Below are 55927 nucleotides of genomic sequence, written 5' to 3' on the forward strand. Positions count from 1 at the left end.
TCGAGAAACGCCCGCTCGGCGGCACCGAATCCAGCGTGATCCAGTGCGCGCGCGAACTCGCCAAGCGCGGGCATCAGGTTACGGTGTATTCGAACTGCGACGCGCCGGTGATGGATCGCGGCGTGATGTGGCGGCCGCTCGACGGCGAGCGGCCCGACACCTGCGACCTCTATATCGCCTGCCATCAACCGGAATTGCTGGGCTTCGTGCGCAAGCCGCGCCGCAACGCGATCTGGGTGCTGTGGCCGGTGAACCAGCTCAAGCACTACAAGAAGTTCTGGCGGCTGTGGCTGCATCGCCCGGTGCCGGTGCTGATGAGTCTGTTTCAGGCGAAGAAATATTCGCCGGTGCTGCCGCAGCATGAGCCGCAGTTCGTGCTGCCGCACGGCTTGCCCGATGATATTCGCGGCCGGAGCCCGCTCACCGAAGCGCCGCCGCCGCGCGCGATCTTCGCTTCGCACCCCACACGCAATCTGCACCGTGTCGTCGAGATCTGGGCGAAACACGTGCTGCCGCGCGTGCCCAATGCCGTGCTCGATGTCTATGGCATCAACGCGCTCAAGGAAGGCGATGATGCGTGGGCGGCGTGGGAAGGCCGCTTTCTGCCATCGGGAATGTCCCCGCAGGTCAAAGCCTCGGTGCGGGTGCATCCGCCACAGAGCCGCGAGACGCTGATCGCCGCGATGCGCAGCGCGCGGGTGATGCTCTATCCCGGCCACAAGACGGAAGCGTTTTGCCTCGCCGTCGCCGAAGCGCAGGCACTCGGCCTGCCCGCCATCGTCTCCAACATCACCGTGATGCCCGAACGCGTGATCGACGGGCTGACGGGCTTCGTTCACGACGACGATGCCAAATTCGGCGCGGACGCCGTGCGGCTTCTGACCGACGACGCGCTCTGGCGCAGCCAGCACGAGGCGGCGTTGCGTTATCAGCAAGGCATCACCTGGTCGGAACACGCCGGGCGGCTGGAGAGTTTCCTTCTGTCGGACCTCGAGCCGATCTATCGCTCGGTGCTGGCGCTGCCGCCAACCTCAAACGTCACGCAGTAAACCCTCGACGGCGGTCACCACCGCATCGACAGGGATCGCCTCCATCGTCTCGCCGCCATGATCCTGCGCACGGATCACGACACCGCGCGCGGTCAATGGTGCCCAGCGCGCAGGGTTGGTCGGCCCGAACAGGCTGACGAGCGGCGCACCAATCGCGCCGAACAGATGGCCCATGCCACTGTCATTGGCCACGGCAACCTTCAGGCGTTCGCCCAGCGCGATGGCATATTCCAGCGAGGCCGCATCGGCATCATCTGCGTCGGCTTGCGGAAACAAAGCCGAGGGGATCGATGCGCGTAATTCATTCGCGATGGCCCGCTCCTGCGGACCGGTGAAAACCACCGGCGTCAGGCCTTGCGCCGCAAGACGCTTCGCCAGCGCCACATAGTTCGGCAACGGCCAGTTCTTGCGCGCCTCGCGGCTGCCGATGGCAATGCCGACATATTTCGGGCCATCCGGCAGCGTCTGCGCGGCACGCGCACGAATACGGTCACTCAATTGAAAGCGGCCCTGCCATTCGGGCGCGCGCTGCAACGCCGCTTCCGCCATCGACAGCGCCCGCGCGGCAATGCCTTCCGGGCGCGACCAACGGCCCGGCGGACGTTTGTCGGACAGCGCATAACCCGGCAGACAGCAATAGAAGCCACGATGTTTCAGGATCGTGCGCGCGAGAGCCACCGTCACCAGCCGCGTGCGCATGTCGAACACGAGATCGAACGGCGGAAATGTGCGCAATTGCCGGATCACGGTGCCCATCGGCGTCGTGATGTTCGCATTTTCAACCACATGGGCGATCAGATCGCCGACGAACGGCCTCATCTCCCGCGCCATCGAGGTGGTGTGGGTCGCAATCCACCAGATCGGCCGGTCGGGATAGGCGCGTGCAATCGCGCGCAGAAAAGGCAGTTTGAGAAGCGTATCGCCCAGTCCCTCGCGATCGACCAGAACGGCGATCGGGCGAACATCATCGGCGCGTGACACCGTCGAACTCATGCAAGAACCCGCAGGTTGATCCTACCGGGCCATGCCTTAGCGGAAGGCTATGTCGAAGGCAAAGGGAGCCGATCCATCTCCTGCCCTGAGAACGTTCGCACCCGCATTCTTTACGTGTTGTCCCCGTCTGCGCGGGGACGACGACAGGAATCGCTGTTTGCTTTCGCCAAGGAAAAACGAAACACCCGCAAAAAGCGGGTGCTCAGCCAATTCATCGAAGAATGCTCACGCCTCGTTGCCGCCTTCCTGGCGGCTTGCCTCGAACAGGAACCAGGTCCGGCGCTCGGCTTCGTCAATGAAGGTCTCGAGGATGCTCGTGGTCGCCACGTCGCCACCCTTATCGGCGACCTCGTGTGCCTTGCGCATCTCGGCCGCCAGGTGCTTGTTGTCGCGCATCAGCTCGCGCAACATCTCGCGCGGCGGCACATAGTCCTCATCGTTGTCCTCGATGGTCTGCAGCTTGGCGATCTGCCCGATCGAGCGTAGCGTGTTGCCGCCGAGCTTGCGGATACGCTCGGCCAACTGATCGGTGGTCGCGAAAATCTGATCGGAATGCTCGTCCAGCATCAGATGATAATCGCGGAAATGCCGCCCGCTCATGTGCCAGTGGAAATTCTTGGTCTTCAGATAGAGCGCGAAGACGTCGGCCAGCAGCGCATTCACCGCTGCCGCAATCTTGTCGACTGCTGCCTGTTGCAGATCGGTTGGCGTATCCAGTTCAGATGCCACGGAGTTCTTGGTTTTGCTCACGACGGACCTTCCTGCTAGTAGGGGTGAGTTTATGCTGCCGGGGAAATCCGGCCCGACGATTATCAACTCACGACATAGGCGCCTGTTCCGGCGCCGGAACCGCTGTCCGAAACCATTACCGGAAGTTCATGGCCTGGATCGATTTCTATGATTCCGCACCTTCGATTTATGTGAGCGATGCCCACCGGCAGGCTCATTTCGCTCTCATCGCCAATGACATCGCGGGTTACATCTCCTCGCCCGAGGCAACGGTGCTGGATTATTCCTGTGGCGAGGCGCTATCGGCTGCGCGCGTCGCAGCGAAGTGCAAACGCCTGATCCTCGCCGAACCCGCGCCGAGCGTGCGCGGGCGTCTCGCGGAGCGGTTTGCCACCGTCCCCAATATCGAGGCGCTGTCGCTAGACGATCTGGCTGCGCTGCCGGACACATCGCTCGATCTCGTCGTGATGATTTCGGTCGCGCAATACATGACGCCGGACGAACTCGACGCCGCCTTCGCGCAGATCCATCGTCTCCTGAAGCCGGAGGGACGCTTCGTGCTCGGCGACATCCTCGATCCCGACGTCGGTGCCGTCACCGATGCCGTCGCGCTTTTGCGGTTCGCCGCGAAAAACGGATTCCTGATCGACGCCGTCACCGGCATTACCCGCATGGCGCTATCCGATTACCGCTCGCTCCGAAGCAAGCTCGGCCTGCGTTGCTATCGCACCGAGGAGATGCTTCACAAACTCGGGGACTCAGGCTTCATCGCGGCGCTGGCGGCGCAGAATGTCGGCACCAATCCCGCCCGCAAGACCTTCATCGCAAAGCGCAAATAGCACCAATCGGTCGTTTCACGACCTAAATCTCTTCCCCGCTGTTAACCCTATCTTCCATCTCGCTGTGACGGGTCATTCTGTCGCGGCTAGAGTGTTTTTGGCCCGGTGGCGGAAACGTCTTACGCGGGAGCTGTGCAAAGCTTTTTATCCTGGTTCAAATCCAGGCCGGGCCTCCAATTTTTCTCATTCAATATCGACACCATTTCAGCTTCGGCTTGAACGGCTCCAGAACCGCCCGCCGGCAAGCCTTTTCTGCTATTGTCCTGTCATGGTGACAAACGCGAAAGAATTTATCGACTTTTGGGTCGCTAACAGCGTCCACGCGAAATTAGAGCTTGGCGAGATCGGCAGCTCCCAAAGCGCAGATGAATTGGCGCGCCGACTTCTGGAAGCCGCCAATCAGCTCGGTCTGTCGTCCGATGACATCGTTCAGGAGATCGGCGACCCCGCTGAATACATCAAGGCTAAACTCCGCGAGTTCAATGTCGCCGAGTCAGATCGTCGGGACCCGCATTCGTAGCCAATGGATGATGCTGTCGACGAAGGGCTGGATGCCTCCGACATCGAACACATAGGCCAGACTTAGAGCAGCAAAGAAAACGATGGCGCCCGTACAGACGCCCATTAAAAAGCCTCTCGCGAACCGCGAGTTATTATTGATCGCGTGCGTGTAGACCTGCATTTCTGTTTTTGATCTGAGGGACATTCCCTGAATCCTTGCTGTATGAAGTCAATTGGCCGGTTGCTCTCACAATTCTCCGTACGGCAATCACGCGGACACGGCTTCCTGCGCTACGGCAAAGAAAAACCTCCAGTCATGAGACCGGAGGTTCACCTTCATCATCGCAAATGAAGCTTAACGCTGATCCGGCTTCTGTTGCCCGCCGCCCTGCTGGCCGCCCTGACCGGGCTGCTGTTGCTGCTGGCCCGGCTTGTGATCGCCGCCGCCCTGCTGCTGCCCTGGCTTGTTACCCTGCTGGCTCTGCTGCCTCTGATCGTTGTTCTGATTTTGGTCTGACATGTTTCAATTCCCTCTGTTACGCAGAAGGCCAATGGATCAAATCCGCTCACGTTCCTAAGCATCGAGAGGAATTGGCTCTAAAAGATAATTTAATAACGGCCTTGATTTTCAGCCCTGAGCGCAGGCGAAAACATCAGGCACACGATACATCGTCGGTCTCCGAAGTTGCTGTCGAAAGCTGTTCTTCGGTCACGATGCGCTCACTGCCATCAAGGCAATTCCTGATGCGGTAACGAAATCTGCCATCCATCTCGATCGGCAAATGCGATACGACCATATAGGTAGGCCGTTGTCCTTTGCTGCCACGGCTTGGTCCTTGCGGGGAATGACGGACTTTGCCGCTTATGGGAAATTGATGAGTCAAATACCCTCTCTAAGTCACCTGCATGAAAGCCCCGCCATTTCCGGCAGGACTCTTTGGATCAACCCAATACATCCCTGGAATTGATCGGTTCAGTCATTCACATTCCGCGCTTATGCGCGCCAGATGTCAGCAATCGTCGACCATTTGGCGTTGCAGTTCATGCAATGCCATTTGTTGATGACGGCCTTCGCAGAGTAAGTCGAATTATAGGGCGCCACGAGAACCTGACCGCAAGCGCAGGTATCAGTGCTCTCAGGCCGCGATCTCCTCATTGGCGCAGGAGATGCATCGCGCGCAGATCGTGCCCATTTACGGGCAAATCGTCTTTCAAAGTGAAGCGGGTAAATAACGGCGCTCATGGCTGTTTCCCTCTTCGAGGCGGGAGCACAGCAGCGTCTCTCCGTCATCGGCACCTGATTTTGCCGACTGATCAAGATGATGTGGGGATAACCGATCAGGATTACAAGACGAGGGCCATCCTCGCTTGGCCCTGACGGCATCCATCCTGCCCGGCAGCCTGTCCCATGGCTCAACGCCGCGGTGTCAAAAAGCAGGCGAAAGCAGCCCGAAATGCCCCAAATTGCCGGTTGATGGGGGTGTTTAAACCCTTCCACCACACGGGATTCTGGTCTAAAGACACCTCGCGCGCGAAAATCGCGCTCTTGGCTCAAGGGACGCGCGGCTGCGCGCCCTTTTTTTGTGCCGAAATTCCGGCTGGCCTTCCTGCCTGCGAGACTTAATGCCCAAACGTACAGATATCTCGACGATCCTCATCATCGGCGCTGGCCCCATCGTGATCGGCCAGGCCTGCGAATTCGACTACTCCGGCACCCAGGCCGTGAAGGCGCTGAAGGAAGAGGGGTACCGGGTGGTCCTGGTCAACTCCAATCCGGCCACCATCATGACCGACCCGGATCTGGCCGACGCGACCTACATCGAGCCGATCACCCCGGAAATCGTCGCCAAGATCATCGAGAAGGAACGCCACGTCATCCCCGGCGGCTTCGCGCTGCTGCCGACCATGGGCGGCCAGACCGCGCTGAACTGCGCGCTGTCGCTCCGCAAGCAGGGCACGCTGGATAAATTCGATGTCGAGATGATCGGCGCCACCGCCGACGCCATCGACAAGGCCGAGGACCGTGGCCGCTTCCGCGAGGCGATGGACAAGATCGGCCTCGAATCCCCGCGCTCGATCCAGACCAAGACCCTGCCCGACGCGCTGCGCGCGCTGGAGGAAATCGGCCTGCCCGCGATCATCCGCCCCTCCTTCACCATGGGCGGCACCGGCGGCGGCATCGCCTACACCAAGGCCGAATTCATCGAGATCGTCGAGCGCGGCATCGACGCCTCGCCCACCAACGAAGTGCTGATCGAAGAGTCGGTGCTCGGCTGGAAAGAATTCGAGATGGAGGTTGTCCGCGACAAGAAGGACAACTGCATCATCGTCTGCTCGATCGAGAACCTCGATCCGATGGGCGTGCACACCGGCGACTCGATCACCGTGGCACCGGCACTGACGCTGACCGACAAGGAATACCAGATCATGCGCGACGCCTCGCTGGCGGTGCTGCGCGAGATCGGCGTCGAGACCGGTGGCTCCAACGTGCAGTTCGGCGTCAACCCGGCGGACGGCCGCATGGTTGTCATCGAGATGAACCCGCGCGTGTCGCGCTCCTCTGCATTGGCGTCGAAAGCCACCGGCTTCCCGATCGCCAAGGTCGCGGCGAAACTCGCGGTCGGCTACACGCTCGATGAAATCGCCAACGACATCACCGGCGGCGCAACGCCCGCGTCGTTCGAGCCGACCATCGATTACGTCATCACCAAAATTCCGCGCTTCGCGTTCGAGAAATTCCCCGGCGCATCCTCCACGCTGACCACCTCGATGAAGTCGGTCGGCGAAGTGATGGCCATCGGCCGCACCTTCCAGGAGTCCCTGCAGAAGGCGCTGCGCGGGCTTGAGACCGGATTGACCGGCCTCGACGAGATCGAAATCGATGGCCTCGGCCAAGGCGATGACAAGAACGCGATCCGCGCCGCCCTTGGCACGCCGACGCCAAACCGCATTTTGCAGGTGGCGCAGGCGATGCGGCTGGGCTGGTCGGACGAGGAGATTTTCAACTCCTGCAAGATCGACCCGTGGTTCCTCGCGCAGATGCGCGGCATTATCGAGACCGAGCAGAAGGTGCGCGAGCACGGCCTGCCGGACAACGCGTTCGCGATGCGCTCGCTCAAGAGCATGGGCTTCTCCGACGCCCGCCTCGCGGTACTCGCCAACACCACCGACGCCGAGGTAAAGGCCGCACGGCGCGCGCTCGGCGTGCGCCCTGCGTTCAAGCGCATCGACACCTGCGCGGCCGAGTTTGCCTCGCCCACCGCCTACATGTATTCGACCTATGAGGCCCCGTTCGCGGGCAAGGTCGCAGACGAGAGCGACCCATCCGACAAAAACAAGGTCGTCATCCTCGGCGGCGGCCCGAACCGCATCGGCCAGGGCATCGAATTCGACTATTGCTGCTGTCACGCCTGCTTCGCGCTGCATGACGCGGGCTACGAGACCATCATGGTCAACTGCAACCCGGAGACGGTCTCGACCGACTACGACACCGCCGACCGGCTCTATTTCGAGCCGCTCACCGCCGAAGACGTGCTCGAGATCATCGACACCGAGCGCTCCAACGGCAAGCTGCACGGCGTCATCGTGCAGTTCGGCGGCCAGACTCCGCTCAAGCTCGCACGCGCGCTCGAAGATGCCGACGTGCCGATCCTCGGCACCTCGCCGGATGCGATCGACCTCGCCGAAGACCGCGACCGCTTCAAGCGCGTGCTCGACAAACTGCATCTCAAGCAGCCGAAGAACGGCATCGCCTATTCGGTCGAGCAGGCCCGGCTTGTGGCGGCAGAACTCGGTTTGCCACTGGTGGTCCGTCCCTCTTACGTCCTCGGCGGCCGCGCGATGCAGATCATCCGCGAGGACAACCAGCTCGGCGACTATCTGCTCGGCACGCTGCCGGAGCTGGTGCCCGCCGACGTCAAGGCGCGTTACCCGAACGACAAGACCGGCCAGATCAACACCGTCCTCGGCAAGAACCCGCTGCTGTTCGACCGTTATCTGTCGGATGCCACCGAAGTGGACGTCGATTGTCTGTGCGACGGCAAGGACACCTTCGTCGTCGGCATTATGGAGCACATCGAGGAAGCCGGCATTCACTCGGGCGACTCGGCCTGCTCGCTGCCGCCGCACTCGCTCGATGCCGCGACTATCGCCGAGCTCGAACGCCAGACGCGCGAATTGGCGCTCGGCCTCGACGTGGTCGGCCTGATGAACGTGCAGTACGCGATCAAGGACGGCGAGATCTACGTGCTGGAGGTCAATCCGCGCGCCTCGCGCACGGTGCCGTTCGTCGCCAAGGTCGTGGGCCTGCCGGTCGCCAAGATCGCCGCGCGCATCATGGCGGGCGAAAAGCTGGCCTCCTTCAAGCTGAAGCCGAAGAAGCTCGGCCATGTCGGCGTCAAGGAATCGGTCTTCCCGTTCGCGCGCTTCCCCGGTGTCGACACCGTGCTCGGCCCGGAGATGAAATCGACCGGCGAGGTGATGGGCATCGACCGCTCGTTCCCGGTCGCGTTCGCCAAGAGCCAGCTCGGCGGCGGCACCCGCGTGCCGCGCACCGGCACGGTGTTCATCTCGGTGCGCGAAAGCGACAAGGAGCGCATCCTGGAGCCCGCCCGCATCCTGACCAAGCTCGGCTTCAAGGTGATCGCGACCTCCGGCACCCAGCGCTATCTCGCCGATCACGGCGTCGCCGCCGACAAGATCAACAAGGTGCTGGAAGGCCGTCCCCACATCGTGGACGCCATCACCAATGGCGAGGTCCAGCTCGTGTTCAACACCACCGAAGGCCCGCAGGCGCTGGCGGACAGCCGTTCTCTGCGTCGCGCTGCCCTCTTGCATAAAGTGCCCTACTACACCACACTTTCAGGTGCCGTGGCGGCCACGCAGGGCATCCGCGCCTACTTGGGCGGAGACCTCGAGGTTCGCACCTTGCAGGGTTATTTTTCCGATCTTTGAGGTCTGACGCCGCCTCCGGGGCGGATCGCCAGAACTGTGCGGGAACCAGCCTGTCCTGTGCATGTTCTTTTCGGTTTGGCCGCCAATGGCCTGACAGACAGTTTTTCAGGCCCGGCGTTTGGCCGGACATGAAATCGAGGAATAGACGACATGGTTGAGAAGCTTCCAATCACCGCCGCCGGACTTGTGGCTCTCGAAGACGAATTGAAGCAGCGCCAATCGGTGGAGCGCCCGCGCATCATCGAGGCGATTGCGGAAGCACGCTCGCATGGCGACCTGTCCGAGAACGCCGAATATCACGCGGCGAAGGAAGCGCAGTCGCATAACGAGGGCCGCATCGCCGAGCTCGAGGACAAGCTCGCGCGCGCCGACATCATCGACGTCTCGAAACTGTCGGGCGATACCATCAAGTTCGGCGCGACCGTCACGCTGATCGACGAGGACACCGAGAAAAAGGTCGTCTACCAGATCGTCGGCGAGACCGAGGCCGACGCCAAGAAGGGCCGCATCTCGATCACCTCGCCGCTCGCGCGCGCGCTGATCGGCAAGAAGAAGGGCACCTCCGTCGAGGTTGTCGCGCCCGGCGGCGCCAAAGCCTACGAGGTCGCGAAGGTCGACTGGAAGTAGCCTTCCGCGAGCTTCAATGGTTCTGAAAAAGGTCGGGCATCTGCCCGGCCTTTTTTTGAGGCAATTGAACGTCAGTACAAAACACGCAAGTATCTCGGCGTCGTCCCCGCGCAGGCGGGGACCCAGAGCTATCTTAAAAAGGTAGATTTCCTGCCCAAGAGGCAGCCATGTTTTGCGTCTACATCCTCGCCAGCGCCCGCAACGGAACACTGTATATTGGCGTCACCAATAACGTCACAGCACGGCTCGCGTTACATCGGTCCGGCCAAGGGTCGGAATTCGTAGATCGATATTCCGTGCACCGCCTTGTGTACATTGAAACTTATTCCAGAGCGACAGAGGCCATCCAACGAGAAAAGCAAATGAAGAAATGGAATCGTGCCTGGAAGATACGATTGATCGAACGGGACAATCCGGAATGGCGGGATTTATCTGATCAACTTGTTTGAAGAGAGCTGGGTCCCCGCCTGCGCGGGAACGACTGGGATAAAATGCGGCGTTCTCAACTGGCATTGATGGCATCAATCAAGATGCTGGCACTGGCCGTCATACTCACGGCAAGCCCCGCGCGCGCCGACGAATTACTGCCCGTGCCGCCGGACGGGCCGGCACAAACGCAATCAGCCGCGCCGACAGAAACGTCCGTTCATACCGGCCCGCCGCAATGCCTGCACTGGACCGACGGATGCATCAGTTACACGCGCAACGACATCGCGGACAAACCGGTCTGCTCCAACATCGGCCCCGCCTGCCAGCCTGCGGAGATCCGTTGCATTCAGGGCGAACCTTCGCCCGGCAAAACTGACGGCAAAACCCCGTAGGCCCGCCAATATGCCGCGGCCCTCGCATGCTTCGCACATATTTTTGTTCGGCGATGGCTTGGTTCCGAATCGCGCCATGCGATACGATGAATCATCGCCATCTTCACAAAGAGAGGACCGATGAGCATCGAACGAACCCTGGCGCCCTGGCAGCCGCAAGTTCTCAGCGTCCTACGCTTCATCGCCGGACTTGAAATCCTTCAGCACGGCACGGCGAAGATTTTGCATTTTCCGGCCGTGCCGCAATTCGCCAACGTGCAGATCGGATCGCTGATGGGCATCGGGGGCCTGATCGAACTGATCGGCGGCGCGCTGATGGTGCTCGGCCTGTTCACACGACCGACCGCGTTCATCCTCTGCGGCTTCACGGCGGTGGCCTATTTCATGGTCCACGCCTCCAAGAGCTTCTTCCCGGTCCTGAACGGCGGCGAACTCGCGGTGCTGTACTGTTTCGTGTTCCTGTACATCTTCGCCGCAGGCCCCGGGCCGTGGAGCATCGACGCCGCGCGCGGCAGATCCTGATCTGCCTTACGGCCTGACGAAGAAAATCACAGTCAAAGCCGCGCCGATGGCCACCACCACGGCGCGGACTATTTTATCCGGCAGCATTCGCGCCCAGCCGACGCCGCAATAGCCGCCCACGGAGGCGGAGATCATCGTCACGATCGCATGCGGCCAGTGTACCAGCCCGCCGAAAATCAAGAGCACCGCCGCCACCGCCTGAATCAGGAAGGCGATGGTGATGCGGATCGCATTGGCCTTGTGATAGTCGCCGCCTTCAAGAATGAGCAGCGCGGCGAGGATGACGAAGCCGATGCCTGCGCCAAAAAAACCGCCATAGATCGACACCACCACCATCAGCCCATAGGCCGCGATGCGGACGCCAGTCTCCGCGCGCACCGACCACGGCTCGACGAATTTCCGGATCGGGCCGCTGAACGCGAACAAGAGTGTCGCGAACAGCAGCAGCCACGGCACCAGCGGCTTGAAGCCCGCATTACCAAGCCAGATCAAAAGCCCCGCACCGATCGCACCGCCGATCACCCCGATCACCGCGAACGGAATGAATTCGCGCCAGTGCGATTTCACTTCGTTACGGTAGGCCGCGACGGTCGCGAGATTGGACGGCGTGATCGCGACCGCGCTGGTGGCGTTGGCTTCCAGCGCATTCAGCCCGCAGGCGATCATCGCCGCGAAGGACAGGAAGGTGCCGCCACCGGCGACGGAGTTGACGATGCCTGCGAGGAAGCCTCCTCCAGCCAGCAGCAGAAAATCTGTAACGCTCATGTGCGCGTTCAGACTTTCAATTCCAGCGGCACGGCGGGCGCGTATTTGGAATTGTGCAGCACCAGCGAGGTGCGCACGTTCTGTACATGCGGCGCGGCGGTGAGATGCGTCACGAAGTCCTGAAAGGCCGCCATGTCGGAGGCGACGCATTTCAGGATGAAATCGACCTCACCCGACAGCATCCAGCATTCGCGCACGATCGGCTGGGCATTCACGAACGCCTCGAAGGCACGCAGGTCGGCATCGGCCTGGCTCGACAGATGGACGGACGCGAACACCGTGACATCGAAGCCGAGCGCCTTGGGATCGAGCAGCCCGCGATAGCCGTGGATGTAACCTTCGTCCTCCAGCGCCCGGACACGCCGCAGGCAGGGCGGCGGCGAAATGCCGACCCGTTTGGCCAGTTCCACATTGGTGATGCGGCCGTCCTCCTGCAGCTCGTGCAGGATCTTGAGGTCGATGGCGTCGAGTTGTTTGGTCACGGGCTCCCCGGCTCCTGTTCGCGGCGCAACAATTCGAGCTTGTAGCGGGCTCTCCGCCGTTGCGCAATTTTATTGCGCGGGTCTTGAGGCCTGCTGGCTTGGGGAAAATTGCCGATGGGGGGTTGCAAATCTTGCATAGCTCGTAGGAAAGCCTACATTGTCCCAACCAGACTATGAGCGCCGCGGTGGTGGCAATTTCTCTCTGATTTTCACCGATTTGCCACCGGTTTGCCAAAGGGCGCTTCGTCCTCAAGGTCAAATCGAAGAGTTGTCCATGGCCGCTCCTATTCACGCCAAAGTCGTTATCATCGGGTCCGGCCCAGCAGGTTACACCGCAGCAATTTATGCTGCGCGTGCGATGCTTGAGCCTGTCCTGATCCAGGGCATCCAGCCGGGCGGCCAGCTCACCATCACCACCGACGTGGAAAACTATCCGGGCTTTTCCGACGTCATCCAGGGCCCCTGGCTGATGACGGAGATGGAAAAGCAGGCGACCCATGTCGGTGCGAAGATCGTCACCGACCACGTCAACAAACTCGAGCTTGGGCAGTCGCCGTTCCGCATCACCTGCGATTCCGGCGACGTCTATCTCGCGGAGGCCGTGATCCTCGCGACCGGCGCACAGGCGCGCTGGCTCAGCATTCCCTCCGAAGAAACCTTCAAGGGCTTCGGCGTTTCGGCCTGCGCCACCTGCGACGGCTTCTTCTACCGCAACAAGGAAGTCATCGTGGTCGGCGGCGGCAACACCGCGGTCGAGGAAGCGCTGTTCCTCACGAACTTCGCCTCCTCGGTGACGCTGGTCCACCGCCGCGACAGCCTGCGCGCCGAGCGCATCCTGCAGGACCGCCTGTTCAAGCATCCCAAGATCAAGGTGGTGTGGGACAGCGAGATCGCGGAAATCGCCGGCGAGCAGAACCCCTCCAAGGTCACGCATGTGCGCCTGCGCAATCTCAAGACCGGCGCGATCAGCGAGCAGGCCGCCGATGGCGTCTTCATCGCGATCGGCCACGCGCCCGCGACCGAACTGGTGCAGGGCCAGCTCAAGCTGAAACCCTCGGGCTATATCGAGATCGCCCCGCACTCCACCGCAACCTCCGTACCCGGCGTGTTCGCCGCCGGAGACGTTGCCGATGAACATTACCGGCAGGCCGTGACGGCCGCCGGCATGGGCTGCATGGCCGCGCTCGAAGCCGAGCGTTTCCTTGCCGCCCGTGCGAGCGAACGCGCCGCAGCGGAGTAATCATGGCCCGATCTCACGACGGACTGACCGATATGGACTGGGACAAGCTGAAGGTGTTCCACGCCGCAGCCGAGGCTGGCAGCTTTACCCATGCGGGCGAGCAGCTCGGGCTGTCGCAATCGGCGGTGTCGCGCCAGGTCAGCGCGCTGGAGCAGGAATTGTCGGTGTCGCTGTTTCACCGCCATGCCCGCGGCTTGATCCTCACCGAACAGGGCGACCTTTTGTTCCGCACCGCGCATGACGTCTTCATGCAGTTGCAGGCGGCACGCGCCAAGCTGACCGACAGCCGCGAGCGGCCGAGCGGGGAGCTGAAGGTGACGACCTCCCCCGGTCTCGGCATCAACTGGCTGGTGCCGCGGCTCACCGAATTCACCTCGCTCTATCCGGAAATCCGGTTGGCGCTGACTCTGACCGACGAGGAACTCGACCTCTCGATGCGCGAGGCCGACGTCGCGTTGCGCACCCGCAAGCCGACGCAACCCGATCTCATCCAGCGGAAACTTTTTTCAATCGGCTTCCACGCCTACTGCTCGCCGGACTACGCCAAGAAATTCGGCACGCCGCGCACGCTGGAGGAACTGGACAATCACCGGTTGATCGTGCTCAACGCGCAGAACCTGCCGCCACATCTGCAGAACAGAAACTGGCTGATCGAGGCCGGACGTAACGGCGCGGGGCCGCGCGAGCCGTTCTTCAAGGTCAACAACGTGCTCGGCCTGGTCCGTGCCTGCCAGCAAGGCATCGGCATCGCCGCGCTGCCGGATTACCTCATCGACGAAGCCAATCGCCTGCTGCAACTGTTCGGTGAGGACGATTCGATTCAACTCGATGCATATTTCGTCTATCCCGAAGAATTGAAGTCGGTGGCACGCGTCCAGGTGTTCCGCGATTTCATCGTCAGCAAGGCGCAGCGCTGGCCGTCATAGCCAGAGATGTATGCAAAATGTCGTAGGTAAGAATGTCGCACGCATCTTGCGCATGACTGACATTCCAAACCCGCTGTTGCGATACATCGCCGCTCGATACGATACTCTTTTCGTCCGATGCACCGGTTTGCATCCTGTCCCCTCCTCCTGCGGACCCCTGCATCGGAATCTTTCCAACTGTGAAAACGGAAGGAAGGATGATCGTATCGGCCTCTCAAGGCTGTCGACTAACAAGCCGGGCTTTTTGCCCGGCTTTTTTCGTTTCAGGCATTCCGTTCGTCCTGCCTTCACTATGGCGTGAGCTGCATCATGCGGACAGCCGCAGCCGCGCCAGCCGCAAGGCGTTACCGATCACGCTGACCGACGACAACGCCATGGCCGCAGCACCAATCGCAGGCGACAACAGCAGGCCGAAGGCCGGATACAAAATACCAGCCGCGATCGGCACGCCGGCCGCGTTGTAGAGGAAGGCGAACACCAGATTCTGGCGGATGTTGCGCATCGTCGCGACCGACAAGGCCCGCGCCTGCACGAGACCCATCAAGTCGCCGCGCAACAGCGTGATGCCTGCGCTCTCGATCGCCGCATCGGTGCCGCCGCCCATGGCGATGCCGACATCAGCGGCCGCGAGCGCGGGTGCGTCGTTGACGCCGTCGCCGACCATCGCGACACGGCGGCCCTGTTTTTGCAAACGCTGCACAGCTTCGCTTTTGTGTTCGGGCAGCACATCGGCCTCGACCTCGGTGATGCCGAGCCGTTCAGCGACCGCGCGTGCGGTGGCGATGTTGTCGCCCGTCAGCATGACGACGTGCAGCTTTGCCGCACGCAGGCGCTCAAGCGCGGACCGCGCGCTGTCCTTGATCGGATCGGCGATGGCGATGATGCCGCGCACGACGCCATCGACAGCCGCATAGATCACCGTCGCGCCCTGCCCGCGCTGCTCTTGCGCCGTGTCATCGAGCATTGAGGTATCGATCTTCAGATCCCGCATCAGCGCCGCATTGCCGAGCGCAATGGCCTTGCCCTCCACGCGCCCGCTGGCGCCCTTGCCGGACGGTGAATCGAAGTCCTCGACCTTGCTGCAGACAAGCTGGCGGCGTTTTGCCGCCGCGACGATGGCCGCCGCCAGCGGGTGCTCGCTCGCCTGTTCGACACTCGCGGCGAGACGCAGCAATTCGTTCTGGCTGAAATTCTCCGTAGTCTCGATCGCAACGACATCGGGCCTGCCTTCCGTCAGCGTGCCGGTCTTGTCGATCACGAAAGTGTCGATCTTCTCCATCCGCTCCAGCGCATCCGCATCGCGCACCAGAATGCCGGAGCGCGCGCCGCGCCCGATGCCCACCATGATCGACATCGGCGTGGCGAGGCCGAGCGCGCACGGACAGGCGATGATCAGCACCGTCACCGCTGCGAGAAGCGCGAAGGAATAGCGCGGCTCGGGGCCGAACATCGCCCACGCAGCAAAAGCAATCGCCGCCGCCGCCACCACGGCGGGCACGAACCAGCCCGCGACATAATCCGCCAATCGCTGCACCGGCGCGCGCGAACGCTGTGCCTTGGCGACCAGATCGACGATGCGCGACAGCACCGTGTCGCGACCGACTTTGTCGGCGACCATGACAAGCCCGCCACTCTGGTTCAGCGTGCCGCCGATCAGTTGCGCGCCCGCTTCCTTGGTCACCGGCATCGATTCGCCGGTGACCATCGATTCATCGACGGCAGAGCGGCCCTCTTTCACCGTGCCGTCGACCGGCACCGTCTCGCCGGGCCGCACCCGCAACAGGTCGCCGACCACGACCGCATCGAGCGCGATGTCTTCGTCAGTGCCGTTCTTGATGCGGCGCGCCGTCTTCGGGGCAAGCGACAACAGGGCGCGGATGGCGCCCGATGTTTTTTCGCGCGCGCGCAACTCCAGCACCTGCCCGAGCAGCACCAGCGTCACGATCACCATCGCGGATTCGAAATACACCGCGACCCCGCCATGCATGTCGCGGAACGCTTCGGGAAACGCCTGCGGCGCAAGCACCGCCGCGACGCTGTAAAGATACGCGATGCCGGTGCCCATCGCGATCAACGTGAACATGTTGAGATTCCACGTCGCGACCGAACGCCAGCCGCGCACGAAGAACGGCGCACCCGCCCACAGCACCACCGGAGTTGCGAGCGCGAGCGACAGCCAGTTCGACATGACCGGCGACACCAGATGCTGATCGAACAGATGCCCGCCCATTTCAATTACGAACACCGGCACGGTGAGCACCAGCGCGATCCAGAAACGGCGGCGCATGTCGATCAGTTCGGGATCGGGCTTGTCGTCGAGCGAAACGGTTTCCGGCTCCAGCGCCATGCCGCATTTCGGGCAGGAGCCGGGACCGATCTGGCGCACCTCGGGGTGCATCGGGCAGGTGTAGATCGTGCCGGGCGCGGCCTCGGGTTCAGGTTGTTTTGGCGCAAGGAATTTTTCCGGCTCTGCTGCAAAACGATCATGGCAGCGCTGGCCGCAGAACACGTACTCGGTGCCCTTGTAAGTAAAGCGTCCGCCTTTCGGGGCACGGGGGTCGACCTTCATGCCGCAGACCGGGTCGATCGCCACCGGCGCTGCGTCCGTGGCCGCCCCGTGGCAGCAGGAGCCATGTGTCTCGTGAGAATGCGCGGCAGCCACAGGCGCTTTCGTACCATGGGAGCCGCAGCAGCCTGATTCCCCGTTCGCATCGTGAGCCATGGCATCCACCTTGATCTTTATACCCCTAGGGGGTATATGGACGATATGAGAGACGAGATCAAGTCATCCTGTCGAAAACGGCTGAAACGCATCGAGGGCCAGATTCGCGGCCTCAGCGACATGATCGAGGCGGACCGCTACTGCATCGACGTCGTGACGCAGATCGCCGCCGCGCGCGCCGCCTTGCGCCGCGTCGAGGAGGAAATCCTGCGCGATCATGTGGCGCATTGCGTCGAGCATGCGATCCGCTCGGGCGACAAGGCCGATCAGCGTAAGAAAATTGCCGAACTGATGGACGTGGTGAGCCGCGCCGACCGGTAGCCGGTAGCCGATTCCCCGCTCCGGCACGCTTCGTTCGCGTTTGAACGAACCAATCAACCAATTCGTAAACTTAACGAAGGGTCGGCGGCATCGCGGTCGCCGGGTTTACAACTTCTTACAGAACGCCGGCCTAGGTTGCATGCAATCCCGTACCCCTGCTGCTGCAACCGGTTTCCATGTTCAAAATCTATAATTGTATCGCGACCGCCCACGATCTGAGGCTGGTCGTTCTCGCAGCCATTGTCTGCGGCTTGTCATCCTTCGCCGCCTTCCGCCTGCTACATCATGCGCGAACCGTGCAGGGGCAGATGCGCCACATCTGGCTCGCGGTGTCCGCCGTTGCCATCGGCTTCGGCATCTGGTCGACGCACTTCATCGCGATGCTTGCCTTCTCGCCCGGCATTCCGAGCGGTTACAACATCGCTCTCACCGCGATATCGCTGGTGGTGGCCATGCTGCTGACCGGCGGCGGCCTGGTGGTAGCGATGATCCCGGGCTGGAGCGCGGGTCCCGCCCTGGGCGGCGCCATCGTCGCGGGCGGCATCGCCGCGATGCATTACACCGGCATGGCCGCATTCGAGATCGCGGGTATCGTGGTCTGGGATTTCGGCATGGTCGCATGGTCCATCGTGCTGGGCGCAACGCTTGGCGCCATCGCGCTGCCGGTCGGCCTGCATGACCAGTCCGAGAAGTGGAAAGCCGCAGGCGCTGCGCTGCTGACGCTGGCGATCTGCAGCCATCATTTTACCGGCATGGCCGCCGTGACCATTCTTCCCGATCCGAACATCGCCGTTCCCGCCACCGCGCTGCCGCCGGCCCTGCTCGCGATCCTCGTCTGTGCGGCAAGCCTCACCATCATCCTGCTCTCGCTGACCGCAGTCGCGCTCGATGTCCGCGACAGACGCCGCGCCGAGCTTGAGACCGACCGGATGCGTGGCCTCGCCAACGCCGCCGTGGAAGGCCTCGTGGTCTGCGACGGCGACACCATCGTGACCGTCAATGAAAGTTTCGCGCAACTGGTCGGCCTGTCATCGGCCATGCCGGTCGGCAACAAGCTCGACCTCTGCCTTCCGGACGACACCGCGCGCGAGCGGCTGCTGACCTCGTCGAACCAGCCGATGGAAGTGACCCTGCGCCACCACGACGGATCGATGATTCCGGCTGAAGTCATCCTGCGGCCGATCGACTACGCGGGACGCCCTCATCATGTCGTCGCCGTGCGCGATCTGCGCGCGCGCAAGAAGAACGAGCAGCACATCCGCTATCTCGCCCATCACGATGCGCTGACCTCGCTGCCCAATCGCACCTCATTCAATGCAGCGATCGACGAAGCGCTTGCGGCCCTCCCGAAAGACAACAAACTCGCCGTGCTCTGCCTCGACCTCGACCGCTTCAAGGAGGTCAACGACCTGTTCGGCCATGCCGCAGGCGACAGGGTGCTGCAGACGGTCGCCAATCGTATCGGCGGCCTGCTCGGCAGCGGGCAGATCATGTCGCGTCTCGGCGGCGACGAATTCGCGATCCTGCTGCCGAACATCGCCCGCGCCGACGCCGCCCGCCGCTTTGCCGAAAACGTCCTCGCCGCGCTGCGCCTCAAGGGCGATACGCCGGAGACCGACGGCATCTCCAGCAGCCTCGGCATCGCGCTCTATCCGGACGACGCGAACGACCGTCAAATGCTTCTCAGCCATGCCGATACCGCGCTGTATCGCGCCAAGACCGAAGGCCGTAACACCTATCGCTTTTTCGAGGCGAAGATGGGCGCCGAGGTCCGCGAACGGCGGATGATCGAGCACGATCTGCGCCATGCGGTGGCCCGCAACGAATTGCGGCTGGTCTACCAGCCCCAGCACGACATCCAGAACAATATCGTCACTGGCTTCGAGGCGCTGCTGCGCTGGAAGCATCCGACGCGCGGCGATGTCTCGCCTGCGACGTTCATTCCGATCGCGGAAGAAGCCGGAGCTATTCTCGGCATCGGCGAATGGGTCCTGCGCACCGCCTGCCGCGAAGCCGCGTCATGGCCGCAACCCTTGACCATCGCGGTCAACGTCTCGACCTTGCAGATCTACGACCCGAACTTCGCGCATCTCGTGCACCGCATCCTGATTGAAACCGGGCTTTCACCGAACCGGCTCGAACTCGAGATCACCGAAACCGCGCTGGTGCGCGACCTCAACCGTGCATTGCTGACGCTGCGCCAGATCAAGGCGCTGGGCGTTCACATCGCGATGGACGATTTCGGCACCGGCTATTCGTCGCTGTCGAACCTGCGCGCCTTCCCGTTCGACAAGATCAAGATCGACGGCTCCTTCATCAAGTCGGTCGACAGCAACGAGCAGGCGGCGACCATCGTGCGCACGGTGCTGGGGCTCGGGCGCGGGCTCGGTCTGCCGGTGCTCGCCGAAGGCGTCGAGACCGCAGGCGAGATGAAATTCCTGCGCGAGCAGAACTGCGACGAGATTCAGGGCTACCTGATCGGGCGCCCGGCGGCGATCGAGAATTTCCGCCACTTCACCCATAATGAAGCGGTACCCGAAGCCGAGGCCATGTTGACCGCGAAAGCGGTATAGCAAGCCTGGCGCATGTCCATTTGCTACAGAGGCTGCGCAGGCCGCATTTACGAATTAACGGGCATGGTATTCCTGTCGTTATCAGCGCCGCGAGTCGCTCACAGGCGTTCCGATTACTGCGTCTTCGCAACACACCCGATTGCGCCCTTGTCGCTTGGCCTCATATAGCTTCGCATCAGCGCGCTCAAACAAATCCTCGGTGCCTCCATCGACTCGATAGATCGCCACTCCGACCGACACAGTGACAAGTCCAAGATTCTCACCGGTCGATCGGCGTATCAGAGACTTTCTTTGCATGGTCGTACTCAGGCCAACCGCCGCCTCGAAGGCATCTCGCAGGCTTGTTCGCGGCATGATCATGGCGAACTCCTCACCACCATGACGCGCAATAAGCCAATCCGACCGCGCTTGATTTCGCATACTTTGCGCGACAAATTGAATGACTTGATCGCATCGATATTTTCTCGCACGAATATGAAATTCTCACGTTGCTGCATGAAGCGGGAGAGGCTTCTTACAAAGACCTCTCATGTTTGCTGCGCCCCTCCTCCGCCACGCTAGAGAGACGGCTGGGCACGCTTTGCTATAAGGGGCTCATCGAGTCCGTGCGTGAAACCGCCGATAGGCGTCGCCGAAAATTTACGCTGACTGGCGAAGCCAGAAAGGTTCTGGATGAAGAACTCGCCTTTTTCTCTGATTGGCCGTTCCATCAATCCGACGCCGCCACCGCAATATCAAGGCTCGTGAGCAACCTGCAGAGACGATTGGGCATAAGAATATTTGGACAGAGGTACCAACTCGTTCTTGGCCTCTATCGCAATGATGGCGCGCGCACCTCGTCGCTGCTATCGCTCGCACAAATTTCCCGAGGCAGCTTTTTTGACAAGCTGAAAGTATTGAAGATGTCGGGAATTGTTGGTTCCGCACGCGACAGCACTGACAGCAGACTAGTTCAAGTCTTTTTATCGGACTGGGTAACCCGCGCCATTGATGATGCCCACGCTGACTTGAATAAGTGGGCCTTGAACGCGAGATGGGATAGCCCAGGACGTCGCGCAGGAATAGTCGACGTCTCCTTGAAGCGGGGCCCGAAGCCGACGCCGTGTTGAGGCGAAAGCGGGATGACCAGCGAGGCTGGCATCGCAAGTGATGCTGCCGGCAACCCGGCACTCCATGCGCTTATCCCGATCCGCTCAAGCCGCGCCGCCCTAGCAAGCAGTCCTGCAGCACCGGAAGAATGGGATTGATCAATATAGGGTATCCCCCTATCTTATTTTTTATGTCACACACCATCAAGAACAAGTCCAAGCTTTTGGGCCGCGTGAAACGCATCAAGGGACAACTTGAAGCCGTGGAACGGGCGCTGGAGGCCGAAATCGGCTGCGCCGATGTATTGATGCTGGTGGCCTCGGTTCGCGGCGCTGTCACGGGCCTTACGGCAGAGCTGCTCGAAGACCACATCCGCCACCACGTCGTCGATCCCGCCCATGAGAAGGACCCGGAGAAGGCCAAAGGCGCGGCCGATCTCATCGACGTCGTTCGAACCTATCTGAAGTGATCCGATGACCGATTTCGCGCAACTCTTGCAGCAAGGCACGGCTCACGCCTGGCTGTTCGTGCCGAGCGCCATCCTGTTGGGCGCGCTCCATGGACTCGAACCGGGCCACTCGAAAACAATGATGGCCGCATTCATTGTGGCGATCAGAGGGACCGTCTTTCAGGCCACGCTGCTGGGCCTTTCCGCCGCGCTCTCTCACACCGCAATCGTCTGGATCGTCGCCGCTGCCGGACTGTATTTCGGGCGCGAATGGGGTGAGCAGAGCGAAGCATACTTTCAGCTCGGCTCGGCCATCATCATCGTTGGCGTCGCCATTTGGATGGCTTGGCGGATATGGCGGGACAATCACGCTGAACACGATCATCACCATCACGACGAACCTCAGTCCGTCGAAGCAGGTCAGTCCCTTTTAACTCTTGAGGTGTTCGAGGACGGCGTACCGCCGCGCTGGCGTATCGGGGCTGAGCGCGGGCCCCTCCCCGACGCAGGAAGTGTGAGACTGGAAACGCTGCGATCGGACGGCAGCCGGCAATTCTTCAATTTTGTTCGAAGCGGTGACGTTCTCGAAAGCGTTGAGGAAATTCCCGAGCCACACGCTTTTCAAGTGCGCCTTTCGTTGCCGGGACATCCCACATTCGAACTGGCGTTTGAAGAGCATGACCATTCCCACATGGACCTCGGGGAGGAGGACGATGCACACGCGCGCGCTCATGCCGCCGACATCCGGAAGCGGTTCGCCGGACGCACCGTCACGACATGGCAGATCGTACTCTTTGGCCTTTCCGGCGGTCTGATCCCCTGCCCGGCGGCCATTACGATTCTGCTTCTCTGCATCCAGCTCAAGCAGTTGAGTCTGGGCTTCGTCCTCGTGCTGTGTTTCGGCTTTGGCCTTGCGCTGACGATGGTGTCGGCAGGCGTGATCGCGGCGCTGAGCATCCAGCACATCGAAAAGCGCTGGTCTGGGTTCAGCCGGTTCGCACGCAATGCGCCCTATGCGTCGGTCGCCCTGATCCTGATGGTCGGCCTGTACACCGGCTGGATAGGATGGAGTTCAATCTAGGCAGGAGCGGCAGATGTCTTCGCTCTGGCGATGGTACAGTTGGGTGGGATCGAACCACCGACCTCCGGATCCACAATCCGGCGCTCTAACCAGCTGAGCTACAACTGCATCCTTCGTCGCGCCCTGAGGGCTGCGAACGCGCGGAAACTAGGGGCAGCGCCCGGCTTTGGCAAGACCGGACAAGCCATTCTGTAACAAGAGATTCTATCAGATCGCGGGCTGAGCGAGCGGGAGAAATTCCAGGCTCGCCAGGGGCCCGGACGCAAAAACGGCCGGGCAAGCCCGGCCGTTCATGGATCAATCCTGAAATCGCTTAGGCGACGTTCTGGAACGCCTTGGTCACGCTGGCCTTGAGCGGCTCAACGGTTTCGGTCGCAACTTTCTGACCGAACTCGGCCAGTTCCTTCGACTGGGCCGTCAGCGCCTCGAACTGCTTGCGCGTATGGGCGCTCACCAGTTCCGCAGCCTCCGGCAGCGAGCCGACGCCGACGAACGACTGGGCGAAATCGAACGACGAAGTGACGTTAGCCTGGGCAATTTCGACGAGCTTGGCGGCGAAGCCGCTCGCGCCCTTGGTGGCCGAAGCATAAACGGCTTCCAGGGCCTCGTTGTTGCTCTCGGCGGCGGCCTTCAGCTTCTGGTAGCCGTCGCGGGCCTGATTGACGCCGTTTTCGGCAAACGCACGGAACTGCTCGGGAATCTGGAAAGGAGTCGTGGTGAAAAACGCTTGGTTGCTCATATTGGCATGTCCTCAGCCTGGGAAAGGAGGCCACGCGCAGCCCGGCAATAAGACCGGCCACCAGCCTCTGACCAAACCAATATAAGTCATATTTTGTGCAATGCAATATTTTTATTGCATTGCGCTAATTTTATCTTAAGCCACTGACTTAGCGTGGCTTTGCGGTATCCATCGCCGCCTTGGTGACGGCCTGGCCCATTTCGGAGGCCTGTTCGGCGAGCGCCTTCATCTGCGCCTGCACGTATTCGGAGTGCAGCCGCATGATCTCGGTCAGGTCCGAGGCGTGCACGAGCTGCTGGGCATAGGTGAGCGACGACTGGACGTTCTTTTCCGCAAACGAAATCGCCTTGGCGGTAATGTCCTTGGCGTTGGCGCGCGCCGTCTCGCCCGTTCCCGTCAGCGTGCTGGCGGTCTGATGGGCCTGTCCGAGGAAGCTCTCGAACGCCTTGCGAGCCTGGTCAAAGCTGGCTTCCGCCATCGAGCGCATTTCCTGGGGAATCTCGAAACGATTGTTGTCAGCCATGGCGTCTCGCTCCTGTTCGTACCGGCTACTTGCCAGCCTCGTGAAGACCAACGGACGGCAGGGCCGGGCGGTTCCTGCATCATGACAGCGCGGCGTGACAGCCATCCAATGCTCATCGTGACCGACGCAGTATTTTTTGCAATCGCCCTGCGGCATCGTCGCGGGAGTTAAGGTTATCGCCGGTTTGGGCCGCTGCCTCCCTGCCCCCGGTGGACTCATCCGCCGTCCCATTGATAATCAGCCTGTAAGGCCCACATCGATCAGCCGAATTTCTTTCCGGAGCAGGATTTCAAGCGTTGCCCAGAGCCGAGTTTTCCTTGCAGGCCATCCGCAACAGCCGGCTCTCGACATTTTGTCTGAGCGCCGCGCCCGCCTGGGTCTGGTCCGAAGCAGGCAATCGCCTGCTCTGGGCCAACGCTGCGGGCCGCGCGTTCTTCCGCGCGCCGAGCGACGACACGCTGCTCGCGCACGCATTCGGGCCCGCCGACCCGTACCGCCGTCAGGTGAAACAACTGGCCTCCATCCTTGCGCCATCCGGCGCGTTGCGGCTGGAGCGGCTGCGCGGATTTGGCGCGCATCTCGGCGGCCTGATGACATGCGGCTGCGCGCGGATTTCGCTCAACGGCGAGAGCGGCATTCTCATCGCCGCCGAGCAGCCGGGCGGACGGGTGTCGCCTTTCCCGGAGCGTCTGATGGCGCTGATCGAGGGCCTAGAAGGGCCCGCCGTGGCCTTCGTGAACGGGCATCTCGAAGCCGCCAACGCCGCAGCCCGCGCGCATGACGACACCATTCGTGAGCTTGCCGGGATCGCGCTCCCGACGCATTTTCCCGAGCAGGGCTCCACAATCGAGACGCCACTCGGCCGCGCGATCGTTCATCGCGCAGGCGCGGAGCCGGAAACCGCGCTCATCGTGCTGCTGCAGGGGCTGGCCGCGCGACCGCGCCCCGACAAACCCGTTGACGCAGCCCCGGTTCCTGTTGTCGAACCGGCCCCGGCGGGCGAGGTTGTCCCCATGCACGCGCCGGCCGCGTCTGAGCCGGCCGCGCCCTCTTTGCCGAACGAGTTGTTCATGGATGACAGCGTGGGGCCCGATAGCCCTCCCGAGACATCGCCCGCAGCCGCGCCGGAGTTGATTCCGCTGCCGGACGATCTCGCCGGACAGCGGCGGCGGCATCCGCTGCGCTTCACCTGGGCGATGGATGCCGAAGGCCGCTTCTCGTTCGGCGCGGGCGAATTCACGCATCTAATCGGTGCGCAGACCACCGCCGCGTTCGGCCGGCTCTGGAGCGAGGTCAATGCGGCGCTGGCGCTCGATCCCGAGAACCGCGTAGCGCACGCGATCGCAACGCGCGACACCTTCAGCAACATCCTGCTGCAATGGCCCGCGGACGGCCTTGCCGGACGGCTGCCGGTCGAGATGTCGGGCCTGCCGATCTTTGGCCGCGACCATGCGTTCGCGGGCTATCGTGGCTTCGGCATCTGCCGCGATCTCGACGGCCTCACCCGCGTCGCCGCGCAACGCCGCCACGACACGCTGTTCGGCTCATCGCCCGCGCCGCTCGAGACGCCGGCGCCCACCGCGGCAAGCCCCGAGCCTCCCGCGCCGGAAGCCACCGCGCCGCAGACCGAGACTGCGTTCGGTGAACCGGCCGAGACCGAAGGCAGCGAGACGCCGCCCAACGTCGTGCCGTTCCGCGCCGCCAATGACGACGCGCGGCCGCCCGTGCTGACGCCCGGCGAGAACAACGCATTTCAGGAACTGGCGCGGCAATTGTCCGAACGGCTCGAGCATGAAACCGAGCGGCGGCTCAGCGCCCTGCATGAGGAAGAACAGGCCAACGACAGTTCCGCCGCGCAGCCGCACGACGACATGATTTTCGAATCCGGGGAAGACGAGATCGAAGTGCCGCCCGCGCAACTCTCGCCCGTCGCGCGTGCGCCGCAGAACACCTCGCTCTACGATCAGTTGCCATCGGGCGTGCTGGTGTATCGCGCCGACCGCCTGCTCTACGCCAATAACGCTTTCCTCGCCGCCACCGGCTACGCGACGCTCAATGCCCTCAACAAGGATGGCGGCCTCGGTGCGCTCTATGTCGGGTCCGGGGTCGCGGACACGGACGCATCCGGCGAAGGCACGCCGATCAAGGTGTCCACCGTGTCGATGGGCGCGCATCAGGCGCTTGACGCCAGGCTGCACACCGTCGACTGGGAAGGTGAAAATGCGCTTGCGCTGATCCTGTCGCCGCCGGTTGCGCCAGCGCAGACGGATTATGCCATCCCCGTCGCCGCCGAACCGCTGCCGCGCGCCGGCGACCTGATCGAATCCGACGAACTCGCGACCATTCTCGAGACCACCGCCGAAGGCGTCATGATGTTCGACAGCGACGGCGGCATCATCGCCTGCAACCGCAGCGCCGAAGCGTTGTTCGGCCGCGACGGACTCGAGGGCCACAATCTGATCGAACTGTTCGCGCCGGAAAGCCAGCGCGCGGTTCTCGACTATCTCGAAGGCATCAAGTCCGGCGCCATGCAGGGCCTGTTCGAACAGGGCCGCGACGTGCTCGGCCGCGCGCCCGATGGCGGCGCGATGGCGCTTTCGGTCACAATGGGACGCACTCGCCCGGATCGCCCGCGTTACTTCGCGGTGTTCCGCGACAAGCCACCCGCCGCTCCCGCGCTCCGCGCTCCCGATCAGGACAAACGTGCGGATGAACGCGCCGCCAACGCCAAGGCCGATCTGCTCGCCCGCCTCAGCCACGAGGTGCGCGCGCCGGTCAACGCCATTATCGGCTTCGCCGACGTCATGATCGAGGAACGATTCGGCGCGCTCGGCAACGAGCGCTACGCCGATTACATGAAGGACATTCGCGCGTCCGGCGAACGCGTGATTTCCATCATCGATGACATGCTGGACCTGTCGCGGATCGAATCCGGCAAGCTCGATCTCGAATTCGCCAGTCAGGATCTCAACGCGCTGGTCGAACAATGCGTCGGCGTGATGCAGCCGCAGGCCAACCGCGAGCGCATCATCATCCGCTCCTCACTGACGCACGGCCTGCCGAACATCCAGGCCGACGCGCGGGCGCTGCGCCAGATCGCGCTCACCCTGATCGGCTGCGCGATCCGTCTTGCCAATGCGGGCGGACAGGTGATCGTCTCGACCGCGCTCAACGACCTTGGTGAAGTGGCGCTGCGCATCCGCGACACCGGCCACGGCATGAACGACAACGAAATCGCGGCGGCGATGGCACCATTCCGTACGCCCTCGCCCACGGACGAAGTGGCCGCAGGCAACGGCGCCAACCTGTCGCTTGCGAAAGCGCTGGTGGAGGCCAATCGCGGCCGCTTCCATCTCAGGAGCTCGCCGAACACCGGCACGCTGATCGAGGTGGTGTTCTCGCAGGCCGCCGCGACGGCGTAAGGGCTCTCACCCGCCCTTGAGCGCCACCTTGTAGTCGGCCTCGGTCTTCGCCTTCACGTCATCGAGCGTCACGCCGTCGGCCAGTTCGATCAGCGTCATGCCGCCCGTGCCGTGCTTGTCGATGGTGAACACCGCGAGATCGGTGACGACGAGATCGACCACCTTCTGGCCGGTCAGCGGCAGCGTGCACTTGTGCAAGAGCTTCGGGCCGTCCTTGGCGGAATGCTCCATCACCACGACGACGCGCTTGACGCCCGCGACGAGATCCATCGCGCCGCCCATACCCTTCACCATCTTGCCGGGGATCATCCAGTTGGCGAGATCCCCGTTCTCCGCGACCTGCATCGCGCCGAGGATCGACAGATCGATGTGGCCGCCGCGGATCATGCCGAACGAATCCGCGCTGGAGAAATAGCTGGTGTCCGGCAGTTCGGTGACGGTCTGCTTGCCGGCATTGATAAGGTCGGGGTCTTCCTCGCCCGCATAGGGGAACGGGCCGGTGCCGAGCATGCCGTTCTCGCTCTGGAGCGCAACGTCGATGCCCTCGGGAATGTAGTTCGACACCAGCGTCGGAATGCCGATGCCGAGATTGACGTAGAAGCCGTCGCGCAATTCCTTTGCGGCGCGCGCGGCCATCTGTTCGCGGGTCCATGCCATGATGGTTCTCCTGAGAAGTATTAAGCGCGCTGGCGCACGGTGCGCTGCTCGATATGTTTCAGCTTGGGGTCGACCGCGACGATGCGCTTGACGAAAATGCCGGGCGTGTGGATCTGGTCGGGATCGAGTTCGCCCGCGGGCACCAGATGCTCGACTTCCGCCACCGTCATGCGCGAGGCGGTCGCCATCATCGGGTTGAAGTTGCGCGCGGTCTTTCGATAGATCAGGTTGCCGGCGGTGTCGCCCTTCCAGGCGTGGACGATGGAGAGATCCGCGAACAGCGCGCGCTCCATCACATAGGTCTCGCCGTCGAAGTCCTTCAGCTCCTTGCCTTCCGCCGCCAGCGTGCCGACGCCGGTCTTGGTGTAGAAGGCCGGGATGCCCGCGCCGCCCGCGCGGATGCGCTCGGCCAGCGTGCCCTGCGGATTGAATTCAAGCTCGAGTTCGCCCGCCAGGAACATCTGCGCAAACGTCTTGTTCTCGCCGACATAGGAGGAGATCATTTTTCTGATCTGCTTCTTTTCCAGCATCTTGCCTAAGCCGATGCCGTCGACGGCGGCATTGTTCGACACCACCGTGAGGTTCTTCACCCCGCTGTCGCAGATCGCGTTCGCCAGCGTTTCGGCGATACCGCACAGACCGAAACCGCCGGACATGATCATCATGCCATCGCGGAGCGTGCCTTCCAGCGCCGATTTGGCGTCGGGATATACCTTGTTCATGTGCAACCCATTCCAATGGACACGACGGCAACCCGCCGGGCTGACGACGTTCTTAGGCGCAATCCGGAAAAGCCGTCAATTGAGCAAAAATAGGCAGGCTCCCCGATGACGGCCCAGGACCGTATCAGAGAGCGTATCAGGGACCCTCTCAAGATCGGCCGCTTTCATGACCAGGTGATGTCCCCTTTCGAGGGCATGGGCCTGCGGCGGGGTGTGGCAAAAGCCCTTCAAGCCTTGAAAGCGTCAAGAAAACGGATCAAGTTGCGCGCGGCCGGGGCGGCCTTGTGGATCGCCCGCAATCATGACATCGAACCGGATCGTTCTATTTGACACCGCACGCGATCAGACGCCTTGCTTTGTCCGTGGCGATCGTCCTCGGCGCCGTGCTGGCGGGACTTCTCGCAAGCTCGTGGTTTATCGATCGCAATGCCGTGCGGCAGGCCGTCGAAACGCAGATTCGCGATGCCACCGGACTTGAGCTTGTCGTCACCGGCAAGACCGACGTTTCGTTATTTCCTTCCGCGCGGGTTGTTCTCCACGGCGTCGCCCTGAAGGGCAACGCGGATCACGACGCGCCGCTCAGCACCGACCAGCTTCAGGCGCGGCTCAGCCTGTTCGGGCTGATCGCCGGACACACCCGCGTCACCGACGTAGCGCTGCATGCGCCGCGTATCCGCGTGACCGTCGACAAGGACGGCCATTCCAACTGGGCACCGATCGTGCAGACCTTCGCCCGCGCGGTGAAGCCCGCCGCCACGCGCGACGTGTGGTTTTCCGACGTCAAGATTTCCGACGGCACCCTCGCCTATCGCAACGCTAAGAACCAGGCGAATGAAACGGTGGGCGGCATCGACCTTACGATCTCGCTGCCGTCCGGCTCGCGCAGCTTCTCCCTGCAAGGCCAGGCGACCTGGCATAACGAGCAACTCGACGGCAGCTTCACGATCGCCGATTTTATCGCAGCCGTGGGCGGCGAGAAATCCGGCCTGAAGGTCAAACTCTCCGGCACGCCGCTGAAACTGTCGTTCGATGGCACCATGACCAACCGCTCGAGCCTGCTGCTCGACGGCACGCTGACCGCCAGCACCGCTTCGCTGCGCGGCCTGACGCGCTGGGCCGGACATGAACTGCCGGGCAGCAACGGATTTGGTCCGTTCTCACTGAAAGCCCGCGCCAACGTGGTCGGCAATTCCGTGGCGCTGACCAATGTCACCACCTCGCTCGACGGCAACGCCGCCGAAGGCGTGCTGACCTTCAACGGCAGCACCGGCCAGCAGACCCTGCAAGGCACGCTGGCCGCCGATACGCTCGATCTCACACCCTATCTCGGGACCATCCGCCTGCTCGCGGGGGCGCACGAATGGAACAGGCAAGCCTTCGATCTGCGGGCGCTATCGGAAACCAGTCTCGACATCCGCCTCTCGGCGGCGAAGGTCACCATCGGTTCCTCGCGGCTGGGGCGCACCGCGTTCGGCGCGAACGTGCGCAACGGCACGCTGGCGCTCTCGATCGGCGAAGCGCAGATGTTTGGCGGCATCGCCAGAGGCTCGCTCTCCGTCAGCCGGATCGATGACGGCGCCAACGTCAAGGCGCAGTTCGGATTCACCGATGTCGACCTCGAGGCTGGCGGGGCCGAACTGTTCGACATCCGCTCGCTGCGCGGCCGGGGCGACCTCAATCTGACGCTGGAAGCGCAGGGCGCGAGCGCCTTCGCGCTGACGCAGACGCTCGACGGCAGCGCCGTGCTGACGGCGCACGACGGCGCGCTCTCCGGTTTCAACATCGAACAATTGCTGCGGCGGCTGGAGCGGCGGCCATTGTCCGGCACGGGAAGCTTCCGCAGCGGCACGACGCCGTTCGATACGCTACGGATCGCCGTCACCATCAATGACGGCATGGCGCATGCGGACGACATCGCGCTCGACGGACCAGCGACGCGCGTGACACTCACGGGCGACGCTTCGATCCCCTCGCGCGAATACGATCTGAAAGGCACTGCCGCGCTGAAAGCGGCGAACGGCGCGCCACCGGAATTCCAGTTGCCGTTCGTGGTGCAGGGGCCGTGGGACGATCCGTTGATCCTGCCGGATTCCGACATCCTGATCCGCCGCTCGACCGTGACCGCGCCGCTGCTCGACTCGCTCAAGGACCACAAGGCGCGAGATGCCGTGAAAGCGGTGATCGAACGGCTGTCGGGGGCCAAGAAATCCGCGCCGGAGGCCCCTGCCGCGGCGCCTTCACCCGCTCCTGCCACGCCGCCCGCGGCGCAAGCACCGGCGGCGCCCGCCGCGCCACCATCCAACTGATCTAGAGCGGGGCTGCGTTCTCGCCGCGGTCGCTCGACAGTTTCGAGGCCAGCGAGGCCGCCACGATCACCATCGCGACGAATGCCACGATCAGCGTGCAGATCGCGTTGATCTCCGGCTTCACGCCGAGCCGCACCTCCGAATAGATCCGGATCGGCAGCGTCGATGAGCCCGGCCCCGTGGTGAAACTCGCGATCACCAGATCATCGAGCGACAGCGTGAAGGCCAGCATCCAGCCTGCCGCAATCGACGGCCAGATCAGGGGCAGCGTCACGGACGTAAATGCCCGCGCCGGGCTACAACCGAGATCCATCGCCGCTTCTTCCAGACTGCGGTCGAGCCCGTTCAGGCGCGCCTGCACCACCACCGCGACAAAGCACATCGTCAACGTGGTGTGGGCAATGGTGACGGTCCAGAAGCCGCGACCGGCATTGGTGGCGACGAACAGCAGAAGCAGCGACAGCCCGGTAATGACTTCAGGCATCACCAGCGGCGCATACAGCATGCCGGAGAACAGCGTGCGGCCACGGAAACGCCCGCCCCGCGACAGCGCCACCGCCGCCAGCGTGCCGAGCAATGTCGCGAGAGACGCCGACACCACGCCGACACGCAGACTCATCCACGCCGCCGACAGCATCGCGTCGTTGCTGAACAGCTCGCGATACCATTTCAGGGACCAGCCGCCCCACACCGTGACGAGGCGCGAGGCGTTGAACGAATAGATCACGAGAATGACGATCGGCAGGTACAGGAACGCCAGCCCCAGCGCGAGGGCTGCGACATTTACCGCCGAAGGTTTGTTCAACGCGTGCGCCATCAGCGGCTCTCCAACTGCTTGCGCTGGATGTGCTCGTAGACCAGAAGCGGCGCGAGCAGCAGCACCAGCAGCACGACGGCAATGGTCGAGGCCACGGGCCAGTCGCGGTTGGTGAAGAATTCCAGCCACAACGTCTGCCCGATCATCATATTGTCGGAGCCAGCGAGCAGATCGGGGATCACGAACTCGCCCGCGATGGGGATGAAGCACAACAGCGCACCCGCCGCGATGCCGGGCAGCGACAGCGGCACGGTGACGAGCCAGAACGCCTTCAGCCGCGAGCAGCCGAGATCGGCTGCCGCTTCGAGCAGCGATCCGTCCATCTTCGACAGCGTCGCGAACAGCGGCAGGATCATGAACGGGAAATAGGAATAGACGATGCCGAGATACATCGCGCTGTCGGTCGACAGCCACGGCACCGGGCGGTCGATGAGATGCAGCGTCAGCAGCAGCGAGTTCAGAAGCCCATCATGCTGGAGGATATTGATCCAGGCATAGATGCGGATCAGGAACGAGGTCCAGAACGGCACCACCACCAGCATCATCGCGATGCCCTGCCAGCGTTGCGGCAGCCGCGACATCGCATAGGCGACCGGATAGCCAATCACGAGCAGGATCGCGGTCGAGACCAGCGCCACGGTGACGCTGCGCAGGTAGGAGAAGATATAAATGTCGTCGGAGGCGAGCAGATAGAAATTGTCGAGCGAGAGTTTCGACAGGCTGTCGCGAAAGACGCTCCACCCTCCGAACAGATCGAAGGTCGGCGCATAAGGCGGCTGCGCGATCACGGTCTGCGACAGCGCGATCTTCAGCACGAAGCCGAACGGCACCAGGAAGAACAGCGTCATCCAGATATAGGGTGCGATGGCGGCGATCCGTGCCGGGCGGGTGAAGATGCGGCGGCTTTTCATTGTGTCAGCACCACCGCGTCTTCCGGCGCGAACGACACCATCACCTGCTGCCCGGCCTCGAACGCAACCTCGCTGCCGGCCGCATTGGCGCGCGCGACCTGAACGACATCGCCACCCGCGAGTTTCACGCGATACCGCGTGAAGCCGCCGAGATAATCGGCATCGACAACTTCTCCGGGCTGCGCATTGACCTCGCCCGAGGACATGTCATGCGAGAGCGACAGCTTCTCGGGCCGTACCGCGATCGTGACCGCCTGCCCGGCCGCCACCTCGCCCGCGACGCGAAGCACGCCTGCGGACGGTGTCGCAACGGTCACGCAGCCGCTACCTTGCGACATCACCTGCCCCGCGAACAGATTGATCTCGCCGACGAAGCCCGCGATCCAGCGCGTGTCCGGCCGCTCGTACAGCGTACGCGGCGCCGCGACCTGCACCAGACGCCCCTGGTTCATGACGCCGATCCGGTCGGCCAGCGTCATCGCCTCCTCCTGATCGTGGGTGACGATGATGAAGGACATGCCAAGGCGGCGCTGCACCTGAATGAGTTCGGCCTGCGTCTCGGCGCGCAGCTTCTTGTCCAGCGCCGCGAGCGGCTCGTCGAGCAGCAACAGGCGCGGCCGCCGCGCCAATGCGCGCGCCAGCGCCACACGCTGACGCTGACCGCCGGACAACTGATCCGGCTTGCGCCGCTCCAGCCCTTGCAGCCGCACCAACGCCACCATCTCCGCGACGCGCGCAGCGATCTCGTCTTTGGCTAGTCCCGCCCGCTTCAGGCCGAAGGCAATGTTGGCCTCGACGCTGAGGTGCGGAAATAGCGCGTAATTCTGGAACATCATGTTCACGGGGCGCAGATGCGGCGGCACCTCGGCGATGTTCTCGCCATCGAGCCAGATGCCGCCTTCGTCCGGCATCTCGAATCCGGCCAGCATCCGTAGCAGCGTGGTCTTGCCGCAGCCGCTCGGGCCGAGCAGCGCGAAGAACTCCCCGGCCCCGATCTGGAGCGACACGCCATCGACCGCGGTAAAGCCACCGAACCGTTTGCTGACAGTCTCGATGCGCATCAGCGGCGCAGATGCAGCACCGCTCATGAGAATCCATTCCGCATTTGATCGCGAACTCCCGCCCCGATGGCCTTTTCAGGCCGCGCGCCAAACCAAAACGTCCATGCTCTTGGCATCACTGTGCGCATTGTCAAGCCGGGCGGCCGCGGCCACCCGACGCGCGCTCAGACAAGGGAATGAAAACTAGCTGACCCGGCGGATGGTGACGACGTTGCTGCCGGGCTCGACTTCGACATGGGGCTTCCGCCCCACCCAGGCGTCGTACTGCGCGATCGGCGCGGGCTTGCCGAGGAAATAGCCCTGGACCTGATCGCAGGCTTCCACCGCAAGGAAGCTCAACTGGTCCTGCGTCTCGACACCCTCGGCAACGATGGAAATGTCGAGGCCATGGCCGAGTCCGATCACCGAGCGGATGATCGCCGAGGACTGCTGGTTGCGGCCGAGATTCATGACGAAGGCGCGGTCGATCTTGATCTTGTCGAACGGGAACGCCTGCAGATAGGTCAGCGACGAATAGCCCGAACCGAAATCATCCATCGCGATGCGCACGCCGAGCGCCTTCAGGCGGCGCAGCAGCAACAGGCTGCGCTCGAAATCGTCGATCAGCACGCCTTCAGTGATTTCGAGCTCGAGCCGGCCCGGGGTGAGACCCGTCTCCAGCAGGATCGAGTGGACAAGCCCGACCAGATCGCCGTGCATGAACTGCACAGGCGACAGGTTGACAGCGATTTGCAGATGACGCGGCCACGAGGCCGCCTCGCGGCAGGCTTCGCGCAGAATCCATTCGCCCAGTTCGACGATCAGGCCGCTTTCCTCGGCGAGCGGAATGAAATCGGCCGGCGGCACGAAGCCGCGCGTCGGATGTACCCAGCGCACCAGCGTCTCGAAGCCCGTCACGTCGTCGCCGCTCAGGGTATGGCGCGCCCGCGCCAGCGGCTGGTAGTGCAGCGTCAATTCGCCCTTGCGCAGCGCGTTGTGGAGTTCCTGATGGAGCGCCCTCCGATCGCGAATCTGCTGATCCATTTCGGCTTCGTAGAACACGATCGAACCGCGTGACTTGGCCTTGGCACGACTTAGCGCCGCGCCGGCATTCGCCAGCAGCGCCGCGCCGTCGCGGCCGTTGCGCGGGAAGATCGAGATTCCCGCGGTGACGCCGATGCGCAGGGTCTTGCCGTCGATCTCGAATTCCTGCGAAATCATCCGAGCGACGGTTTCGGCGAGCTTCCACGCAGCCGTCGGCTGCTCGCCATCGATGATCATGCCGTATTCGTCACCGCCGAGCCGCGCGACCACGCCGGCGCCCGCCGCTTTCTCAAGCCGCTTGGTCACTTCGATCAGCAGCTTGTCGCCGATCTCGTGGCCGAACACGTCGTTGACTTCCTTGAAGCGGTCGAGGTCCATCGACAGCACCGCGAATTCCTCATTGGTGCCGTCGCAGGCGTCGATCAGCTGCGCCAGCGCCTGCAGGAACGCGGCGCGGTTCGGCATGCCGGTGAGGCCGTCATGATAGGCCATGTGCGCCATGCGCGATTCCGTCTCGCGCCGGTCGGTGATGTCGTCGCTGGTCTTGATGAGATATTGCGGATTGCCCGCCTCATCGGTGACGGTGACGCGGCGCGTGGCAAACAGGCGCAGGCCGTTGTCGGTCGGGATCGGATGTTCTTCGGTGACGAGGCCGCCCTGCTTGATCGCGGCGTCGTCGCGCTGGAGCACAAACTTCGCCGCAGCCTCCGGATGAACCTCCATCACCGTCTGGTTGATGATGGCATCGCGCTTGCGGTTCAGGATGGTCTCGGCCGCGCGGTTAGCGAGCACGAACTTGCCATCCTTGATGCGCTTGACCATGACGGCGGAGGGGATGTTGTCGAGCACCATCTCCAGGAATCGCTTGGTCGAGGCCAACTCCTCCGAGAGCCTGCCCTCCTCGGTGCAATCCTCGTGCGTGGCGACAATGCCGCCGTTGGCAAGCGTCTCCTTCTTCATGCGAATACGCCGCCCATCCGGCAGCACATTCATGTAGCCTTCGGGCGCCATGGAGTCCCGCCAATAGGTCTCGACGTCTTCCGCCAGCATCCCACGCGCCTTGCGAAGCTCCATGAGTTCGAACCGCGTCATGTTCTTGCGAAGATCGGAACGCGACAGGCCATAGAGTTGCAGATAGCGGTCGTTGCAATACGTGACCACCTGCCGCGCATTGGTGATGACAATGCCTTGCGACAGATTGTTGAGCGCGGAGGAGACGAAGAATTCACGGCGCGCATTGATCCGGCGAGCACGGCGCAGCGCTGACATCACCCAGACGAACATCGCCAGCAGGATCAGAATGACGAGCAGACCGTCGACCACGACTTGAAAAGTCAGGGACCCTTGATCCACACCGCTGAAGCCGGCCGCGACTTCGGCGTCGGTCACCGCATGGGCAACCGGGGCGGTCATCATCGACAGCGCGACAACCAAACCCAACCCGCCGGAGAAGCGGATGGCCCCCGTTCTGATGATCCTGCGCCAGACGTCCATGATAACCCGTGGATTGACGGGCGACACTCTCTGGTTGCAGCGGTATGAATTGGGTAAACGCGTACCCTCGCGGTCGCGATTTATCACTTCCGCCCGAGCAATTGGTTCGTCATGCTTAATGAAATCCTAATCGGCCCGAAGCCGCGAACGCCTATGACGGAAACGCCTCACCGGAGCATGCATGGATCGCGTTGAATGCATCGTCGCCGGCGCAGGCGTCGTAGGCCTCGCGGTGGCGCGCGCGCTCGCACTGGCCGGGCGCGAAGTGATCGTGGTCGAGGCGGCTGGCGACATCGGCACCGGCACGTCTTCGCGCAATTCGGAAGTGATCCACGCGGGTATCTATTATCCCGCAGGCAGCGCCATGGCGCGGCTGTGCGTCGCCGGCCGGCAAATGCTGTATCGCTATTGCGAGGACCACGGCGTGCCATACCGGCGCTGCGGCAAGTTCATCGTCGCCACCGGCTCCGACGAATCCGACAGACTGGCCGCGATCCGCGCACGCGCCGAGGCCAACGGCGTCACCGATCTCGTCACGTTGAGCGCAGAGGAAGCGCATGCCAGAGAGCCCGCGCTGAACTGCACCGGCGCGCTGCATTCGCCTTCGACCGGCATCGTCGACAGCCACGCGCTGATGCTCGCCTTGCGCGGCGATGCCGAGCAGGCGCGCGCGGCGTTCGCCTTTCACGCTCCGCTCGTGAGGGCGCGGCGCGACGGTGACGGATTCGTGGTCGAGATCGGCGGCGATGCGCCAATGACGCTCGGCTGCGATCTTCTCATCAACGCGGCCGGACTGAGCGCGCCGGAGGTGGCCCGCGCCATCGCAGGATTGCCGCCCGAACACATTCCCACGGCCTACTACGCCAAAGGCAATTACTTCGCCTGCACGACGCGCGTACCGTTCTCGCGCCTGATTTATCCGCTGCCCGAGCCGGGCGGCCTCGGTGTGCATCTCACGCTCGACATCGGCGGCGCGGGGCGATTCGGCCCCGACGTCGAATGGGTGGAGACGCTCGCCTATGATGTCGATCCGAAGCGCGCGGAGCGTTTCTATCCGGCGATCCGGCGCTATTGGCCGGATCTGCCGGATGGCGCGCTGGTGCCGGCCTATTCAGGCATCCGGCCCAAAATCGTCCCGCCCGGCGCCGCCGCGCAGGATTTCGTGATCCAAGGCGCGCAGAGCCACGGCGTTCCGGGACTCGTCAGCTTGTTCGGTATCGAATCGCCGGGACTGACTGCATCGCTTGCGATCGCAGAAGACGTACGGGCCCTCACCTCGCCGCACTGAAGCGGCAGGCAGGTGAAGAGCCTTCACGTCGGGTTGTTGAAGTCCTGAAAAAGGGAAGGCGGGAAATCAGTGCAGCGTCTGGCCGCAGGACGCCTTCAGGCGTTCGATCTGGTCCTTGAGCAGCAGTTTGCGCCGCTTCAGTTCGCCAATACGCACATCGTCCGTCGCGAGATTCTTCAAAGCCTCGTGGAGTTCGCCTTCGAGAATACGGTGCTTACGCTCCAGTTCAACGAGATGCGCCTGAATCGCCATTAGAAGTCTCCTTCTTCCGTGGATGTCAGATACGAGGTCGAACGGAAGATTGTACATCGCAATTGCGATCTGTCGACTGGGATCGATGCGACACATTCAAACTTCCTGTTATCCGGAAAACGGAACGGCTCGCATTTTAGAAAATGCGGCCGGAAATTTCCCAAAGAATTCCCAAGGCTGGCCCCGCACGCCCTTTTCTGCCATGAAGATAACGAACTAGGCGTCGCATACCGGCAAGCCGTCGATCATCATGGCCGAACAAGACAATAACGAATTCGCTCTCGAGCTGGCACGGCTGCAACAGGAGCATCGTGACCTCGATGCCGCAATCGAGGCCTTGCACCACTCTCCCGCGCCGGACCTACTGCAATTGCAGCGCCTGAAAAAGCGCAAGCTGCAGTTGCGCGACCGGATTTCATTCCTCGAAGACCAGATCACCCCCGACATCATCGCCTGACCGGCGGCCATCGCCACGAAAACCCGGGTAGCCTGTCGTGCCCCGGCATTGACCATGACGCCAACTCCCTCCCAAAGCGGTTGCCCGGCAGGGGTGCGCTCCTGTAATTCTTATCTTTCCGCCATTTTTCGAGAACCAAGCCGCCATGTCCGCCCCAATCGCCATCATCATGGGAAGCAAGTCCGACTGGGAGACGATGCGGCACGCCGCCGAGACGCTGGACGCCCTCGGCGTCGCCTCCGAGCGGCTGATCGTATCCGCCCACCGCACCCCGGAGCGGCTCTACAGCTTCGCCAGGGGCGCCAAGGCCGCAGGCTACAAGGTCGTGATCGCAGGCGCCGGCGGGGCCGCCCACCTGCCCGGCATGACCGCCGCCATGACCGAACTGCCGGTGTTCGGTGTTCCGGTCGAATCCAAGGCGCTGTCGGGCATGGATTCCCTTTATTCCATCGTGCAAATGCCCGCCGGCGTGCCTGTTGGAACCTTGGCGATCGGCAAAGCCGGCGCTATCAATGCAGCGCTTCTGGCCGCCAGCGTGCTCGCGCTGTCCGACGGCGCGCTGGCAGCGAAACTCGCCGCATGGCGCAAGCAACAAACCGACGCCGTCTCCGAGCGGCCATAAGGATTCCAGGTGACTTCATCGAAACAAGTGGCGCTGAAACCCGGCGACACGGTTGGCATTTTGGGCGGCGGCCAGCTCGGCCGGATGCTGGCGCTCGCAGCCGCCCGGCTCGGCCTTAAATCCCACGTTTTCTCGCCCGACCCGGATTCACCCGCCTTCGACGTGGTGCAACACTGTACCTGCGCCGAATATGCCGACATCGAGGCGCTGGAGCTGTTCGCTTCCGACGTCGACGTCATCACCTATGAATTCGAGAACGTCCCGACCGCCGCCGCGATGGCCTTGCAGGCGCGCCGCCCGGTGCTGCCGGACACGAAGATCCTCGAGACGACGCAGGACCGGCTGATTGAAAAGAATTTCGTCAACGGTCTCGGCATCGGCACCGCCGGTTACGCCGACGTGACGTCCGCCGAGAGCCTGCGGCAGGCGATCGCCAAGATCGGCCTGCCCGCCGTGCTCAAGACCCGGCGTTTCGGCTATGACGGCAAGGGTCAGGCGATGATCCGCGAAGACGACGATCTCGACGCGGTGTGGGCGGCGCTCGCCACCCGCTCGGCGATTCTGGAAGGCTTCGTGCCCTTCGAAAAGGAAGTCTCGGTGATCGCCGCGCGCTCGGCGGATGGCCACGTCGTCTGCTTCGACGTTACCGAAAACGAGCACCAGAACCACATCCTGAAATTTTCTTATGCGCCAGCGGCGATTCCCGCGGCCCTAGCCGACGAGGCGCGCACCATCGCGACCAAGATCGCCAACGCGCTGAACTATGTCGGCGTGCTCGGGGTGGAATTGTTTGTCGTGCCCGGTAAGAACGGACCGGGTTTGCTGGTCAACGAGATCGCCCCGCGCGTGCACAATTCCGGCCACTGGACGCTGGACGGCGCGTCGGTGTCGCAGTTCGAGCAGCACATCCGCACCATCGCGGGCTGGCCGCTCGGCAACCCGATCCGCCACGGCCAGGTCACCATGACCAACCTGATCGGCGACGAGGTTCTCGACTACGGCAAATGGCTGACCGTGCCCGGTGCAACAGTTCATCTCTACGGCAAGGGCGCGGCGCGTCCGGGACGCAAGATGGGACATGTCACCGAGGTGAAGCCCCACAGGTAAAACAAAAGGCCGCCGCGATCGCTCGCAGCGGCCTTTAAATTTTGGAAAGCGAGAGCTTACTTCCGTCCCTCGACGATGCCGGCGGGCTCATCGCTCAGCCAGCGATAGACCACGCCGCCGATGACGCCGCCGATCAGCGGCGCGACCCAGAACAGCCAGAGCTGCTGCAACGCCCAGCCGCCAACGAACAACGCCGGGCCGGTGCTGCGCGCCGGGTTCACCGAGGTGTTGGTGACGGGAATGCTGACGAGGTGGATCATCACCAGCGCGAGGCCGATGGCGAGCGGCGCGAAGCCCGCAGGGGCCCTGCCGTGGGTCGCGCCCATGATGACGAACAGGAACATCGCGGTCATGGTCACTTCGCAGACGAACCCGGCCATCAGGCTGTATTTGCCCGGCGAGTGATCGCCATAGCCGTTGGAGGCAAAGCCTCCGGCGAGGTCGAAGCCCGCCTTGCCGCTGGCGATGACATACAGGAGTGCCGCACCCGCGATCGCGCCGATCACCTGCGCGACGATGTAGGGAATGACCTGGCTTCCGGGAAAGCGGCCCCCCGCACAGAGCCCCACCGTCACGGCGGGATTGAGATGGCAGCCGGAAATGTGACCGATGGCGAAGGCCATGGTGACGACGCTCAGGCCGAAGGTAAACGCCACGCCCAACAGGCCGATGCCGACCTGCGGAAAGGCCGCTGCCAGAACCGCGCTGCCGCAGCCCGCGAAGGTGAGCCAGAAGGTGCCGATCAGTTCGGCGGCATATTTTTTCGAGTTCATCTGTGGTCTCCCGAAACGGTGGCCAATCTGTCGGGTGGAACCGTGGGGAATCCGATGCCCTGAGCCATCCGGCGCCCTCGAATCGCCCTCCGCCCAGGCCCAATCTGCCCGTGATTTGTGGCTTCCCTACCTGCGAAAAACCCTGTCCACAGGCGTGGACACCACCCCCCCGATCTGGTAGAAACCCGGCTTCGACGTGAAGGGCTTTGCCTTTGGCGACCCTTTCTTTCGTCCCCATTTTCAGGCTTTCGAACCAAAAAAGGATGCCGCGTGCAGGTTCTCGTCCGCGATAACAATGTCGACCAGGCCCTCAAGGCGCTGAAGAAGAAGATGCAGCGCGAGGGTATTTTCCGCGAGATGAAGCTCCGCGGTCATTATGAAAAGCCGTCCGAGAAGAAGGCTCGCGAGAAGGCGGAAGCCGTTCGCCGCGCCCGCAAGCTCGCCCGCAAGAAGCTGCAGCGCGAAGGCCTGCTGCCGATGAAGCCGAAGCCGGTGTTCGGCGCTGGCGCCGAGCGTGGCGCAGGCGGCCGTGGCGGCGCAGCCGGTGGCGCGCGCGCTCCTCGCTCCTAAGCGATCTTTCTCAGTCAGAATTAAAAAAAACGCGGGCCTTTCGGTCCGCGTTTTTCGTTTTGCGTGATGTCTTCTTCACCTCTTCCCGTTTACGGGGAGAGAAAGCACGCCGCGTTTCGCGGCAGTCATGTCCACCCTCACCCTCTGGTGTTGAGCCAGACTACCTTTTCCTCGGTGAAGTTCTTCAGCGCCGCGGTGCCACGCTCGCGGCCAAGACCTGAGTCATGCGCACCGCCCCACGGCAGACGGACATCGGTGTAGCCGAACGTGTTCAGCCAGACCGTGCCTGCCTTGGCGTGGCGGGCGAAGTGCTGCAGGCGACCGATGTCGCGGCTCCACGCACCCGCGGCGAGGCTGAAAGCCGTGCCGTTGGCGATGCGCAGAGCCTCCGCGTCGTCCTTGAACTTGATGACACTCACCACAGGCCCGAAGATTTCCTCCTGCGAGATACGCATCTCGTGCTCGACATTCGCGAACACCGTCGGCGCGATGTAGAAGCCGCGTTGGCCGATCCGCTCGCCGCCGGTCGTCAGCGAGGCACCTTCCTTCTGGCCGATGTCGATGTAACCGAGAATGCTGTTCATCTGCTTCTCGGAAATCACCGGGCCAAGCATCGTGGAGCGATCCGACGGATCGCCGATCTTCATGGTCCGAGCGCGGGCCGTGAGACGCTCGACGACTTCGTCATAGACCTTCTCATGCGCCAGCACGCGGGAGCCTGCCGAGCACACCTGGCCTGCGTTGAAGAACACGCCCGACGCCGCCGACTTGGTCGCGGCAGCAAGGTCCGCGTCCTCGAAAATCACGTTGGCCGACTTGCCGCCCAGCTCGAGCGAGACATGTTTGAAGTTGCTCGCCGCACCTTTCATGATGCCACGGCCGACGCCCGGTGAGCCGGTGAAGGTCACCTTGTCGACATCCGGATGGTTGACGAGCGCCTCGCCGACCACGCGGCCGGAGCCTGCGACAATATTGAGCACCCCCGCCGGAAGCCCGGCTTCGAGTGCGAGTTCGGCAATCCGCAGCGCCGAGAGCGAGGTCAGTTCGGCCGGCTTCATCACCACGGTACAGCCACATGCCAGCGCGGGAGCCAGTTTCCACATTCCGATCATCATCGGGAAATTCCACGGCACGATCGCCGCAACCACACCCACCGGTTCGCGCACGGTGTAGGTCAGCGCGCCCTCACGCGCAGGGATCACTTCGCCATGAACCTTGTCGGCCCACCCGGCATAGTACGTCAGGGTATCGATCGCGGCAGGCAGATCCTGCCGCAACACAGCCGAAATAGGCTTGCCGGCATCGAGACTTTCGAGTTCAGCGAGTTCGTCGGTGTGCTCCTTCATCAGTTCGACAAGCCGGAACAGGATCCTGCTCCGCTCGGCAGCACGCATCAGGCTCCACGGGCCTTCGAAGGCCCGCCGTGCCGCCGCAACGGCCCGCTCCACATCCTCCACGCCGCCTTCGGAGACGGTGGCAATAACGTCCTCGGTGGCGGGGTTGATGCTTCTGAAGGTCTTGCCGGAGGCGGCGGGAACAAGCTTGCCATCGATGACGAGCAGTTTTTCCCGGGCCGAAACGCGCCTGATGAGCGATGCAGCATCGTAGTCATATGCTACAGACATCATATTCCTCCTTTTTCTTGTTCTTTAAGGTAGGAGGATTTCTTCAATAAAAAATATGATATCTAAGGCGCAAGCGTTTCCGGCATATGAACATAAATACATAAGGGAGGCACGATGCTTCATATCGAAATCGAACCGGTCTGGCGATTTCGTAAAGAAGGCAGCCCACAGGCTGCCATCGTCATGCTTGGCATCCTCAATGAGATTCGGCAGACCGGAAAACTCACCAGCGCCGCCACGCACGCCAATCTGTCGTACCGGCACGTCTGGAATTTGATCGAGCAATGGTCGGCATTCTTCGGCGCGCCGCTCGTCGAGCGCCAGCGCGGCCGCGGCACGACGCTGACGCCGTTCGGCGAGAAACTGGTCTGGGCGGGACAGCGGCTCGAAGCGCGGCTCGGCCCGCAACTGCAGAACCTCGCGCAGGAGCTCGCGAGCGAGATCAAACCGTTCCTGCATCAGGAGCCGTCGGTGATCCGCGTTCACGCGAGCCACGGCTTCGCGGTGTCGAAACTGCGCGAAATGCTCGACCGCCTGCCCGCGCTCGGCGTCGATCTGCGTTATGTCAGCAACCAGAATTCCTTGGTCTCACTCGCACAGAATGCCTGCGATCTGTCGGGCGTCCATCTGCCGCGCGGTCCGCTGCGCGAGCAGAACATCCGCTCCTGCCTCGAATGGCTCGACCCGAAGGAGGATCGCGTTATCAGCCTCGTCACCCGCGAAATGGGCCTGATGACGAAGCGCGGCAATCCACTGAAAATCCACTCGCTCGAGGATCTCGTCGCGCACAAGGCGCGCTTCGTAAACCGCGACCACGATTCCGGCACGCGGCAGGTGTTCAACCAATTGCTGGAATTGCATCACATCGACCCCTCCGCCGTGCAGGAGACGCAACTGGAGTTCACCCACGCGGCGGTCGCAGCCTTCGTCGCGAGCGACATGGCGGATGCGACCTTCGGCGTCGAGGCGGCGGCGCGGCAGTTCGGGCTGGATTTCATCCCGCTGCTGACCGAGGACTATTTCTTCGTCTGCCACCGCGCCTTCCTCGAGACGCAGCCGATGCAGCACCTGCTCGACCTCATGAAGGGCGAGGAATTCCGGAATGCGATCGCCAACCTGCCGGGCTATAGCGCATCCCGCCCCGGCGAGATCAGCCTCGTGAGGGACTTCTTCGAGTCGATGGTAGAAAATCCCGGCGCACCGGCGCCTTCGCGGCCGCCCGCCAAACGGGCCCAACCGGGGAAAAAGACGGCTGCAAGGACCGTTGCAAAGCCCGCCGCCAAAGCCGCGAAGAAAAAAGCGCGCCGTTAGGCAGGGTCGTCAGACCATTAGTTGTCGTCCCCGCGAAGGCGGGGACCCAGTCTTGGGAGTGGATTCCCGCTTTCGCGGGAATGACGGGGAGAGAGTCTACTCCAATCCAGACAGACTGGATGTCAGTGCGGCAGTACGGCCTGGAAGGCGGACTTCGTCGCCGACATCACGTCCGAGACGACCGAACTGCTGTCCTTGTCCTTTTTGCTGTCATCGCCAGCGTTCAGATCGAGCGGACGCGAGGGGATGTCGGCGGGCGGCACCAGATGCGAGGCGCTGACATCGGCAACGGGCGGCGTCGTGGCGATGGAAGCCGTCGGCAGCGGCGTCACCGCCGCAGGCGGCGACGGCGCGATTGGGCTGATATTGGCCTCACGCATAGGCGGCACGGCAGGCTGAGGGGCAGGCGCCGCGATCACCGGAGCAACCGTGTGTTCGGGCATTTTCGGAACCGGCTGCGCAACGGCGGCAGGCTGTTCGGCCCGCAGCCGCGCGATGGCGGCGCGCGCCAGATCGTTGGCGTCGGGAGTGGCCGCGGTCTCCTCGACCGGCCTCGTGGCTGGAGTCCGAGCCACGGGGGCAGCCTTGGCGAGGGCGCGCTCGCGCTTCTCAGCTTCGCGCCGCTCGGCTTCCTTCCGCTCCAGTTCCCGCTTCTCGGCCTCGCGCTTCTCACTGGCGAGCCGTTCGGCGGACTTCCGGGCCTCCGCCTTGTCTGCGGCGGCCTTCTCAGTGGCAACCTTGGCCGCTGCGGCCTTCTCACTGGCCACCCGCTCCGCAGCCGCCTTTGCCTCGGCGGCTTTGGCTTCCGCCCTGGCGGCAGCCTCGGCCTTCGCGGAGGCCTCGGCGTTGTTCGGCGTCCCGGAAGCGGCCTGGGCAGGTGCGGACATCGCCGCCGGCGGCTTGTCGGCGGGCGGCTTGGCGTTGATGTAATTGGTCACGATGTAGGCGCCGACGACCGTCGCCACGATGGAAGGGATCACCTCCAGAAGATATTTGGACAGAAATTTCTTGATCATCGCCGAATGTGCTCCCCGCGCCGCGCCTGCATGCGGGAACTTTTGGGCCGATTGAGGGATCAACTGCGACCGCATGGTGGCAATTGGTCACGCTTTAGAATTCAATGCTTGCGAGGCGGTTAAGGGACGAAAACCAGCAGCAGAAAGATCGCGAAAATGACCAGATGCACCAGCCCAAACAGGATGTTGGTGCGGCCGGTTCCGAACGTCATCATGCTGACCAGCATGGTCATCGCCAAAAGCGCGATGTCCCGTGACGGCAGACCGAGCACCAGCGTCTTGTCGAGAAGGTAGGCGGCTTCCGCCACCGCCGGGATTGTCAGGCCGATGGTGGCGAGCGACGAGCCGAGCGCGAGATTGATGCTTTTCTGCAGGTCGTTCTTGCGGGCGGCGGACAGCGCCGCGATGCTCTCCGGCAGCAGCACCAGCATGGCGACGACCACACCGGCAAAGGCAGGTGGCGCGCCGATGGCCGCCGCACCGGCATCCACCACCAGCGAGAACTTCTTGGCCAGCAGCACCACGGCCACCAGCGAGACAAGCAGCAGCACCGCGCTCATCACCAACGCGCCGCCGGACGCGACCGCGTGGCCATTCTCCTCCTGTTGCCCGCCCACGAAGTAATCGCGATGGCGGATGGTCTGGGTGTAGAGAAAGACTCCGTAGAGAATGATCGTGACCACGCTCACGAATCCGAGCTGCAGATGTGAGTAGACCGGCCCCGGCGTCTCCAGCGTGTAGTTCGGCAGCACCAGCGTGATGGTCGCGAACACCGTGAGCACGGACAGGTAGACGTTAACGCCGGTGATCTGGAATTCCTGCTCGCGGTAGCGCAACCCGCCGACGAGAATGCAGGCGCCGACAAGCCCGTTGCAGACGATCATCACCACGGCGAATACGGTGTCGCGCGCCAGCGTGGGGACTTCCTGCTCGCCCAGCATCAGCGTCGCGATCAGCGCGACCTCGATGACGGTGACGGCGAGCGTCAGCAGCAGCGTCCCGAACGGCTCCCCGACCCGCTCCGCGATCACCTCGGCATGGTGGACGGCGGCGAATACCGTGCCGAACAGGATGACGAGCAGCACCGCGGCAAACACCAGCCCTGCAAAGGAATGCGTAAAACCAATGCCGAGCGAAGGGATCGCCGTAGCCGCAAACAGCAAAACGGCCAGCGCCGGGAAAACCCAGGCTGACCGTGGCATCGCGTGAGATGTGCTCATGCTGCAAGCTTAGCGCATTTTGATGACGGGTCCACGGCCCCGCCCGCATCCGGTTTTGAAAAGCCCGACCGTTTGGAAAATTCCACAACTAAATCACACAGCCCTCAATCAAGACACACAGAGCATGTCTCTCACTTGTCGGGGTTTATCTCGTTCTGCGAGGCAGCCTCGAATGTTACATAATGCCGTAACGCTTCCTGCTGCTCGTCGAGAGAACTCTGCCGGTCGCGCAGTTCAGGCGGCGCGCGCCAGCCCGGTTCGATGCCCGTCATGTCGGGCAATTGATGGGCGATGCCCTTGTGACAGTCGATGCATGTCTTTTCGCCGTTTATGAGAAAACGCGAATGAATCTCTGCGGCGCGTCTGGTTTGCTTGGTGAAGTCCATCGCTATTGAGGAATGGCAGTTGCGACACTCCAGCGAGTCGTTTGCCTTCAGCCGCGCCCACTCGTGCTTGGCAAGCTCCAGCCGCTTGTCGAGAAATTTCTGCCGGGTCGAGATGGTGCCGAATATCTTTCCCCACACCTCTTTCGAAGCCTGCATCTTGCGTGCGATCTTGTCAGTCCAGTCGTGCGGCACATGGCAGTCGGGACAACTCGCCCGGACGCCCGAGCGATTCGTGAAATGGATCGTGCGCTGCAATTCCTGATAGACGTTGTCGTGCATCTCATGGCACGAGGTGCAGAATTTCTCGGTGTTGGTGACCTCAAGCGCGGTATTGAAACCGCCCCAGAAAATCACGCCGCAGATGAAGCCGCCGAGCGCGAGCACGCCAAGGCTGATGTGAGCACTGGGGCGGCTTGCGATGTTCCAGAACCAGAGCAGCAATTGCTTGAGGCGAGCCATGGGACATTCACCGCTTCTCTGATCCGACGACCAGGATATCTGTGAATGTGTTGGGAACCAGGGGAGCCGCATCGGTTTGCTGGACGTGGCACTCGGTGCAGAAATAGCGTCGCGGCGTGACGTCGGCGAGCACCTGCCCGTCACGATCCATGAAGTGAGTTACGCTGATCATCGGCGCGCCCGATCCTTCGGTGTATTGGCGGCGATGGCAGTCAAGGCAGCGGTTGGTTTCGAGCGTGAGCTGATAATTCTCGATCGAATGAGGAATGATCGGCGGCTGCTCAGGGTAATTGCGCATCACCCTTTTGTCGTTGACGATCGGCCGCGCGAGAGGAGGCGCCGGGTTCTCGCTCATGGGAGAAGCGGCGCCGGTCAGGCGATCGACGATTTGCGGAGCGTTCTGAGCATAGATCGTCCCGCAAACAAACACGAGCATGGCGCTGGCTACGGCTCCGATGAGCGCATGACGCATCTCGGCTAAACCGGAACGATCTTGACTGCGCATTTCTTGAAATCCGTTTGTTTGGAAATCGGATCGGTGGCGTCGAGGGTGGCCTTGTTGATGAGCTGGCTGGCATCGAACCAGGGAACGAAGACGACTCCGCGTGGCATGCGGTTGCGCCCCTGTGTATCGACACGGGTCCGGATTTCGCCCCGGCGCGATACGACGCGGACTTCGGCGCCCTGGTTGATGCCGCGGGCACGCGCATCTTCGGCATGCATGAAAACGCGAGCACCGGGAAATGCCTTGTAGAGCTCAGGCACCCGCATGGTCATTGACCCCGAATGCCAATGCTCAAGCACGCGGCCTGTCACAAGCCAGATGTCGTAGTCCTTGTCGGGAGATTCTGCCGGCGGCTCGTATGGCACGGCGATGATCTTGGCCCGTCCATCCGGCTGTCCGTAAAAGTCGATCTTCTTTCCGGGCTTGACGTAAGGATCGAGGCCTTCGCGAAAGCGCCATTTGGTCTCCTTGCCGTCCACGACCGGCCAGCGCATTCCGCGATTCCCGTGATACATGTCGAACGGTGCGAGATCGTGGCCATGCCCGCGCCCGAAGGATGCGTATTCTTCAAACAATCCCTTCTGAACGTAGAAGCCGAACTGCTTCGCTTCCATATTGTCGTATTCGGCCGGGACTTCGCTCGCCGAAAACTTGTCGACATTGCCGTTGCGGAACAACACGTCGAACAGCGTTTTTCCCTTGTGGTTTGGGTTCGCCGTGAGAATGTCCGCGGGCCACACCTCATCGGTAGTGAAGCGTTTTGAGAACTCCATGATCTGCCAGAGATCGGAGCGCGCCTGCCCCGGCGCATTAACGAGCTGCCGCCACACATGGGTGCGGCGCTCCGCATTGCCATAGGCGCCTTCCTTTTCGACCCACATAGCCGCCGGAAGCACGAGATCGGCCGCCATCGCCGTCACCGTCGGATAGGCGTCCGAGACAACGATGAAATTATCCGGGTTGCGATAACCGACATAGGTCTCGCGCGAATTGTTCGGCGCCGCCTGCACGTTGTTGTTGACCTGGACCCAGTAGAAATTGAGCTTGCCGTCGTGAAGCATGCGGTCCTGCTCCACGGCGTGATAACCTGGCTTCTCCGGAATGATGCCGTGCGGGACACGCCAGATTTCTTCCGCATGCTTGCGATGCTCCGGATTGGTCACGGTCATGTCGGCCGGCAGGCGGTGTGCGAACGTGCCTACCTCGCGCGCCGTGCCGCAAGCCGACGGCTGGCCGGTCAGGGAGAACGGCGAATTGCCCGGCTCCGAGATCTTGCCGGTCAGAAGATGCAGGTTGTAAAGGAGCTGATTCGCCCAGACGCCCCGGACATGTTGGTTGAAGCCCATCGTCCAAAGCGACATCACCTTCCGGTTGGGGTCGGCGTACAATTCGGCGAGTTCTTGCAGAAAGCCGCGCTCCACGCCGGTCAGCTTGGAGACCTTCTCGACCGTGTAGTCCTTCACGAAGTCGGAATAGGCCTTGAAATCGATGGGCGTCATCGCCGCCGCGGTTGCGGCGCCCTTGGCTTTCTGCTCCAGCGGATTGTCGGGGCGCAGGCCGTAGCCGATATCGACCGTGCCCCGCACGAAGGTGGTGTGGTTCTTGACGAAATCCTCGTTCACCCGCCCGGTCGAGATGATGTGGTTGGCGATATAATTCAGAATCGCCAAGTCTGTCCCGGGCTTGAAGACGATCGGAATGTCGGCGAGATCCGAACTCCGGTTGGTAAAAGTCGACAACACGGCGACCTTGACATGCCGTTGACTCAGCCTGCGGTCGGTCAGACGCGTCCAGAGGATCGGATGCATCTCCGCCATATTCGATCCCCAGAGGACGAATGCATCCGCAGCCTCGAAGTCGTCGTAGCAGCCCATCGGCTCATCCATGCCGAATGTCCGCATGAACGCGTAAGCTGCCGACGCCATGCAATGACGCGCATTGGGATCGAGATTGTTCGAGCGGAATCCGGCGCGCATCAGCTTGGTTGCGGCATAACCCTCGTAGATCGTCCACTGGCCGGAGCCAAACATGCCAAGCGCGGTCGGGCCTTTCGCCTTCAAAACCGCTTTGGCGCGCTCGGCCATGATGTCGAAGGCTTCATCCCAGCTGACCGGCGTGAGATCGCCGTCCTTGGCGAACACCCCGTTTTTCTTGCGCAACAACGGCATCGTCAGACGGTCGCCGCCATACATGATCTTGGATAGGAAATAACCCTTGATGCAGTTCAGCCCGCGATTGACCTCCGCAAGCGTGTCGCCATGGGTTGCGACCACTTTCCCGTCCTTGACGCCGACCATCACCCCGCATCCGGTGCCGCAAAAACGACACGGCGCTTTCGACCATTTGATTTCCAGCGATCCGGTGCCGCCCGCGACCGGCTGTGCCATGGCGGGAAGACTGATATTGGCTGCCGCGGCTGCAACAGCCGCTGCATGAGCCTTCAGCAGTTCACGGCGCGTAAGGGCCATTGCCTAATCTCCGATACGGGTGAACCTCTCAGCCTGTTCAAACACCATGTTGGCAGACAGCACGCCGGGCCACGTGGCGATTTCCGCCAGATGGCTCCCGAGAATGCCGCTGTCATGCGCTTCCATCACGACGACTATCTTCGACACCGCCATGTGATGGACTTCGACACCGTCCATCGCTTCCAGTGCGCGGACAACATCGTCTCTGTTTTGTGGAAGCACCGACACGACGGCGCTGGAGATGTGAATCATCTCATCCGCCAATCGCCCTGTAATCACACTGCGCCGGGAGAGAGACTCGCTCATCGCTGTACCTCAAGTCCCAGGGGGTCCGGGCGGCCCCAGGATCAATTGGGACATCCAGATACAAAAGCCAAAGCCGCCCACCACGCCAACGGCGACGACCGGCCAGATCAATGCTGCGATGATGGCAAAAACAATAAGCTCGTCCCGCCGCGTTGGGACGGCATTCGAAGAATCCTGTCGCGTGCCGTTGTTCGACGAGTCGATCATGGCAACCTCAGGCCTTACGGGCTTGCGGCGTCAGGGCTTTACGAGCACGTCAATCCTAGGCCCAACTTACTCTTTGTAGCAAGTCCCTCGAAGAACAGCCGTTGCGTGTGCCTACAATTGTATCGATCGGCGTCATCAAGGTCAGATGTCGAGAAAGGGCGGGCCATGCAAAAACCCCTCGATCGCGCGATGCGATCGAGGGGTTTAAAGATTTGATTTCGCCGGGTTTTGACGGCGAATGCCACATGACTTTGGTGGTGGAGGAAGCCTCAAGGGCGAGGCTTCATCCAGAGTCCAATTACATCGCCTTGACGATGTTCTCCGTCATCTTCTTGGCGTCGCCCAGCAGCATCATCGTGTTGTCACGATAGAACAGCGGGTTGTCGACGCCGGCGTAACCGGAAGCGAGCGAGCGCTTGATGAACATCACGGTGCCGGCCTTCCAGACCTGAAGAACGGGCATACCGTAGATCGGCGAGGACGGATCTTCTTCCGCCGCCGGGTTGGTGACGTCGTTGGCGCCGATCACGAACGCGACGTCGGCCTGCGCGAACTCCGAGTTGATATCCTCGAGTTCGAACACCTCGTCGTAAGGCACGTTGGCTTCCGCCAGCAGCACGTTCATGTGGCCGGGCATGCGGCCCGCGACCGGATGGATGGCGTACTTCACCTCGACGCCTTCCTTCTTCAGCGTGTCGGCCATTTCACGCAGCGCGTGCTGGGCCTGCGCCACCGCCATGCCGTAGCCCGGCACAATGATGACCTTCTGCGCGTTCTTCATGATGAAGGCCGCGTCGTCGGCCGAGCCGAGCTTGACCGGCTTCACTTCGCCAGACGCTCCGGCCGCAGCCGCGGCACCGCCATCGGCGCCGAAGCCGCCGAGGATGACCGAGATGAAGGAACGGTTCATCGCGTGACACATGATGTAGGACAGGATCGCACCCGACGAGCCGACAAGGGCGCCGGTGATGATGAGCGCCGAGTTGCCGAGGGTGAAGCCGATGCCGGCCGCGGCCCAACCCGAGTAGGAGTTGAGCATCGAGATCACCACCGGCATGTCGGCGCCGCCGATCGGAATGATCAGGAGCACGCCGAGCACCAGCGCGATGATGGTGATGAGCCAGAAGTCGACCGCGCTCTGCGAGGAGATCAGGCCGTAGATGAAGAACATCAGCGCCAGCGCCAGCACGATGTTGATGATGTGGCGCGCCGGCAAAATGATGGGCGCACCGCTCATACGGCCGGAGAGCTTGGCGAACGCGATCACCGAGCCGGTGAAGGTCAGCGCGCCGATGGCGACGCCGAGCGACATTTCGACGAGGCTCTGGGCGTGGATCGCGCCGTGGGTGCCGATGCCGAAGGCGGTCGGTGCGTAGAACGCACCGGCGGCAACGAGCACGGCGGCCATGCCGACCAGCGAGTGGAAGGCGGCGACCAGTTCAGGCATCGCCGTCATCGGCACGCGCTTGGCGATCACAGCGCCGATCGAACCGCCGATGGCGATGCCGAGCAGCACGAGGATCCAGCCGGTAGCGCTCGCCGGCGGATGCGCCGCGAGCGTGGTGGCGACCGCGATCGCCATACCGACCATGCCGAAGAAGTTGCCCTGACGCGAGGACGCCGGGCTGGACAGCCCGCGCAGCGACAGAATGAAAAGGACGCCTGCGACGAGATAGAGCAGGGCCGAAAGATTAGCGTTCATGGCTCAGCCCCTGCTCACTTCTGCTTCTTCTTGTACATCGCCAGCATGCGCTGGGTGACAAGGAAGCCGCCAAAGATGTTGATGCATGCGAAGATCAGCGCGACGAACCCGAAGGCCCGTGCCCAGAGCGGGCCGTTGTCGTCGCCGACGAGTGCCACGCCGACCGCGAGCAGCGCACCGACCACGATCACCGAGGAGATCGCGTTGGTCACCGACATCAGCGGCGTGTGCAGCGCGGGCGTCACCGACCACACCACGAAATAGCCCACGAACACCGCGAGCACGAAGATCGACAGCCGGAACACGAACGGGTCGACAATCTCAATACCATGCATGGCTGGACTCCTTACGCCTTCGGCTGGAAGTTCGGGTGGATGACGGCGCCGTCCTTGGTCAGCGCGGTGGCCTTGACCAGTTCGTCGTCCCACTTCACGGCCAGCGACTTGGTTTCCTTGTCGAACATCGTCTCGATGAACGCCTGCAGGTTGCGGGCGTAAAGGCCCGAGGCCGACGCCGGGACCTTGCCCGCGAGGTTGGTGTAGCCGATGATCTTGACGCCGTTGACGTCCGCGATCTCATCGGCCTTCGCACCCTCGACGTTGCCGCCGCGTTCGACCGCGAGGTCGACCAGCACGGAGCCGGGCTTCATCGACTTCACCATCTCAAGCGTGACGAGCTTCGGAGCCGGACGGCCCGGGATCAAAGCCGTGGTGATGATGATGTCCTGCTTCTTGATGTGCTCGGCGGTGAGCGCGGCCTGCTTGGCCTGGTATTCCTTGGACATTTCCTTGGCGTAGCCGCCCGCCGTCTGCGCGTTCTTGAATTCCTCGTCCTCGACGGCAAGGAATTTTGCGCCGAGCGACTCGACCTGCTCCTTCGTCGCCGGGCGAACGTCGGTGGCGGAGACGACGGCGCCGAGGCGGCGCGCGGTCGCGATCGCCTGGAGGCCGGCGACGCCGACACCCATCACGAACACCTTGGCGGCAGGCACGGTACCCGCTGCGGTCATCATCATCGGGAAGGCGCGGCCGAAGGCCTCGGCGCCTTCGATCACGGCGCGATAGCCCGCGAGGTTCGCCTGAGAGGACAGTACGTCCATCACCTGCGCGCGGGTGATGCGTGGCATCAACTCCATCGCGAAGGCCGACACGCCGGCATCGGCGAGCGACTTCAGCGCAGCGTCGTTGTTGTACGGGTCCATGATCGCGATCGCGAGCGCACCCTTCTTGTAGGAGGCAGCTTCGGCTGCGGTCGGGCGCTTCACCTTGATGACGATGTCGGCGTCCTTCACGGCGTCGGCGCTGACCACGGCACCCATGGCTTCGTAGTCGGCATCCAGCAGGCCGGACTTGATGCCCGCGCCCGGCTCGATCGCAACGTCGATACCGAGCGACTTGAATTTCTTCACAGTGTCGGGCGTCGCCGCGACACGCGGCTCGGCCGCGTCCTGTTCCTTGGCAATCGCTATCTTCATAAAGCCTCCCGCGATCTCAAAGCCGCGTCTGACCGGTGCATGACGCACCTCTGCTACACGCGGAAGCGGCGTAAGCCGCTTCCTTCCAATCCCGTTGTAAGTTCAGGGAAAAGTCGAATTCAGGTGAGGAAAATCGCCATCAGCGCCAAAATCACCACCAGCGTCACGCAGGTGTATTTGGTCAGCTTCAGGAATGACTCGTAGGTCTGCTCATGAGCGGGATAGTCGTTGCCATCCGCGGTCGTGTAGGCCACCTCACTGTGGTCCGCCATTATAGTTGCCTCCAGCACTTTGCTTTGCGTGGGCAATACCGCACTTGCCTTGGCAGAGCAACGGTCCTTCTAGGCAAAAAGTTGTACAACCCACAAGCGCCGGGTTTCTAGCACTCGGCCTATGGGTTTGTTTTCATTGAATGAAAATGTAAGAGGCCGCTCCGCCCTACCCCATCGCCTCCAGCTCACCGATCATCCCCTCGATCACCGACAGGCCACCGTCCCAGAAAGCAGGGTCCTTGGCATCGAGTCCAAACGGCGCCAGCAGTTCGGAATAGTGCTTGGTGCCGCCCGCCGCGAGCATATCGAGATAGCGGTCGGCGAAGCCCTCGGCCGCGTGCTCGTACACCGCATAGAGCGAGTTCACGAGGCAATCGCCGAACGCATAGGCGTACACGTAGAATGGCGAATGAATGAAGTGCGGGATGTACATCCAGAACGTCTCGTAGCCCGGCTTGATTTCGATGGCCGGCCCTAAGCTCTCGCCCTGCACCGACAGCCAGATCTCGCCAAGACGCTCGGCGGTGAGTTCGCCGTTGCGGCGCTCGGTGTGCACGGCGCGCTCGAACGAATAGAACGCGATCTGGCGCACCACCGTGTTGATCATGTCCTCGACCTTGCCCGCGAGCAGCGCCTGCCGCTGTTTGGCGTTCTTGGTCTGCGCGAGGAGGCGCTTGAAGGTCAGCATCTCGCCGAATACGCTTGCGGTCTCGGCGAGCGTCAGCGGCGTCGGCGCCATCAGCGCGCCCTGCTTCGCCGCCAGCACCTGATGCACACCGTGACCAAGTTCATGGGCGAGCGTCATCACGTCGCGTGGCTTGCCCTGATAGTTCATCAGCACATAGGGATGCGCCGACGGCGTAGTCGGATGCGAGAACGCACCCGGCGCCTTGCCCGGACGCACCGGCGCGTCGATCCAGCGGTCGTCGAAGAAACGCTTCGCGATACCCGCCATCTCCGGCGAGAAATCGCCATAGGCTTTCAGGATCGTGCTCTTGGCATCATTCCATTCGATCTGGCCGGTGGTCGCGAACGGCAGCGGCGCGTTGCGGTCCCAGTGCGCGAGCTTCTTCTTTTTGAACCACGATGCCTTCAACGCGTAATAACGATGCGAGATGCGCGGATAGGCCGCACGCACCGACGCCACCAGCGCATCCACCACTTCGCGCTCGACACGATTGGCGAGATGGCGCGAATCCGCGACATCCTCGAAGCCACGCCAGCGGTCGGAGATCTCCTTGTCCTTGGCGAGCGTGTTGGTGACGAGCGCGAAGGTCCGCTCGTTGGCCTTGAAGGTTTTCGCCAGCGCCTGCGCCGCCGCCTTGCGTTTCTCGGGCGCGCGATCCTGCAACAGGTTCAGCGTCGGCTCGATCGCCAGCTCTTTCGATCCGACCTTGAAGCGCAGGCCCGCGATGGTCTGGTCGAACATACGGTTGAACGCGCCGTAGCTCGTGGTCGATTTCTCGTGGAACAGCTGCTCGATGCGATCCTCGAGCTGATACGGCTTGTCCTTGCGGATGTCCTCCAGCCACGGGCGATAATGGCCGAGCG

General features: G+C 62.7%; 54 protein-coding genes and 2 tRNA genes (2 of these 56 running past the window's edge). 25 read left to right on the plus strand and 31 right to left on the minus strand.

Annotation, left to right across the window (positions count from 1 at the left end):
- A protein-coding gene (locus AFIDRAFT_RS01605) for a glycosyltransferase family 4 protein (protein ID WP_009337226.1) crosses the window boundary here: on the plus strand, nt 1–1049 show its 3' portion. It extends 52 nt beyond the left edge of the window; the window shows 1049 of its 1101 coding nt (coding positions 53–1101); its start codon lies beyond the left edge, outside the window; it ends in the stop codon at nt 1047–1049.
- Here AFIDRAFT_RS01605 and AFIDRAFT_RS01610 read toward each other — a convergent pair.
- Entirely contained in the window at nt 1032–2042 is a 1011-nt protein-coding gene (locus AFIDRAFT_RS01610) for a glycosyltransferase family 9 protein (RefSeq protein WP_009337228.1), read from the minus strand. The two genes, AFIDRAFT_RS01605 and AFIDRAFT_RS01610, sit on opposite strands and share 18 nt — an antisense overlap.
- A gap of 225 nt (nt 2043–2267) precedes the next feature.
- Nucleotides 2268–2792, minus strand: a complete 525-nt coding sequence (locus AFIDRAFT_RS01615; RefSeq protein ID WP_009337230.1) for a Dps family protein — start codon at nt 2790–2792, stop codon at nt 2268–2270.
- Nucleotides 2793–2920: 128 nt separating this feature from the next.
- Between AFIDRAFT_RS01615 and AFIDRAFT_RS01620 the strand changes: the two genes are divergently transcribed.
- The 3 genes from AFIDRAFT_RS01620 to AFIDRAFT_RS01630 all read left to right on the plus strand — a co-directional run bounded on the left by AFIDRAFT_RS01620 (nt 2921) and on the right by AFIDRAFT_RS01630 (nt 4130).
- Nucleotides 2921–3610 (plus strand): class I SAM-dependent methyltransferase, encoded by a 690-nt coding sequence (locus AFIDRAFT_RS01620; RefSeq protein WP_009337232.1) that lies wholly within the window; start codon nt 2921–2923, stop codon nt 3608–3610.
- A 99-nt stretch (nt 3611–3709) separates the two neighbouring features.
- Nucleotides 3710–3786, plus strand: a tRNA-OTHER gene (locus tag AFIDRAFT_RS01625).
- Nucleotides 3787–3878: 92 nt separating this feature from the next.
- The gene (locus tag AFIDRAFT_RS01630; protein WP_009337234.1) at nt 3879–4130 is read left to right on the plus strand and encodes a hypothetical protein; all 252 of its coding nucleotides are present in this window, start codon (nt 3879–3881) and stop codon (nt 4128–4130) included.
- A gap of 336 nt (nt 4131–4466) precedes the next feature.
- Here AFIDRAFT_RS01630 and AFIDRAFT_RS19940 read toward each other — a convergent pair whose 3' ends face one another.
- Nucleotides 4467–4631 carry a hypothetical protein gene (locus AFIDRAFT_RS19940; RefSeq protein ID WP_009337236.1) on the minus strand — a complete coding sequence of 55 codons (165 nt, stop codon included), beginning with the start codon at nt 4629–4631 and terminating at the stop codon, nt 4467–4469.
- Between the two features lie 1103 nt (nt 4632–5734).
- Between AFIDRAFT_RS19940 and carB the strand changes: the two genes are divergently transcribed.
- The 5 genes from carB to AFIDRAFT_RS01665 all read left to right on the plus strand — a co-directional run bounded on the left by carB (nt 5735) and on the right by AFIDRAFT_RS01665 (nt 11034).
- Nucleotides 5735–9064 (plus strand): carbamoyl-phosphate synthase large subunit, encoded by a 3330-nt coding sequence (gene carB / locus AFIDRAFT_RS01645; RefSeq protein WP_009337237.1) that lies wholly within the window; start codon nt 5735–5737, stop codon nt 9062–9064.
- Between the two features lie 150 nt (nt 9065–9214).
- Nucleotides 9215–9691, plus strand: coding sequence for a transcription elongation factor GreA (gene greA / locus AFIDRAFT_RS01650; RefSeq protein ID WP_009337238.1), 477 nt, complete (start codon nt 9215–9217; stop codon nt 9689–9691).
- Between the two features lie 167 nt (nt 9692–9858).
- The gene (locus tag AFIDRAFT_RS01655) at nt 9859–10140 is read left to right on the plus strand and encodes a GIY-YIG nuclease family protein (protein WP_009337239.1); all 282 of its coding nucleotides are present in this window, start codon (nt 9859–9861) and stop codon (nt 10138–10140) included.
- An 81-nt stretch (nt 10141–10221) separates the two neighbouring features.
- A complete protein-coding gene (locus tag AFIDRAFT_RS01660; protein WP_009337241.1) occupies nt 10222–10512 on the plus strand; it encodes a hypothetical protein in 291 nt (96 codons plus the stop codon).
- A 120-nt stretch (nt 10513–10632) separates the two neighbouring features.
- A complete protein-coding gene (locus AFIDRAFT_RS01665) occupies nt 10633–11034 on the plus strand; it encodes a DoxX family protein (protein ID WP_009337243.1) in 402 nt (133 codons plus the stop codon).
- A gap of 6 nt (nt 11035–11040) precedes the next feature.
- Here the strand turns inward: AFIDRAFT_RS01665 and AFIDRAFT_RS01670 are convergent, their stop codons facing one another.
- Together AFIDRAFT_RS01670 and AFIDRAFT_RS01675 are read right to left on the minus strand one after the other, a co-directional pair.
- On the minus strand, nt 11041–11799 hold the full coding sequence (locus AFIDRAFT_RS01670) for a sulfite exporter TauE/SafE family protein (protein ID WP_009337245.1): 759 nt from the start codon (nt 11797–11799) through the stop codon (nt 11041–11043).
- Nucleotides 11800–11807: 8 nt separating this feature from the next.
- Nucleotides 11808–12281, minus strand: a complete 474-nt coding sequence (locus AFIDRAFT_RS01675; RefSeq protein ID WP_009337246.1) for an Lrp/AsnC family transcriptional regulator — start codon at nt 12279–12281, stop codon at nt 11808–11810.
- A gap of 274 nt (nt 12282–12555) precedes the next feature.
- Between AFIDRAFT_RS01675 and trxB the strand changes: the two genes are divergently transcribed.
- Both trxB and AFIDRAFT_RS01685 read left to right on the plus strand, forming a co-directional pair.
- The gene (trxB, locus tag AFIDRAFT_RS01680; protein ID WP_009337248.1) at nt 12556–13521 is read left to right on the plus strand and encodes a thioredoxin-disulfide reductase; all 966 of its coding nucleotides are present in this window, start codon (nt 12556–12558) and stop codon (nt 13519–13521) included.
- A gap of 2 nt (nt 13522–13523) precedes the next feature.
- Nucleotides 13524–14447 (plus strand): LysR family transcriptional regulator, encoded by a 924-nt coding sequence (locus AFIDRAFT_RS01685; RefSeq protein ID WP_009337250.1) that lies wholly within the window; start codon nt 13524–13526, stop codon nt 14445–14447.
- Nucleotides 14448–14754: 307 nt separating this feature from the next.
- Here AFIDRAFT_RS01685 and AFIDRAFT_RS01690 read toward each other — a convergent pair whose 3' ends face one another.
- Nucleotides 14755–17169: a heavy metal translocating P-type ATPase gene (locus tag AFIDRAFT_RS01690; RefSeq protein WP_009337252.1), complete on the minus strand. Its 2415-nt coding sequence runs from the start codon at nt 17167–17169 to the stop codon at nt 14755–14757.
- A 45-nt stretch (nt 17170–17214) separates the two neighbouring features.
- Between AFIDRAFT_RS01690 and AFIDRAFT_RS01695 the strand changes: the two genes are divergently transcribed.
- A complete protein-coding gene (locus tag AFIDRAFT_RS01695; protein WP_040297959.1) occupies nt 17215–17490 on the plus strand; it encodes a metal-sensitive transcriptional regulator in 276 nt (91 codons plus the stop codon).
- 176 nt (nt 17491–17666) lie between these two features.
- Complete coding sequence (locus AFIDRAFT_RS01700) at nt 17667–20063, plus strand: bifunctional diguanylate cyclase/phosphodiesterase (RefSeq protein ID WP_009337258.1); 2397 nt, start codon at nt 17667–17669, stop codon at nt 20061–20063.
- An 81-nt stretch (nt 20064–20144) separates the two neighbouring features.
- Here AFIDRAFT_RS01700 and AFIDRAFT_RS20450 read toward each other — a convergent pair whose 3' ends face one another.
- The gene (locus AFIDRAFT_RS20450; protein WP_502685474.1) at nt 20145–20537 is read right to left on the minus strand and encodes a GGDEF domain-containing protein; all 393 of its coding nucleotides are present in this window, start codon (nt 20535–20537) and stop codon (nt 20145–20147) included.
- Nucleotides 20538–20542: 5 nt separating this feature from the next.
- Between AFIDRAFT_RS20450 and AFIDRAFT_RS01710 the strand changes: the two genes are divergently transcribed.
- The 3 genes from AFIDRAFT_RS01710 (at nt 20543) to AFIDRAFT_RS01720 (ending at nt 22681) form a co-directional block, all read left to right on the plus strand.
- Nucleotides 20543–21172 (plus strand): helix-turn-helix domain-containing protein, encoded by a 630-nt coding sequence (locus tag AFIDRAFT_RS01710; RefSeq protein ID WP_283804989.1) that lies wholly within the window; start codon nt 20543–20545, stop codon nt 21170–21172.
- Nucleotides 21173–21342: 170 nt separating this feature from the next.
- Nucleotides 21343–21621, plus strand: coding sequence for a metal/formaldehyde-sensitive transcriptional repressor (locus AFIDRAFT_RS01715; RefSeq protein WP_009337264.1), 279 nt, complete (start codon nt 21343–21345; stop codon nt 21619–21621).
- Between the two features lie 4 nt (nt 21622–21625).
- Nucleotides 21626–22681 (plus strand): HoxN/HupN/NixA family nickel/cobalt transporter, encoded by a 1056-nt coding sequence (locus tag AFIDRAFT_RS01720; RefSeq protein ID WP_009337266.1) that lies wholly within the window; start codon nt 21626–21628, stop codon nt 22679–22681.
- 31 nt (nt 22682–22712) lie between these two features.
- On the opposite strand, the gene AFIDRAFT_RS01725 is transcribed toward AFIDRAFT_RS01720, so the two are convergent.
- The 3 genes from AFIDRAFT_RS01725 to AFIDRAFT_RS01735 all read right to left on the minus strand — a co-directional run bounded on the left by AFIDRAFT_RS01725 (nt 22713) and on the right by AFIDRAFT_RS01735 (nt 23943).
- Nucleotides 22713–22789, minus strand: a tRNA-His gene (locus AFIDRAFT_RS01725).
- 205 nt (nt 22790–22994) lie between these two features.
- Complete coding sequence (locus tag AFIDRAFT_RS01730; RefSeq protein WP_009337268.1) at nt 22995–23420, minus strand: phasin; 426 nt, start codon at nt 23418–23420, stop codon at nt 22995–22997.
- Between the two features lie 148 nt (nt 23421–23568).
- On the minus strand, nt 23569–23943 hold the full coding sequence (locus AFIDRAFT_RS01735) for a phasin family protein (RefSeq protein ID WP_009337270.1): 375 nt from the start codon (nt 23941–23943) through the stop codon (nt 23569–23571).
- A gap of 296 nt (nt 23944–24239) precedes the next feature.
- Here AFIDRAFT_RS01735 and AFIDRAFT_RS01740 point away from each other — a divergent pair, with 296 nt between their 5' ends.
- Nucleotides 24240–27365 carry a PAS domain-containing sensor histidine kinase gene (locus AFIDRAFT_RS01740; protein WP_009337273.1) on the plus strand — a complete coding sequence of 1042 codons (3126 nt, stop codon included), beginning with the start codon at nt 24240–24242 and terminating at the stop codon, nt 27363–27365.
- A 6-nt stretch (nt 27366–27371) separates the two neighbouring features.
- Here the strand turns inward: AFIDRAFT_RS01740 and AFIDRAFT_RS01745 are convergent, their stop codons facing one another.
- Nucleotides 27372–28022 carry a 3-oxoacid CoA-transferase subunit B gene (locus tag AFIDRAFT_RS01745; RefSeq protein WP_009337275.1) on the minus strand — a complete coding sequence of 217 codons (651 nt, stop codon included), beginning with the start codon at nt 28020–28022 and terminating at the stop codon, nt 27372–27374.
- 20 nt (nt 28023–28042) lie between these two features.
- Nucleotides 28043–28744 (minus strand): CoA transferase subunit A, encoded by a 702-nt coding sequence (locus AFIDRAFT_RS01750; RefSeq protein ID WP_009337277.1) that lies wholly within the window; start codon nt 28742–28744, stop codon nt 28043–28045.
- Between the two features lie 105 nt (nt 28745–28849).
- Here AFIDRAFT_RS01750 and AFIDRAFT_RS01755 point away from each other — a divergent pair, with 105 nt between their 5' ends.
- On the plus strand, nt 28850–29074 hold the full coding sequence (locus AFIDRAFT_RS01755; protein ID WP_009337279.1) for a hypothetical protein: 225 nt from the start codon (nt 28850–28852) through the stop codon (nt 29072–29074).
- The gene (locus tag AFIDRAFT_RS01760; protein ID WP_009337280.1) at nt 29071–31050 is read left to right on the plus strand and encodes an AsmA family protein; all 1980 of its coding nucleotides are present in this window, start codon (nt 29071–29073) and stop codon (nt 31048–31050) included. The genes AFIDRAFT_RS01755 and AFIDRAFT_RS01760 overlap by 4 nt, the downstream gene beginning before the upstream one ends.
- A 1-nt stretch (nt 31051) precedes the next feature.
- Here AFIDRAFT_RS01760 and AFIDRAFT_RS01765 read toward each other — a convergent pair whose 3' ends face one another.
- The 4 genes from AFIDRAFT_RS01765 to AFIDRAFT_RS01780 form a co-directional block, all read right to left on the minus strand.
- Nucleotides 31052–31867: an ABC transporter permease gene (locus AFIDRAFT_RS01765; protein WP_009337282.1), complete on the minus strand. Its 816-nt coding sequence runs from the start codon at nt 31865–31867 to the stop codon at nt 31052–31054.
- Nucleotides 31867–32778 (minus strand): ABC transporter permease, encoded by a 912-nt coding sequence (locus AFIDRAFT_RS01770; RefSeq protein WP_009337284.1) that lies wholly within the window; start codon nt 32776–32778, stop codon nt 31867–31869. The genes AFIDRAFT_RS01765 and AFIDRAFT_RS01770 overlap by 1 nt, the downstream gene beginning before the upstream one ends.
- Nucleotides 32775–33866, minus strand: a complete 1092-nt coding sequence (locus AFIDRAFT_RS01775) for an ABC transporter ATP-binding protein (RefSeq protein WP_009337285.1) — start codon at nt 33864–33866, stop codon at nt 32775–32777. The genes AFIDRAFT_RS01770 and AFIDRAFT_RS01775 overlap by 4 nt, the downstream gene beginning before the upstream one ends.
- A 156-nt stretch (nt 33867–34022) precedes the next feature.
- On the minus strand, nt 34023–36356 hold the full coding sequence (locus AFIDRAFT_RS01780; RefSeq protein WP_009337287.1) for a putative bifunctional diguanylate cyclase/phosphodiesterase: 2334 nt from the start codon (nt 36354–36356) through the stop codon (nt 34023–34025).
- Nucleotides 36357–36537: 181 nt separating this feature from the next.
- Between AFIDRAFT_RS01780 and AFIDRAFT_RS01785 the strand changes: the two genes are divergently transcribed.
- The gene (locus tag AFIDRAFT_RS01785; protein ID WP_009337289.1) at nt 36538–37644 is read left to right on the plus strand and encodes an NAD(P)/FAD-dependent oxidoreductase; all 1107 of its coding nucleotides are present in this window, start codon (nt 36538–36540) and stop codon (nt 37642–37644) included.
- A gap of 66 nt (nt 37645–37710) precedes the next feature.
- On the opposite strand, the gene AFIDRAFT_RS01790 is transcribed toward AFIDRAFT_RS01785, so the two are convergent.
- A complete protein-coding gene (locus tag AFIDRAFT_RS01790) occupies nt 37711–37896 on the minus strand; it encodes a YdcH family protein (protein WP_009337290.1) in 186 nt (61 codons plus the stop codon).
- A gap of 250 nt (nt 37897–38146) precedes the next feature.
- On the opposite strand from AFIDRAFT_RS01790, the gene AFIDRAFT_RS01795 reads away from it, so the two are divergent.
- From AFIDRAFT_RS01795 to AFIDRAFT_RS01805, 3 genes are all read left to right on the plus strand, one after another.
- Nucleotides 38147–38353, plus strand: a complete 207-nt coding sequence (locus AFIDRAFT_RS01795; RefSeq protein ID WP_009337291.1) for a YdcH family protein — start codon at nt 38147–38149, stop codon at nt 38351–38353.
- 145 nt (nt 38354–38498) lie between these two features.
- Complete coding sequence (purE, locus tag AFIDRAFT_RS01800) at nt 38499–38975, plus strand: 5-(carboxyamino)imidazole ribonucleotide mutase (protein WP_009337292.1); 477 nt, start codon at nt 38499–38501, stop codon at nt 38973–38975.
- Nucleotides 38976–38984: 9 nt separating this feature from the next.
- Nucleotides 38985–40082 carry a 5-(carboxyamino)imidazole ribonucleotide synthase gene (locus tag AFIDRAFT_RS01805; RefSeq protein ID WP_009337293.1) on the plus strand — a complete coding sequence of 366 codons (1098 nt, stop codon included), beginning with the start codon at nt 38985–38987 and terminating at the stop codon, nt 40080–40082.
- Between the two features lie 56 nt (nt 40083–40138).
- Here the strand turns inward: AFIDRAFT_RS01805 and aqpZ are convergent, their stop codons facing one another.
- On the minus strand, nt 40139–40855 hold the full coding sequence (aqpZ, locus tag AFIDRAFT_RS01810; protein ID WP_009337294.1) for an aquaporin Z: 717 nt from the start codon (nt 40853–40855) through the stop codon (nt 40139–40141).
- A 270-nt stretch (nt 40856–41125) separates the two neighbouring features.
- Here aqpZ and rpsU point away from each other — a divergent pair, with 270 nt between their 5' ends.
- On the plus strand, nt 41126–41425 hold the full coding sequence (rpsU, locus tag AFIDRAFT_RS01815) for a 30S ribosomal protein S21 (RefSeq protein WP_009337295.1): 300 nt from the start codon (nt 41126–41128) through the stop codon (nt 41423–41425).
- A gap of 137 nt (nt 41426–41562) precedes the next feature.
- On the opposite strand, the gene AFIDRAFT_RS01820 is transcribed toward rpsU, so the two are convergent.
- Complete coding sequence (locus AFIDRAFT_RS01820; protein WP_009337296.1) at nt 41563–43050, minus strand: aldehyde dehydrogenase family protein; 1488 nt, start codon at nt 43048–43050, stop codon at nt 41563–41565.
- A 114-nt stretch (nt 43051–43164) separates the two neighbouring features.
- Here AFIDRAFT_RS01820 and AFIDRAFT_RS01825 point away from each other — a divergent pair, with 114 nt between their 5' ends.
- Nucleotides 43165–44361 carry a substrate-binding domain-containing protein gene (locus AFIDRAFT_RS01825; RefSeq protein WP_009337297.1) on the plus strand — a complete coding sequence of 399 codons (1197 nt, stop codon included), beginning with the start codon at nt 43165–43167 and terminating at the stop codon, nt 44359–44361.
- Nucleotides 44362–44483: 122 nt separating this feature from the next.
- Here the strand turns inward: AFIDRAFT_RS01825 and AFIDRAFT_RS01830 are convergent, their stop codons facing one another.
- The 12 genes from AFIDRAFT_RS01830 to AFIDRAFT_RS01880 all read right to left on the minus strand — a co-directional run.
- On the minus strand, nt 44484–45377 hold the full coding sequence (locus tag AFIDRAFT_RS01830; RefSeq protein WP_009337298.1) for a hypothetical protein: 894 nt from the start codon (nt 45375–45377) through the stop codon (nt 44484–44486).
- A gap of 119 nt (nt 45378–45496) precedes the next feature.
- Nucleotides 45497–46597 carry a calcium:cation antiporter gene (locus AFIDRAFT_RS01835; protein WP_040297711.1) on the minus strand — a complete coding sequence of 367 codons (1101 nt, stop codon included), beginning with the start codon at nt 46595–46597 and terminating at the stop codon, nt 45497–45499.
- A 131-nt stretch (nt 46598–46728) separates the two neighbouring features.
- On the minus strand, nt 46729–47442 hold the full coding sequence (locus tag AFIDRAFT_RS01840) for a cytochrome c3 family protein (protein WP_009337300.1): 714 nt from the start codon (nt 47440–47442) through the stop codon (nt 46729–46731).
- A 7-nt stretch (nt 47443–47449) separates the two neighbouring features.
- On the minus strand, nt 47450–47947 hold the full coding sequence (locus AFIDRAFT_RS01845) for a nitrate reductase cytochrome c-type subunit (RefSeq protein ID WP_009337301.1): 498 nt from the start codon (nt 47945–47947) through the stop codon (nt 47450–47452).
- Nucleotides 47920–50415, minus strand: a complete 2496-nt coding sequence (gene napA, locus AFIDRAFT_RS01850) for a periplasmic nitrate reductase subunit alpha (protein ID WP_009337302.1) — start codon at nt 50413–50415, stop codon at nt 47920–47922. The genes AFIDRAFT_RS01845 and napA overlap by 28 nt, the downstream gene beginning before the upstream one ends.
- A gap of 3 nt (nt 50416–50418) precedes the next feature.
- Nucleotides 50419–50721 (minus strand): chaperone NapD, encoded by a 303-nt coding sequence (locus AFIDRAFT_RS01855; RefSeq protein ID WP_009337303.1) that lies wholly within the window; start codon nt 50719–50721, stop codon nt 50419–50421.
- A 9-nt stretch (nt 50722–50730) separates the two neighbouring features.
- Nucleotides 50731–50928: a periplasmic nitrate reductase, NapE protein gene (gene napE / locus AFIDRAFT_RS19205; RefSeq protein ID WP_009337304.1), complete on the minus strand. Its 198-nt coding sequence runs from the start codon at nt 50926–50928 to the stop codon at nt 50731–50733.
- Nucleotides 50929–51226: 298 nt separating this feature from the next.
- Nucleotides 51227–52630 (minus strand): NAD(P)(+) transhydrogenase (Re/Si-specific) subunit beta, encoded by a 1404-nt coding sequence (locus tag AFIDRAFT_RS01860; RefSeq protein ID WP_009337305.1) that lies wholly within the window; start codon nt 52628–52630, stop codon nt 51227–51229.
- A 14-nt stretch (nt 52631–52644) separates the two neighbouring features.
- The gene (locus AFIDRAFT_RS01865; protein ID WP_002718713.1) at nt 52645–52965 is read right to left on the minus strand and encodes a proton-translocating transhydrogenase family protein; all 321 of its coding nucleotides are present in this window, start codon (nt 52963–52965) and stop codon (nt 52645–52647) included.
- An 11-nt stretch (nt 52966–52976) separates the two neighbouring features.
- Entirely contained in the window at nt 52977–54104 is a 1128-nt protein-coding gene (locus AFIDRAFT_RS01870; RefSeq protein ID WP_009337306.1) for a Re/Si-specific NAD(P)(+) transhydrogenase subunit alpha, read from the minus strand.
- 119 nt (nt 54105–54223) lie between these two features.
- Nucleotides 54224–54376 carry an aa3-type cytochrome c oxidase subunit IV gene (locus AFIDRAFT_RS01875; protein WP_009337307.1) on the minus strand — a complete coding sequence of 51 codons (153 nt, stop codon included), beginning with the start codon at nt 54374–54376 and terminating at the stop codon, nt 54224–54226.
- Between the two features lie 166 nt (nt 54377–54542).
- A protein-coding gene (locus tag AFIDRAFT_RS01880; protein ID WP_009337308.1) for a M3 family oligoendopeptidase crosses the window boundary here: on the minus strand, nt 54543–55927 show its 3' portion. It continues 487 nt past the right edge of the window; 1385 of the gene's 1872 nt are visible here — the last part of the coding sequence; the start codon falls outside the window, past its right edge — the gene reads right to left on this strand; it ends in the stop codon at nt 54543–54545.

The organism is Afipia sp. 1NLS2 (genome assembly GCF_000178995.1).
GTDB lineage: Bacteria > Pseudomonadota > Alphaproteobacteria > Rhizobiales > Xanthobacteraceae > Afipia.

Coding starts and splice junctions, on each gene's coding strand:
- AFIDRAFT_RS01610 (WP_009337228.1), bottom strand. CDS start 2,042: ATGAGTTCGACGGTGTCACGCGCCGATGATGTTCGCCCGATCGCCGTT.
- AFIDRAFT_RS01620 (WP_009337232.1), top strand. CDS start 2,921: ATGGCCTGGATCGATTTCTATGATTCCGCACCTTCGATTTATGTGAGC.
- AFIDRAFT_RS01630 (WP_009337234.1), top strand. CDS start 3,879: ATGGTGACAAACGCGAAAGAATTTATCGACTTTTGGGTCGCTAACAGC.
- AFIDRAFT_RS19940 (WP_009337236.1), bottom strand. CDS start 4,631: ATGTCAGACCAAAATCAGAACAACGATCAGAGGCAGCAGAGCCAGCAG.
- carB (WP_009337237.1), top strand. CDS start 5,735: ATGCCCAAACGTACAGATATCTCGACGATCCTCATCATCGGCGCTGGC.
- greA (WP_009337238.1), top strand. CDS start 9,215: ATGGTTGAGAAGCTTCCAATCACCGCCGCCGGACTTGTGGCTCTCGAA.
- AFIDRAFT_RS01655 (WP_009337239.1), top strand. CDS start 9,859: ATGTTTTGCGTCTACATCCTCGCCAGCGCCCGCAACGGAACACTGTAT.
- AFIDRAFT_RS01660 (WP_009337241.1), top strand. CDS start 10,222: ATGCTGGCACTGGCCGTCATACTCACGGCAAGCCCCGCGCGCGCCGAC.
- AFIDRAFT_RS01665 (WP_009337243.1), top strand. CDS start 10,633: ATGAGCATCGAACGAACCCTGGCGCCCTGGCAGCCGCAAGTTCTCAGC.
- AFIDRAFT_RS01670 (WP_009337245.1), bottom strand. CDS start 11,799: ATGAGCGTTACAGATTTTCTGCTGCTGGCTGGAGGAGGCTTCCTCGCA.
- trxB (WP_009337248.1), top strand. CDS start 12,556: ATGGCCGCTCCTATTCACGCCAAAGTCGTTATCATCGGGTCCGGCCCA.
- AFIDRAFT_RS01685 (WP_009337250.1), top strand. CDS start 13,524: ATGGCCCGATCTCACGACGGACTGACCGATATGGACTGGGACAAGCTG.
- AFIDRAFT_RS01690 (WP_009337252.1), bottom strand. CDS start 17,169: ATGGCTCACGATGCGAACGGGGAATCAGGCTGCTGCGGCTCCCATGGT.
- AFIDRAFT_RS01695 (WP_040297959.1), top strand. CDS start 17,215: ATGAGAGACGAGATCAAGTCATCCTGTCGAAAACGGCTGAAACGCATC.
- AFIDRAFT_RS01700 (WP_009337258.1), top strand. CDS start 17,667: ATGTTCAAAATCTATAATTGTATCGCGACCGCCCACGATCTGAGGCTG.
- AFIDRAFT_RS01715 (WP_009337264.1), top strand. CDS start 21,343: ATGTCACACACCATCAAGAACAAGTCCAAGCTTTTGGGCCGCGTGAAA.
- AFIDRAFT_RS01720 (WP_009337266.1), top strand. CDS start 21,626: ATGACCGATTTCGCGCAACTCTTGCAGCAAGGCACGGCTCACGCCTGG.
- AFIDRAFT_RS01730 (WP_009337268.1), bottom strand. CDS start 23,420: ATGAGCAACCAAGCGTTTTTCACCACGACTCCTTTCCAGATTCCCGAG.
- AFIDRAFT_RS01735 (WP_009337270.1), bottom strand. CDS start 23,943: ATGGCTGACAACAATCGTTTCGAGATTCCCCAGGAAATGCGCTCGATG.
- AFIDRAFT_RS01745 (WP_009337275.1), bottom strand. CDS start 28,022: ATGGCATGGACCCGCGAACAGATGGCCGCGCGCGCCGCAAAGGAATTG.
- AFIDRAFT_RS01750 (WP_009337277.1), bottom strand. CDS start 28,744: ATGAACAAGGTATATCCCGACGCCAAATCGGCGCTGGAAGGCACGCTC.
- AFIDRAFT_RS01755 (WP_009337279.1), top strand. CDS start 28,850: ATGACGGCCCAGGACCGTATCAGAGAGCGTATCAGGGACCCTCTCAAG.
- AFIDRAFT_RS01765 (WP_009337282.1), bottom strand. CDS start 31,867: ATGGCGCACGCGTTGAACAAACCTTCGGCGGTAAATGTCGCAGCCCTC.
- AFIDRAFT_RS01770 (WP_009337284.1), bottom strand. CDS start 32,778: ATGAAAAGCCGCCGCATCTTCACCCGCCCGGCACGGATCGCCGCCATC.
- AFIDRAFT_RS01775 (WP_009337285.1), bottom strand. CDS start 33,866: ATGAGCGGTGCTGCATCTGCGCCGCTGATGCGCATCGAGACTGTCAGC.
- AFIDRAFT_RS01780 (WP_009337287.1), bottom strand. CDS start 36,356: ATGGACGTCTGGCGCAGGATCATCAGAACGGGGGCCATCCGCTTCTCC.
- AFIDRAFT_RS01785 (WP_009337289.1), top strand. CDS start 36,538: ATGGATCGCGTTGAATGCATCGTCGCCGGCGCAGGCGTCGTAGGCCTC.
- AFIDRAFT_RS01790 (WP_009337290.1), bottom strand. CDS start 37,896: ATGGCGATTCAGGCGCATCTCGTTGAACTGGAGCGTAAGCACCGTATT.
- AFIDRAFT_RS01795 (WP_009337291.1), top strand. CDS start 38,147: ATGGCCGAACAAGACAATAACGAATTCGCTCTCGAGCTGGCACGGCTG.
- purE (WP_009337292.1), top strand. CDS start 38,499: ATGTCCGCCCCAATCGCCATCATCATGGGAAGCAAGTCCGACTGGGAG.
- aqpZ (WP_009337294.1), bottom strand. CDS start 40,855: ATGAACTCGAAAAAATATGCCGCCGAACTGATCGGCACCTTCTGGCTC.
- AFIDRAFT_RS01820 (WP_009337296.1), bottom strand. CDS start 43,050: ATGTCTGTAGCATATGACTACGATGCTGCATCGCTCATCAGGCGCGTT.
- AFIDRAFT_RS01825 (WP_009337297.1), top strand. CDS start 43,165: ATGCTTCATATCGAAATCGAACCGGTCTGGCGATTTCGTAAAGAAGGC.
- AFIDRAFT_RS01830 (WP_009337298.1), bottom strand. CDS start 45,377: ATGATCAAGAAATTTCTGTCCAAATATCTTCTGGAGGTGATCCCTTCC.
- AFIDRAFT_RS01835 (WP_040297711.1), bottom strand. CDS start 46,597: ATGAGCACATCTCACGCGATGCCACGGTCAGCCTGGGTTTTCCCGGCG.
- AFIDRAFT_RS01840 (WP_009337300.1), bottom strand. CDS start 47,442: ATGGCTCGCCTCAAGCAATTGCTGCTCTGGTTCTGGAACATCGCAAGC.
- AFIDRAFT_RS01845 (WP_009337301.1), bottom strand. CDS start 47,947: ATGCGCAGTCAAGATCGTTCCGGTTTAGCCGAGATGCGTCATGCGCTC.
- napA (WP_009337302.1), bottom strand. CDS start 50,415: ATGGCCCTTACGCGCCGTGAACTGCTGAAGGCTCATGCAGCGGCTGTT.
- AFIDRAFT_RS01855 (WP_009337303.1), bottom strand. CDS start 50,721: ATGAGCGAGTCTCTCTCCCGGCGCAGTGTGATTACAGGGCGATTGGCG.
- napE (WP_009337304.1), bottom strand. CDS start 50,928: ATGATCGACTCGTCGAACAACGGCACGCGACAGGATTCTTCGAATGCC.
- AFIDRAFT_RS01860 (WP_009337305.1), bottom strand. CDS start 52,630: ATGAACGCTAATCTTTCGGCCCTGCTCTATCTCGTCGCAGGCGTCCTT.
- AFIDRAFT_RS01865 (WP_002718713.1), bottom strand. CDS start 52,965: ATGCATGGTATTGAGATTGTCGACCCGTTCGTGTTCCGGCTGTCGATC.
- AFIDRAFT_RS01870 (WP_009337306.1), bottom strand. CDS start 54,104: ATGAAGATAGCGATTGCCAAGGAACAGGACGCGGCCGAGCCGCGTGTC.
- AFIDRAFT_RS01875 (WP_009337307.1), bottom strand. CDS start 54,376: ATGGCGGACCACAGTGAGGTGGCCTACACGACCGCGGATGGCAACGAC.